Raw genomic sequence first — 55,816 nt, 5'->3', positions numbered from 1 at the left:
AAGCACGTTGGCACTCGCTGAGAAGCCAGAGCCCGCCGACATTCCTCAGGTATCGGATGGTTCCGTCCACGCCGCGTTCGTTGGTGAAGTTGGCCTTGCGGCTTGCCTCGCTCAACACTGGGCTATCCAACTCAATGCCAACCAAGGACCACGTTCCCGAGGAAATGTAGGCGAAGTCCGGCACTTCAGCGGGGACAGCGGCCACGGCTGAGGCGGTGTCGTGCGATCCAACCGCAACCACCTTTGCGCCCGCGGGCAATCCCGTTTCTTCGAGGATGGCTGGCAGCAGCGTGCCCACGGTTTCGCCCGGCTGAATGAGCGGAGGAAAGATGTCACCGGGCAGGCCCAGTGAGTCCAGGAACTGGGTAGCCCACTCTCCCGCCTCAGCATCAAAGAGCCCTGTGGTTGAGGCGTTTGTAGCCTCCGTCCGGCGCTCTCCCGTGAGCAGGAAGGCGATCAGGTCCGGGATGAGGAGAGCCTGCAAACCATTCAGCTTTGGTTCCGCCGCCAGCTGGTACAGCGTGTTGAACTGCAGGTATTGCAAACCCGTTGTGGCATACAACTTTTCCGGGGAGATCGCGGAGTGCACGCGTCCCACCGTCGCACGGCTGCGCTCGTCCCGGTAGCTGTACGGCTGCGCGGTGAGTTTCCCGGCGTCGTTCACCAGGCCATAGTCCACAGCCCAGGTGTCGATGCCGATGCTGAGGATGCGCTCACCATTCCCCCGTGCAACGGCAGCGGCGGCGGAAAGGCCCTTGAGCACCTCCGCGAACAGGGCGTCGAAGTTCCAGCGGAGGCCGCCGTCGAGCTCAACAACACCATTGGCAAAGCGGTGGATCGTCTCAAGCGAGACCCCTGCTGTGGGAGACACCCGGCCCAGCATGACGCGACCGGAAGAGGCGCCAATATCCACTGCCGCGAAGACTGCTTTGCTGTTCGCGGGCGTTCCGTTGCTCATCTGGCAGTCCTAGCGCAGGAAGGCAGCAGCCACGCCCGCGTCCACGGGGATGTGGAGGCCGGTGGTGTGGGACAGTTCGTTGCTGGTGAGCACGGAGACTGCGTTGGCAACGTGTTCCGGCAGCACCTCTCGCTTCAACAGCGTGCGCTGGGCGTAGTACTTGCCCAGTTCCTGCTCGTCCACGCCATAAACCGCAGCGCGCTTGGCACCCCAGCCTCCGGCGAAAATGCCGGAGCCGCGGACCACGCCGTCGGGGTTGATGCCGTTGACGCGGACTCCGTACTCGCCCAGTTCAGCAGCGAGCAGGCGGACCTGATGGGCTTGGTCGGCCTTGGTGGCGGAGTAGGCGATGTTGTTCGGGCCGGCGAACACGGAGTTCTTGGAGGAGATGTAGATGATGTCCCCGCCCATGCCCTGCTCGATCATGACCTTGGCCGCGTCCTTGGACACCAGGAACGAGCCCTTGGCCATGACGTTGTGCTGGAGGTCCCAGTCCTTCTCGGTGGTTTCCAGCAGTGGCTTGGAGATGGAGAGGCCAGCGTTGTTGACCACCAGGTCCAGGCCGCCGAACGCGAGCACGGCTTCCTGGATCGCTGCCGCGATCTGGGCTTCGTCGGTCACGTCAGCCTGGACGCCGATGGCGACGTCGGGTCCGCCCAGTTCCGCGGCCACGGCCTGGGCGTTCTCAAGGTTCAGGTCGGCAATCACGACGCACGCGCCGTCGGACGCCAATCGGGTGGCGATCGCCTTGCCGATGCCCGACGCCGCACCGGTCACCAGCGCGATGCGGGTGGCGTGGGACTTGGGCTTGGGCATGCGGGCGAGCTTGGCTTCTTCCAGCGCCCAGTACTCGATGCGGAACTTCTCGGATTCCTCGATCGGGGCGTAGGTGGAGATCGCCTCGGCACCACGCATCACATTGATGGCGTTGATGTAGAACTCGCCGGCAACACGGGCGGTTTGCTTGTCCTTGCCAAAGGAGAACATACCGACGCCCGGGACCAGCACGATGGCCGGGTCGGCGCCGCGGAGGGCCGGACTGTTCTCGTCAGCGTGGCGGTCGTAGTACGCCTGGTAGTCCTCGCGGTAGTCTGCATGCAGGTCCTTCAGCCGGTTGACGGAGTCCTCAATCGAAGCATCGGCGGGCAGGTCCAGGACCAGCGGCTTGACCTTGGTGCGCAGGAAATGGTCCGGGCAGGAGGTGCCCAGCGCGCCGAGCCTCGGGTGCTCTTCCGAGGCAAGGAATTCAAGCACGACGGCGTCATCACTGAAGTGCCCCAGTTGCGGCTTGTCCGTGGAGGCCAGGCCACGGATCACCGGGGCGAGGGCGGCTGCCTTGGCTTTGCGCTCAGCTTCGGGGAGGGCGCTGTAGCCGGGAAGCTTGGCGCCGAAGGGCTCGGCTTTGCCGTTTTCCTTGATGTAGTTCTCGGCAGCGTCGATGATCCAGAGCGAGTTGGCCTCAGCCTCTTCACTCGTGGCGCCCCAGGCGGTGATGCCGTGACCGCCGAGGATGGTGCCGATCGCCTGCGGGTTGGCTTCCTTGATCGCGGCGATGTCCAGGCCGAGCTGGAAGCCGGGGCGACGCCAGGGAACCCACACAACTTTCTCGCCGAAGACCTTTGACGTCAGGGCTTCGCCGTCCACCGCCGTGGCAATCGCGATGCCCGAATCGGGGTGCAGGTGGTCAACATGCGCAGCGTCCACCAGGCCGTGCATGGCAGTATCGATCGACGGCGCAGCGCCGCCCTTGCCATGGAGGCAGTAATCAAAGGCGGCCACCATTTCGTCTTCACGCTCGACGCCGGGGTAAACGGACTTCAGTGCCTGCAGCCGGTCCAGCCGGAGTACAGCGAGGTTCTCCGCCTTCAGCGTGCCAAGGTCGCCGCCGGAGCCCTTGACCCAGAGGAGCTCGACGTCCTGGCCGGTGACCGGGTCCTTCTCGATCCCCTTGGCGGAGGTGTTGCCGCCAGCGAAGTTGGTGTTCCGCTTGTCCGCGCCGAGGCGGTTGGAGCGGGAAATCAGGTCTTCAACGGTCTTGTTGGTCTCTTGCACGTTCATGCTTTATGCGCCCCATCCGGCTTGCTGGCCGCCTGCGCGGTCCTCGTTGATCTTCTTCTGGTAGCCGCTGGCCTTGTAGGCAGCGATCGGGTCGGCGGGCAGGCCGCGGGATTCACGCCACTCGGCCAGGACCGGTCGGACGTCGGTGTAGAAGGCATCGTTGAAGATGCCGTTGGCGGCCAGGACATCCCCGGCTCGCTGGGCCTCGGACAATGCTGCGGTATCCACGAGCAATGCGCGGGCCGTCATTTCCTGGACGTTCAGAACCGAGCGGATCTGGCCCGGGATCTTCTCTTCCAGGTTGTGGCATTGGTCCAGCATCAGGGCAACGCCTGACTCCTTGCCGAAGCCGCCGCCGCGGATCACCTCGTACATGATGCGGAACAGCTGGAATGGATCGGCCGCGCCCACAATGAGATCGTCGTCGGCGTAGAAGCGGGAGTTGAAGTCGAAGGATCCCAGCTTGCCCAGGCGCAGGAGCTGCATCACGATGAATTCGATGTTGGTACCTGGAGCGTGGTGGCCGGTGTCCAGGCAGACGAAGGCCTTATCGCCGAGGGCAAGGGTCTGGGCGTAGGAAGTACCCCAGTCCGGAACGTCGGTGTGATAGAAAGCCGGCTCGAAGAACTTGTACTCCAGGACCAGCCGTTGCGCGTCGCCGAGGGCTGCGTATATCTCCTGGAGGGATTCCGCGAGGCGATCCTGACGGCCGCGCATATCGTCCTGGCCGGGGTAGTTGGTGCCATCGGCCAACCAGATCTTCAGGTCCTTTGATCCGGTGGCATCCATGATGTGGATGCACTCAAGGTGGTGGTCGATCGCCCGGCGGCGCACAGACTCGTTGGAGGACGTCAGGGAACCGAATTTGTACTCGTCGTCCTGGAACGTGTTGGAGTTGATGGTGCCCAGTCCAACGCCCAAGCCTGCAGCGTATTCGCGCAGCGCAGAGTAGTCATCAACCTTGTCCCACGGAATGTGCAGTGCAACGGTGGGGGCCAGGCCCGTCAGCTCGTGGACCTTGGCGGCGTCGGCGATCTTTTCCTGGACGGTGCGCGGCGTACCCGGGGTGCCGAAGACCTTGAAGCGGGTGCCCGAATTCCCGTAGGCCCAGGATGGCACTTCAATGGCCAGTTCTCCCAAGCGGCCAAGCGCCGACTCTGTGGTGTTCATGCTTGTTCCTTCTGCTGGGTTGCGACGGTGCTGGCCTTGGCCAGTTGATCCTCAAGATTGAAAACTTCTTCGACGATTTCGAATCCCTGGTCCGGAGGCACGTCGCTGTTCGAGAACAGGGTTGCCATCTCGGCCTGCCAGCGGGCGTTGACGTCCGTTATGGCCATGCGGGCTTGGGCGGCTTGGTAGTCATCGCATTCCAGGTATCCGATCAACTGGCCATCGGGAGCCAGGAAGAGGGAGTAGTTGTTCCATCCCGCGTCCTTGAGGGCGTGCAGCATTTCCGGCCAGACGGCTGCATGCCGGCGCTTGTATTCGTCCATCAGCTCCGGCTGGACGGAAGAGCGGAAACAGACCCTCATGTGCGGTTCTCCAGGTCACTCGTCTTTGAATCGTTTCATTTGTTACGATTCAAATTACCCTCGCAAGAAGGAGGGTGTCAAGGCGTTTCCTGCAAATCGATGACAACCAGCGGAGATTGGAAAGCATGTCCCAGACAGCGAGCATCAAAGACGTTGCCACCCACGCACAAGTAGCCGTGGGAACTGTTTCCAACGTGCTGAATTATCCGGACCGCGTATCGCAAAGGACCAAGGAGCGCGTCCTCAAATCCATCGCCGAACTCGGTTTCGTCCGCAACGACGCCGCCCGCCAACTTAGGGCTGGGCAGAGCCGGACCATCGGACTGATTGTGCTGGATGTGGGCAACCCGTTCTTCTCCTCCGTTGCCCGTGCCGCGGAAGATGCAGCCACAGCCCTCGGTAGCGTGGTGCTGGTAGGGGACAGCGGCCAGGACGCTTCCCGGGAAGCGCATTACATGGACCTGTTCCAGGAACAGCGTGTCCAGGGCCTGCTGATCTCGCCTGTGGGGGACGTTGGGGATCGGATCGATACGCTGCGCGACCGTGGCGTGCCAACTGTCTTGGTGGACCAACTCGCCGACACCGACCGGTGCAGCTCAGTCTCCGTGGATGACGAAGAAGGCGGATATCTTGCCGCCCGGCACCTGCTGGACACGGGCCGGCGTCGTCTGGCTTTTGTTGGTACCCCATCAATTCGCCAGGTAGCCAACCGACTCAACGGGGCGCAGCGGGCCGTCTCGGAAATAGCAGGGGCGACCATCGAGGTCCTTGACTCCGCAGGGCAGACCGTCCTTGCCGGACGCCAAGTGGGCAACGCTCTGGTGGAGCGGGCGCCAGCCGAAAGGCCGGAAGCCGTGTTCTGTTCCAACGACCTTCTGGCGCTCGGGGTCATGCAGTCCCTGACCATGCTCCGGACCGTGAAGATCCCTGAGGACATTGCCCTGATTGGTTACGACGACATCGACTTCGCCGTCTCAGCCGTGGTGCCTCTGTCCTCCATCCGCCAGCCCACGGAGGCCTTGGGCCGTACAGCGATCGAGTTGCTGGCGGAGGAGCAGGAGAGTGGCGGAACCAAACACCGGGCCGTGGTGTTCACGCCGGAGCTCGTGGTGCGTCAAAGCACGGCCGGCGCCGACAGTTAACGGCCGGCGCACCCAAGTAGGTCGCATTAGTGCGCGTTTTGAACGCTCAAAACGCGCACTAATGCGACCTGGTTGGGCAACTAGAGGGCGTAGATGCTCCACGCTGCAGTGTGCTCCGCGCCGTGTTCCAACCGGATCAGGTCCGTACCGCTGTTGAACGAGTCGGGCGGGCAGGTCATCGGCTCTACGGCCAAGCCCAACCGGTTCGGAAGCGGTGCCGGCTTGTCTGCCGTATGGATTTGCAGCCACGGGCAGCTTTCGTCCCAGGACATCCCGACGCCGGTGCCCGCCGGGTCGCGCAGCGAAAGCCGCGCCACCCCGCCGTCGAACGCTATTCCTGTGAACGCATGGTCGATCTCAGTGGTGCCGATGGCGCGCGGGGTCCGGAAATCGAAAGCGTGGCCCTCAACTCCCACAACACCCACGGGCAGCAGCCTGTCAGGGGTTACCTCAAGGAAGCTATCCGCAGCAAAATCGAGGACCCACTGATCCAGAGGCGACGACCCGGCCACAAGATAAGGGTGCGGGCACACGCCGTACGGTGCTGGAGCGTCACCAGCGTTACGGGCAGTTACCCACGAGTGCAGCCCGGCGGCGTCCAACACGTACCGAGCCGAGAGCTCCAGCACGAACGGATATCCCGGCGTGGGCCCAACCGTGCAGGTCAACGTGAGTGAATCGGCGTCGGACTCTTTCGAGACCCAATCCAGCGGGAAGGCGAGGCCGTGCAAGGATGTGCCCCGGTCCGGTTCGTTGACGGGCAAGTGATGCATCTTGCCATTGAAACGATAGGCACCGTCGGCAATCCGGTTGGGCCACGGCGCAGCGATGATTCCCCGGTAATCCGGGATTGGTTCGCCGGCCGCAAAAGGAACCACGAGGTCGCGGCCCTGGAACTGCAAGACACGCAGCGCCGCGGCCCGGGCTGTGATGACAGCCCGGTAGCCGCCGGACTGCAGCGTGAATTCGGTGCTCACAGGCCGCCGGCCAGCTTGTAGTAGGCGGCGTTCCAGTTCAGTTCCTTCTTGAACTGTTTGATGGTGGTGTCCTCGTCGATGGTCAGGAGTTCAGTCTTGGCGATTTCGGCGAAGTCCTCGAACACCTCCAGGCCCACCTGCGTGGACAGTACCGTGTGGTGGGCGGCCCCGGCAGTGAGCCAGGCTGCGGCTGACGTAGCGAAGTTGGGCTTGGGCTCCCAGAGTGCGCGGGCCACCGGGAGGTTCGGCAGTGGCTGCTCGAGATCGACGACGTCCACCACATTCGCTACCAAGCGGAATCGATCGCGCATGTCGGACAGTGCGACCACAATGCCGGGGCCGGCGTCAGTATCGAACACCATGCGTACGGGGTCTTCCTTGCCGCCAATGCCCAGCGGGTGGATTTCCACACGCGGCTTCTTTGCGGTCAGGGACGGGCAAACTTCCAGCATGTGCGCGCCCAGGATCTTCTCCGAGCCGGGCTCAAGGTGGTACGTGTAGTCCTCCATGAGCGAGGCGCCACCGGGCAGCCCCGCGCCCATGACCTTGGCAGCGCGGACCAGGATGGCGGTCTTCCAGTCGCCCTCGGCGCCAAAGCCGTAGCCGTCAGCCATGAGCCGCTGGACTGCCATGCCGGGGAGCTGGCGGAGTTCGCCGAGGTCCTCGAACGACGTCGTGAACGCGGCCGAGCCGTTCGCTTCCAGGAAGCTGCGGAGACCGAGTTCGATCCTCGCGCTGTAGCGCAGCGACTCGTGGCGCGCGCCGTCTTTTTGCAGTTCCGGAACCACCTCGTAGAGGCGCTCATACTCGGCAACCAGGGCGTCGACGTCGGACTCCGCAGCGCCGTGTACGGCGTCGGCAAGCTCGTTCACGGACCAGGTGTTGACCGAGACGCCGAAGCGCAGCTCGGCTTCGGTCTTGTCGCCTTCGGTGACGGCGACGTTGCGCATGTTGTCACCGAAACGGGTCAGCTTCAGCATCCGTACAGCGGCCCAACCGGCCGAAGCGCGCTGCCAAGCGCCCACCTGGCGGGCAATGTCAGGGTTGCTGACATGCCCGACGACGGTCTTCCGCGGCACGCCGAGGCGCGACTGGATATACCCGAATTCGCGGTCGCCGTGGGCTGCCTGGTTCAGGTTCATGAAGTCGAAGTCGATATCGGCCCACGGCAGGTCACGGTTGGCCTGGGTGTGCAGGTGCAGGAGCGGCTTGCGCAGGGCGTCCAGGCCCTGGATCCACATCTTGGCGGGGCTGAACGTGTGCATCCAGGCGGTCACGCCGATCACGGAGTCGTTCGAGTTTGCTTCCAGCGCGGTGCGGCGGATGGCGTCGGAATCCGTGAGGACCGGCTTCCACACGAGTTTGACCGGCACGTCCGAGGAACCGTTGAGGGCGTTGGCAATCTCCTGCGATTGCGAGGCGACCTGCTTGAGGACATCTTCGCCGTAGAGGTGCTGGCTGCCGGTGAGGAACCAGACCTCGTACTGATCAAGGGACGTGTTGTTGGCGCTGGGCATTTTGATGGCTCCTGAAAGTGTGGTGGACGTCCGCTTTAGCGGCCGTAGACGTTTTGGTAGCGGTTGTAGAGCGAGTCGATCTTGGCCTGGTCAATGGGGAGGGGTTCGCCGAGTTGCCGGGAGACGTGCACCGTCTTTGCCACTTCCTCGCACATCACGGCTGCCTTGACCGCGGACCTTGCGTCCTTGCCGATGGTGAAAGGTCCGTGGTTCTGCATGAGCACGGCGGGGGAGTGGGAGTTCTTGAGGGTCTCCACGATTCCCTGTCCGATCGAATCGTCTCCGATCAGCGCGAACGGGCCTACCGGGATCGGGCCGCCGAATTCGTCGCCCATCATCGTCAGTACGCAGGGGATCTCCTCGCCGCGGGCTGCCCAGGCCGTGGCATAGGTGGAGTGCGTATGCACCACACCGCCAACCTCGGGCATGTGCCGGTAGACGTAGGCATGGGCTGCAGTGTCAGAGGACGGCGAGAGGTCCGGGTTGCCCCAGTCAACGGTTCCGCCGCTTCCGATGTTGATGCCCCTGACGGGAGTCCCGTAGAGGTCCGTGACCACCATTTGCTCGGGCGTCAGCTCATCATAGGAGACACCGGAGGGCTTGATGACCATGAGGTCGTAGCCAGGGATCCGGCCGGAGACGTTGCCCGCAGTCCAGACAACCAGCCTGTAGCGGGTCAGCTCGGCGTGCAGTTCGCAGACTTCGCGCCGGACTTTCGCGATGGTTTCCAAGAGCGTGCTCATGCGTTGACCCCTTCTGTGATGGCGGTGTGGGCAGCGCGCTGAATTGCCTTCAGGCGGTGCATGACGCTGTTGGTCCCGCGGCCGAAGTAGTCGTGCAGGGTGCGGTATTCCTGGAAGAGTGCCTCGTAGGCCCTGACATTTTCAGGGATCGGCGTGTAGACGGCACCCGGGGCAGCTGCCATGGATGCTGCCGCTTCGCGGATGTCCTTGTACTTCCCGGCGGCTACAGCGGCGTGGATTGCCGAGCCGAGGGCGGGTCCCTGCTCCGAGCCGATGGTGGACAGCTGGAGGCCCGTGATGTCTGCATAGACCTGCATCAGGAACTTGTTCTTCAGGAGCCCGCCAGCCACGATGAACTCCTTGACCGGTACTCCGGAATCACGGAATGCATCCACGATGGTCCGGGTGCCGAAGGCCGTGGCCTCCAGCAGCGCGCGGTAGGTGTCTTCTGGCTTTGTGGCCAGGGTTTGGCCCACTATGACGCCGGAGAGTTCGTGGTCCACCAGCACTGAGCGGTTGCCTGAGTGCCAGTCCAGGGCAATCAGGCCGTGCTCGCCGATCGCCTGCTTCTCTGCGAGTTCGGTGAGGTATTCGTGGATGCCCAGGCCTTTGGCGGCGGCGGCTTGGTGGTAGTGAGGGGGAACGCCGTTCTTGGTGAACCAGCCGAAGATGTCGCCGACTCCGGACTGTCCGGCTTCATAGCCCCACAATCCGTCCACGATGCCGCCGTCCACGACGCCGCACATGCCCGGGACTTCACGCAGGACGTCACCGTTCATGACGTGGCATGTGGACGTGCCCATGATTGCCACGAGTTGCCCCGGCTCAACGGCGTTGGCTGCAGGGGCACTGACGTGGGCGTCCACATTGCCCACGGCTACTGCAATTCCCGCAGGCAAGCCGGTCCAGGCGGCAGCCTCCTCCGTGAGGTAGCCTGCGGCGTCGCCCAAGCGGCCGATGGTGTGCTCCAGCTTTTCAGAAACGAAGCCCTTGAAGTCCGGGTTCAGGGCGGCGAGGAAATCCTCCGACGGGTACTTGCCGTCCTGATAGATGCCCTTGTAGCCAGCGGTGCAGGCATTCCGAACGTAGCTGCCGCACAACTGCCAGACAATCCAGTCGGCTGCCTCAACCCAATGATCCATGGCGACGTAAACTTCGGGATCTTCCTCAAGCAGCTGCAAGCCCTTGGCGAACTCCCACTCTGAAGAGATCAGGCCCCCATACCGGGGAAGCCATGCCTCTCCGCGTTCCTCAGCGAGCTTGTTAATGCGGTCGGCCTGCGGCTGCGCGGCGTGGTGACGCCACAACTTGACGTAAGCGTGAGGACGGTCCGCGAAGCGTTCCAGTTCGTTCAGCGGAGTGCCGTCCGCCGTCGTCGGGACCATGGTGCATGCGGTGAAGTCTGTAGCGATGCCCACCACATGTTCCGGGTTGATTCCGGCATCGGCGACGGCGGCCGGTACCGCGTTGCGCAGGACGTCGCGGTAGTCGTTGGGCACTTGGAGCGCCCAGTCGGCCGGCAGCCGCTGGCCGGTTGTGGGCAGTCGGTCGGACACAACGGCGTGCGGGTATTCGAACACGCCGCTGCCGAGTTCGGCACCGTCCGAGACGCGCACGACGACGGCGCGACCAGACAAAGTGCCGTAGTCCACGCCGATGACAAACTGCTCGTCGAGCGGGAGGTTTTCAGTGGTATTCATGGGGTCTCCATCCGGCTGGCCAAGGCCTCATTGCCGGGGGTCGGGGTGGAAGAAGTGAAGAAGGTCTGATGCAATTGTTAGCGCTCACAACTTTGATGTCAAGAGGATGGACGTCATGTGGGGCTGTTTCAGACACTCTGGCCCAACCGGGTGGCAGATCAGGCCGTTTTGAGCGTCCAGAACGCCCTGATCTGCGACCTGCTTGGGCTATTCAGCCAGCCGCGCCGTGGTGGCCCGGACAACGAGCCGGGGCTTAACAGTGACTGGCGTACCCGTGGTGCCGGTCTCCAAACGATCAAGCAGCAAGCCGATGCAGCGCTGGCCAAGCTCCTCAAAGTCCTGGGCCACGGTGGTCAGCGGCGGGATGAAGTAAGCGGCTTCGGGTTGGTCGTCGAAGCCCACAACACTGATATCGCCAGGGACCCGCACGCCCGCTTCATGGAACGCGCGGAGCACCCCGAGAGCCATTTGGTCGTTGGCAACGAACAGGGCCGTCATGGAACGGTCGGCGGCGATTTTCAGGCCCTCGAGGTAGCCGCACTCAGCGCTCCAATCGCCCTCGATCAGGGCCGCTGGTTCCAAGCCGGCCTCACGCAGGGCGTCCCGCCAACCCTCGGTGCGGGCAACTGCGTCAATCCAATCAGCAGGTCCGGAAAGATGCCCGATGTGCTTGTGACCCAGCTCAAGGAGGTGCTGGACAGCAAGCCGGGCTCCTTCGCGCTGGTCCACGGTGGCGCCGCTGAGGTGCTCGTCGCCGACAGAGCCCACTGCCACCAGCGGCACCTGAGCGGTGATGTCCTTCAGGACGTCAAAGGTCCCCGGGTGTGGCACTGTCACAACTATGCCGTCCACGCCTTGGTCCATGAAGTGCGCCATGGCGTCCTTGATGGTCTCCGGCGTGACTTCCCGCAGGCCGGCGACACTGACAAAGTAGCCCGCTTCCCTGGCCGCCTGCTGCACTCCGAGGAGGGTGTGGGACGGGCCGTACTGCGCCAACTCGCTGCCCAGGACGCCGATGGTCTGGGAGCGTCGGGTCACCAGGCTGCGAGCAGCGGTGTTGCGGCGGTACCCAAGTTCAGTGATGGCCAGCTCCACACGCTCCCGGGTCTTGGGGCTCACGTTGGGGTGGTTGTTCAGAACACGGGACACAGTTTGGTGGGAAACGCCTGCAACACGGGCGACGTCTTCCATGACAGGAGGCCTGCTTGGTGCGGATTGTTCAGTGCTCACCCTGTCACGATAGAGCACGGGCGCGGTGATCAGCCCATGGCTGCCCTGGCCGCGTAATGGCGGTACCTCGTCAGGAACCCCGGTGTTCCCGAGGACTTTGGCGCAGCAACCTCGATTCCTTCAAGGGGCCAATCGGGCAGCTTTCCCGTGAGGACGCCGGCTGCCTGCCGTGCGGCACCGTCTGCCACGTATTCGCCGGGAGCGGGTACGAACAGCGGCACCCCGAAGACCTCAGTGGCAACCTGCTGCACAGCCTCGGACTGGGCGCCACCGCCCACAAGGATGATGCGCCGGGCCGCCACGCCTTGCGATTGCAGGGCAGCAAGGCCATCGGCCAGGGAGCACAACACACCTTCGACGGCGGCCCTGGCCAGGTTTGCTGGCGTGTAGTTGGAAACTGTGAGCCCATGGAGGGAACCTGTGGCGTCCGGAAGATTGGGCGTCCGTTCGCCTTCAAAGTACGGCACCAGGGTCAAGCCGCCGGCTCCTTCCGCAGCGGACAGGGCAAGCTTGCCGAGCTCCGGCAAATCCACCCCGAGCAATGCAGCGGTGGCATCAAAGATCCGGGTGGCGTTGAGCGTACAGGCAAGTGGCAGGTAGTTCCCGGTGGCATCGGCGAACCCTGCCACCAGGCCACTTGGGTCCTGGGACGGGTCCGCCGATACAGCGAAAACGGTGCCTGACGTGCCGATCGAAATAACAACATCCCCGACGGCGGCGCTGACGCCCAGACCGGCTGCGGCGTTATCGCCTGCGCCGGGCCCGATCAAGGCACCGCCCGGCGTCTTGCCGGATGCTTCCAAAGGCCCGACGACGGCCGGCAGCACCGGGACATGGCCGAGGGTGCCTTTCAAGACTTCCGGAAAGTACTCGCCCGTTCTGGAGGAGAAGTATCCTGTGCCTGAAGCATCGGACCGATCTGTGCGGAGCAGCTCCAAAGAGGACGGCCCTGTACCTGGCCCATGGCCGGCCAAACGCCACGACAACCAATCATGGGGAAGGCAAACCGCAGAGGTGCGCCGGGCATTTTCGGGCTCGTTTCGAGCCAGCCACCGAAGTTTGGTGGCCGTGAGGGATGCCACGGGCACGGTCCCCGTGCTGGCTGCCCAATACGCAGCTCCAGCCGCGGCGTCGCCTTCGCCGGCTTCAAGGATCAACTCTTCGGCGTCCAGCGCGGAGCGCGTGTCATTCCACAGCAGCGCTGGGCGGACCACGTTTCCTGATTCGTCCAGGCACACCATTCCATGCTGCTGGCCCCCCACGGAGACAGCATCGACGTCGTCCAATCCGCCGGCCTGGCTGATGGCTTCCTGGAGGGCAGCCCACCAGTGATCCGGATGGACCTCGGTGCCCTCAGGGTGTGAAGCGCGCCCCTGCCGCACCAGGGCACCTGTGTCTAAGTCCCTGATGACCACTTTGCAGGACTGGGTGGAGCTGTCGATCCCGGCTACGAGAGGCATGCGTTTGTTCCTTTGTGGACTGTTCCTTGCGGACCGTCGCCGGGACTGGCAGTCCGGAAAAGCAAGGAACCCTGTGTGGCCCCGGCGACGGAATTGCGAATGGCTGATCTTTAGCGCGCACCCAGGAGGTGCTCGATGGCCAGCTGGTTGAGGCGTACGAACGCGAACGAGCGCTCGGCGGCCTTGTCGGCGTCGAACGTTTCGAAGGCGCTGGCGTCAGCCAGAAGGTCAGCAGTGGTTTCCCCGGCGTTCAAGGTGGGCTCGCCGAGTTCGAACACGCCCGAGGTGGTCAACGCTTCCTGGACCTCCGGATCGGCGCGGAAAGCGAGGGCGCGTTCCTTCAAGAGCAAGTACATGGACATGTTGGACTTTGCCGATTCCCAGACGCCGTCGTAGCCGTCGGTGCGGGACGGCTTGTAGTCGAAGTGGCGCGGGCCATCGTACTTGGGCCCGCCGTTGGGGAAGCCATTCTCCAGGAGGTCCACAGTAAAGAAGGCGCTGGTGAGATCGCCATGGCCGAAGACGAGGTCTTGGTCGTACTTGATCCCACGCTGGCCGTTGAGGTCGATGTGGAAAAGCTTGCCGGCCCAGAGGGCTTGGGCAATGCCGTGGGTGAAGTTCAGACCCGCCATTTGCTCGTGGCCGGTCTCGGGGTTGAGGCCCACAATGTCGCCGTGTTCCAGCTGGGCGATGAACGCAAGGCCGTGGCCAACTGTCGGCAGGAAGATATCGCCGCGAGGCTCGTTGGGCTTGGGTTCCAAGGCTATCCGAAGGCCGTAGCCCTTCTCCTTGATGTAGCCGGCGGCGGTGTCTACGCCTTCCTTCATACGGTCCAAAGCTGCGGAGAGATCCTTGGAGCCGTCGTACTCGCTGCCTTCGCGGCCGCCCCACATCACAAACGTCTCCGCGCCGAGTTCAGCGGCGAGGTCGATGTTGCGCAGGATCTTGCTCAGGGCAAAGCGTCGGACGGAGCGGTCGTTGGAGGTAAATCCGCCGTCCTTGAAGACGGGGTGGCTGAACAAGTTGGTGGTAACCATCGGAACCTTGAGGCCCGTTTCGGCCAAGGCGCCCTTGAAGTTCTTCAGGATGAGGTCGCGCTCGGAGGCGCTGGCGTCAAAGGGGACAAGGTCGTTGTCGTGGAAAGTGATGCCGTAAGCGCCGAGTTCACTGAGCTTATGGACGGCTTCGATCGGGTCCAGGGCTGCCCGGGTTGCAACGCCGAAGGGATCGGCGCCTGTCCATCCCACGGTCCAAAGGCCAAACGTGAAACGGTCCTGGGGGGTTGGCTGCGGGGTCATTGTTGCTCCTTTGCAAGGCGGCGGGGAGGCCATGGATAAAAAGCACTCCAATTAGTTTTCAATCTGAACTATATGGGGGATGATGGATCATGGTCAATGGAAACCAGCAAAAATCTTCCAAGCCCGTGAGGAGGCTGCGAGAGTGAATGAGCAAGCTGCCCCCGGGCGCGTAGGTGACGTCCGCCGTCGTAATCTTTCGCTTGTCCTGGATTCGATCGCCCGCAACGCCGATGCCAAGCCCAGCCGCGCGCAAGTGGCTGCTGGAACAGGGCTGACCAAGGCGGCAGTATCGAGTTTGGTGGCTGATCTCGTGGAGTCAGGCCTCGTCTCCGAGGTAGGCCTGTATCGCGATGGGGAGCGGGGGCGGCCAGGCCAGGGCCTTGAGCTCAGCTCCCGCCGAGGCGTTGTCGGAATGGAAATCAACGTCGACTACCTGGCCGTGGGCTTGGTGGACCTCGGTGGCAACCTGCGCTTCAGTTCCACGGTGGAGTCCCGCAACCGGGGGCTCAAGCCGGGTGCCGTTATGGAGCAACTGGCTGAACTGGCCGGCCAGGCGAAAGCCGCAGCCGCCTCTGCCGGCATCACGATCCTCGGTGGCGGACTTGCGGTTCCCGGCCTGGTTGATGAGCAGCGCAACATCGTCCTGTCCGCTCCAAACCTTCACTGGGAGCACGAGCAACTGAATCCGCAGGCGTTGCTGGAAGGCGCGCCGCTCGGCGTCAGGCTGTCCAACGAGGCAAACAGTGCTGCGCTCGGTGAGCTTTGGTACGGCGACGGCCCCGCGGACTTCCTCTACGTTTCCGGCGAAGTCGGCGTTGGTGGTGGGGTCATCATCAGTTCTGAGCTCTACACCGGACCTGGCGGTTCAGCCGGCGAGCTGGGCCACATCGTGGTGCATCCCGAAGGGCCTTCATGTTCCTGTGGAGGGGCTGGCTGCTTGGAAACATTCGCTGGTCAGGAAGCTGTTTTTGAAGCTGCCCGCATCCCGGAGGGGTCCCTTGGCGGGCGAACCGAACTTCTGCTCGCCGCCTTGGCCGCCGATGAGCCGCATGCCAAGCGTGCTGTTAGGGACGCCGGACGGTACCTGGGCATCGCGCTCGCCTCTTCTGCGCGTCTGATGGACATCGAAGCCGTGGTGCTCGGGGGCCACTTTGCCGTCCTCGCCGATTGGCTGAAACCGTCAGTGCTGTCGAGTTTGGAAAGGTACGCGCCGGGGCTGCTGGAGCCGGAAAGCCTCACCGTTTCCCGTTTGGAGCACTCCGGGACGCTGCTGGGCGCGGCCGGTCAAGTGATCCGCGCTGTCATTGAATCGCCTTTCGAATTCCTTCTGGGCAAACCCGCGTAGGGCATCTTTCCCCGGGAGGCGGTTTCCCGGATTTGCAGGATCTCTGTGCCTGGTTCTTCCATGCGAATCATCAGCATGCTTACTATTAAGTGGTCAGTTTGTTCGCGCATGCTCAACCCACGAACAGGTGTCCCATGACTACTGAAAATTCAGCACACACCAGCACGGCGAAGGCGGGCAGCGCTCCCGCCCCTGACGACGACCGCAAGCCGGATAGTCTCAACGACCTGGTGAAGCCCACATGGATGTACATCGCCAAGAGGACGCTGCGGGAGTTCAACAAGGATCAATGTCCCGACGCCGCAGCCGGCCTCACCTACTATGCAGTGCTCTCCCTTTTCCCGGCGCTTTTGGCGTTGGTTTCCCTCATCGGGATCTTTGGCGACGCCGGGAAAACCACCACGGCATTGCTGGACATGGTGCAGCAGTTCGCTCCAGGACCCGGTGTTGACGCCATGCGGCAGCCCATCGAGGAGCTGACACGCTCCAACGCGGCGGGCTTTGCACTGGCCTTCGGCATTGTGGTGGCATTGTGGTCGGCCTCCGGCTACACCACAGCCTTCAGCAGGGCGATGAACCGCGTGTACGAAGTGGATGAAGGCCGCGGTTTCGTGAAACTGCGCGGCACGATGCTCGCCGTTACCGTCGTCGCGCTTGTGGGCGCAGCGCTGGCCGCCGCGATGCTCGTCCTGAGCGGTCCAGTGGCGGAGACGATCGGTAGGGCAATCGGAATGTCCGACACGATCCTGACCGTGTGGAACATCGCAAAGTGGCCTGTCCTGATCGTGCTGGTGGTTGTTGTCATTGCGGTGCTCTACTACTTCACCCCCAACGTCAAGCAGCCCAAGTTCCGTTGGATGAGCCCGGGGTCTCTCATTGCCCTGTTGATTTTTGCCCTGGCATCGCTGGGCTTTGGCTTCTACGTTGCGAACTTCAGCAATTACAACAAGACCTACGGAACGCTGGCAGGCGTCATCATCATGCTGCTCTGGCTGTGGATCCTGAATATGTCGCTGCTTTTCGGCGCCGAATTTGACGCCGAAATGGAACGCGGGCGGCAATTGCAGGGAGGCATTGAAGCCGAGGAGAGCATTCAACTCCCGCCGAAAGATACCAAGCGCAGCGATAAGCAGCAGAAGCAGGAAGATGAGGTAATCCGGCGCGGGCAGGAGCTCCGTGAAAACTACGATGACGAGACACGCTCCAACGAAGCCCGGGAGCGAAGAGCAGATGCCGAAGACAAGAAGTGAAGCCCAGCGCGTCAACGGGTCCGGCACCACGCGAAGGAAACTTAAGACTGTTCGCGACGGAGACCGGGTGGAAATCCACGGTGAGGTTTTCCGTGTCAGCTCCGTCCAGCCAGAGCAGGGAACCCGGAATATCCGGGTGGAGTTACAGGCCAACGACGGCGGCACTCTCACCTTGATCGGTGTTCCGCGCGCCCAGGTCCACGTGCCCGCCAACCTGTAGTCGGGCTGAGGATCCCGTGCGGATCATGCCCCTGCGGGAAAGCCCTGGTCGGCGTCATCCCACCAGCCCTCCCAGGCGCTGGAGGACAGGCGCTCAGAGGCGAAGGTGGCAGCAGGCGTGTTTTCTTCAGGGGAAGCGCCTGAGGATCCGCTGTGGCTGCTGCTGGCGTCCAGGAAAAAGTTGAGTGTCTTCAAGAGCATCATGGTGGTGTCCTTTCAGTGGTTTCTTGGACCTCTTTGTCCAGGTGAAACCAGCGTAGGTGGCCATTGTTTCCTCCCATCGACGCAATGTTTCAGCTATGTACCACTTATCTAACATGGGCATTCCAGGTCTCGCGGCTGAAACAAACAGTGTGAAAAAAGCGAGCTCCTGCCGTGACCGGGCAGGAGCTCGCTTGCTTTGGGGGCGATCCTCCCGCGGAGCTTAGGGCACCTGCGGGAGGACCACGTTCTTAGGCGTACGGGAGGACGAGCTCCGCGTAGCGCTGCTTCATCGTTTCCAGGACGGTGTCGCCATCGGCGTCCCAGATTTCCTGGTTGAAGATCTCAACCTCGATGTCGCCCGTATAACCGGCGTCCCGCACCCAGATGCCGATGGTCGCGAAGTCAATGACGCCGTCGCCCATCATCCCGCGGGACAACAGCGCGTCTGAAGCGATCGGCAGGTTGAAATCACATACCTGGTAGGAGGCAATGCGGTTATGGCGGCCGGCACGTTCGATCTGGGCCTTCAGTTCCGGATCCCACCAGACGTGAAACGTGTCGACGGCGACGCCAACTGCCTTCGCGTCGTAGGGCGCTGCAAGGTCCAAGGCCTGGCCCAGGGTGGAGATGAGGGCGCGGTCTGCTGCGTACATCGGGTGCAGGGGTTCCAGCACCAGGCGCACACCGTTCTCGGAAGCGAACGGCACCAGTTCCTCGAGGCGATCGGCAACGCGCTGGCGGGCAGCAACCACGTCCTTCTCGCCGGGAGCGAGCCCTCCGACCACCAGGAAGAGCTCCTGGGTATCCAAGGCAACGGCTTCACGGACGGCTTCGAAGTTGTCGGCCAGGGCCGCAGCCTGACCTTCAGCATCAGCCGCCGTGAGGAAGCCTCCGCGGCACAGGGACGAAACACGGAGGCCGGCGTCCTTGATGAGCTTGGCCGCCTTGTCCAGTCCGGCTTCCGCTACGCGATCACGCCACGGGCCGATTGCCGGTATGCCCGCGCGGGCACAACCGTCAACGGCTTCGGCAAGGGTCCACTTTTTGGTCGTCGCGCTGTTCAGCGAGAGTCTGGAAAAGTCGCTCATGCTCCCACTCCGTTAATCCTCAGGTAATCGGACATCCGGAATGCTGCCAGCGACGGGTCCTTCAGCAAGCCGGCCTGATCGGCAAGTTCGAAGGTCTTGGCCAGGTGCAGGACGGATCGGCCCGAGTGCAGTCCTCCGACCATCTGGAATCCGGGCTGTTTGCCGTTGAGCCAGGACATGAATGCGATACCGGTCTTGTAGTAGAACGTCGATGCGCTGAAGATGTGCTTTCCGAGCTCACGGGTGGAGTCCAGGATGGCGCGCCCTTCTGCACCTTGGCCGGAGTCGTACTTCTGCAAGGCAACCGAAGCGGCAGGGTAAATGGCGGCAAAGATCCCCAGCAGTGCGTCCGAGTGGTGGGTGTCGTCGCCGTCGATAAGTTCCGGATAGTTGAAGTCGTCGCCTGTGTAGAGGCGGACGCCTTCCGGAAGGTTGGCACGGAGGGCGACTTCATGGGAAGCGTCCAGCAGCGAAACCTTCACGCCATCCACCTTGTCCGCGTGCTCGCGGATGAGGCTGAGGAACGTTTCCGTGGCCACGGAAACATCGTCCGAGCCCCAGTAGCCGGCCAGCGCGGGATCGAACATGGTGCCGAGCCAGTGCAGGATGACGGGTTGGTCCACTTCCTGCAGGAGCGTCGAGTAGACGTGCAGGTAGTCGTCGGCTCCGCTGGCCACCTTCGCCAAGGCGCGGGACGCCATGAGGATGACCTTGGGGCCGGCTTCGCTGACCACGGCGATCTGCTCGCGGTAGGCATCGATGACGGCCTGGATGCCGGCAGCGCCCTCAGGAAGGGCGGCGATGTCCAACTGGTCAGTGCCTGCGCCGCAGGAGACCAGGTCCCGGACGGACTTGCCTGCTGTCGCGGCGCTGCCTGCGGAAACTACGGAAGCGGCCTCGGCGCCGGTGCGCTTGATGAGCTGCTGGGTAGCTGCCCAGTCCAGGCCCATGCCGCGCTGCGCGGTATCCATGGCGTCAGCGACCCCAAGTCCGTAGGACCAGAGCTCATGCCTGTATGCCAGCGTGGCATCCCAGTCAAGCTGCGCAGGGGCGCCCGGGGTGTTGTCAGCCGCGACCTCCGGGATGACGTGCGCGGCGGCGTAAGCGCGCCGGGCGGTCAGGGGAGCGCTCGGCCTGACCCAGGCAGTGGCGGGCTGAAGGCGGTACTCGCGGGTGCCGCCGTCGTTGGTGGGAAGAATGAGTGACGTCATTAGAGGGTGATCTCCGGGATGTCGATGGTGCGTCGCTCAGCCGAGGACTGCAGGCCGAGCTCGGCAAGCTGTACGCCGCGTGCTGCGGAGAGCAGGCCGAAGCGGTGCTCGCGGCCAGCCACCACGTCGCGCAGGAATTCTTCCCACTGCAGCTTGAAGCCGTTGTCGAGTTCAGCGTTGGCCGGAACTTCCTGCCACTGGCTGCGGAAGGATTCGGTCACGGGGAGGTCAGGGTTCCAGACGGGCTTGGGGGTGTGGGCGCGCTGCTGCGCGACGCACTTGTTCAAACCGGCGACGGCGGAACCGTGCGTACCGTCGATCTGGAACTCGACCAGTTCGTCGCGGTAGACGCGGACGGCCCAGGAGGAGTTGATCTGTCCGATGACCTCGTCGCCGCCCGGGGTTTCGAGTTCGAAGATGCCGTAGGAAGCGTCGTCAGCGGTGGCCTTGTATTCCTTGCCGGCCTCGTCCCAGCGCGCGGGGATGTGGGTGGCGGTCTTGGCGTTGACGCTCTTGACCTTGCCGATAATGCCTTCGAGCACGTAGTTCCAGTGGCAGAACATGTCCGTGGTCATTCCGCCGCCGTCTTCCTTGCGGTAGTTCCAGGACGGACGCTGTGCAGCCTGGACGTCGCCTTCGAAGACCCAGTAGCCGAATTCGCCACGGATGGAGAGGATGCGGCCGAAGAAGCCTTCGTCCACCAGGCGGCGGAGCTTCACCAGGCCGGGGAGGTACAGCTTGTCGTGCACGACGCCGGCGGTGACGCCGGATTCCTTTCCGATCTGTGCGAGCTCGATTGCTTCTTCCAGGGTCTCGGCCGTGGGCTTCTCGGTGAAGATGTGCTTGCCGGCGCGCATGGCCTTCTTCAGGGTGGCGGCGCGGAGGCTGGTCATGGAAGCGTCAAACACGATGTCCACGGTGGGGTCGGCGATGACTGCGTCCAGGTCGGTGGACCATTCGGAAACCTTGTGGAGTTCGGCGAGCTCGCGGATCTTGGCTTCGTTGCGGCCAACCAGGATGGGTTCCACCTGAACCTTGGTGCCGTCTTCCAGGGTGAAGCCGCCGGCGTCGCGGATGGGGAGGATGGATCGCAGCAAGTGCTGGCGGTAACCCATACGGCCGGTGATGCCGTTCATGGCGATGCGGATCGTCTTTGTTTCGTAGCCCATGTTTTCTCCAGGTCCTTGTGTGCCGGCCGCTGTGCGTTGCCGGTGTTTGCAATTCGAGAGTGTGTGGGAAAGCGCATTCCCATTGCTTCGATCATGCACCATGTCGCGCCCTGTTGGCAAGCGCTTTCCCGAAAATGCGTGAAGACTGCCATAATTTCTTTAGCGCCAGTCTCGAAGGCTTGCAGAAAAGGAGGGCCTCGTGGCCGCCAGCACACTGAGTGAAGTTGCCCGTTTGGCCGGGGTCTCCCTGGCTACGGCGTCCCGCGTCCTCAACGGTTCCACCCGTAAACCCGCAGAGGATATTGCGGAGCGCGTCCGTGAGGCCGCGGAAAAGCTCGGCTACGTCCCCAATGCCCAGGCCCAGGCGCTCGCAAAGTCCAGCTCAGGACTGATCGGCCTGATCGTCCACGACATCGCCGACCCCTACTTCTCCGCCATTGCCCGCGGCGTCCAGGAAGCAGCGCGCCAACAGAACCGTATGGTGCTATTGGCCAGCACTTCCGGCGCTCCATCGGATGAGCGGGAAGCTGTGGCAGCCTTCGCCGCTCGTCGCGCGGATTCAATCGTCATTGCCGGTTCACGTTCAGCTGCACCCGAGCACGAGCAAAGCAACGTGGAGCTCGCTGCCGAGTTGGATCGCTACTGCCGTAATGGCGGTCATGTTGGCGTAGTAGGTCACCCGATCGTGGGCTCCACTACCGACGAGGGCTACCACGTAGTTGAGGTGCCCAACGAAGACCTCGCGGCGAAGCTTGCTGATGAACTGGCCGCCTCGCATGAGGGAGCCTTCGTCATTGTTGGCGGCCCCGAGGGACTCTTTACGTCCGACGACCGCATCCGGGGCTTCCAGCGCGGACTTGCCGACGCCGGCCGGCCCCGCGCCGAGGTTATCCGTACCGGCTTCAACCGTGCGGGAGGATACGACGCCGGGCTGGCGCTGGCCGAACGAATCAAGGCCTCCGACGAACGACTCTGCATCTTCGCGGTGAACGACGTCATGGCCATCGGCCTCACCGCCGCACTGAGGTCAGAGGGCGTGTGGATTCCCCGTGACGCAAACATCGCTGGTTTTGACGACATCGAAACCCTGCGGGACTTCAGGCCCGCCCTCTCCACGGTGTATCTGCCGCTGGAGGACATTGGAAGGCTTGCGGCCGGCGACCCGGAGGGCGGCTCTGTGGTTGGCTCCGTCAAGCTCCGCCGCAGCACGGAATTGCCGGTGGAGAGCCAAGCAGGCTAATTGCTCCAGTTGGCCCAAACTGGAGCCCTGCCCGCGGTGATGGTCCACTGAATACGTTAAGGCATTCGTAGGCCGGCGAAGAGAAAATGCTGACGGGCCGGTGCTTGTTCGCAGCGCTCTTTGGCCAGCGATTACACATTTGTAGCGAAACCGCTGGGAATATGTAATCGGCGCAAGTGGGTCCGGGCCTCAGACCTTTGAATCGAGGTGGTGCTAGTCTTCCCCGAGCGTGATGGTGTGCAGGAATGCTGCGTCGTTGAGCACGTTGTCCGGGAGGTCGTCCTCGACAAACTCCAGCATGATGTCCATGTCCTTGCCGTTTCCCCGCAGGGCGTCCGACACTGTCTGCCACAACAGCTTCCTGTTCCGGAGCGGGAACCGTTCGGCTTTGGGTCCCCAGGAAAAGCAGTGGACGCCGACGACGTGAGGCAATACCCGGTGGAGCGAGTCAAGCGCCTGTTGGTCGGAAAGCCCGACGGCGGGTTGCCAGTAAGTGCCGACGTTGGCGTGGTTTACGCGGTGCAGGAGCTCAAGTGTTGTTTCGGGGGAGTCGGTGAGGGTGTTGCCGTGATATTCGAAGGCGATGGCTATTCCTCGCTCGGCCGCCAGGTCTGCCACCCGTTGCGTGTCCTTTACGACAGCGTCCCAATGATTGTCTTGGGCGTCTGCCGAACCAAACTCCCCAGCCCAGATGCGTATTCGAGGTGCGCCCAAGGTCGCGGCCAGCTCCAAAGTTGGGCCGAAATCGCCGAAGTCGCCAGCGCGGTAGTAAGAGCCAAGCGAAAGAACCGTGAGGCCAGCCGCTTCCGTAGCTTCCTTGGCGTGGGAAGCAGATGCGGCGTCACTGACGTGGACATCAGTGCCCCACTCGATGCCTGCCAAGCCTGCGTCGGCGGAAATCCGGACGACGTCGTCAATCCCCGAGTCCCGTAGGGTGACGGAACAAATGCCGGGCGTGAGGTCCGCCAACGTCGTGAGGTCGATCATTGGTTCAGGATAGCCGGAATGCGCTTACCCAAATAAGCGTGACGCGAAGAGATCCAGGAAATTCATTGAATGTTGCGCGTTAGTTCGACTTACTCAGCGCCCTGCCCATGATCGCCTGGGTCAGCGCATCGATGACTTCAGCGTTGGCCAGCGGATTCCGGATCAGGGTGAAGTCGACGTCTCCCACGGGCGGGAGGTCGAACCGCTGGGTGATCACCTTGAGGTCTTCGGGAACCAGGGACGCGGGCATCACGGCAACGCCAATGCCCGCCCGGACTGCGGCCAGCACGCCGCTGATCTGCTTGGTGCTGCACGTGATGCGCCATGTGCGGCCGGCGGCTTCCAAAGCATCGATGGCCAACTTTCGGCTCAGGCTTGGCGCGGGGTAGGCAATCAGCGGCACGGGCGCGCCGGGTTCCAGGACGGTTTGCTCAACGCCGACCCACGCGAAGTTGTCATGCCGGACCACGGTGCCTTCCTTGGCGCCAGCCACCCACTTCACGAACACGAGATCCAGCTGGCCGGCGTTGAGGCGTTTATAGAGTTGGTCGCTTTGGCTAACGGTCAGTTCCAGGTTGATCTGCGGATACAGTTGGCGGAATTCGCGCAGGATCCGCGGGAGGCCTGTGATGGCGAGGTCGTCGGCAGTGCCAAACCGGAGGCGGCCCCGCATGGCTGAACCGGAAAAGTAGCGTGCTGCGGAGTCGTGGGCTGCAAGGATGCTGCGGGCAAAGCCAGCCATGGCGTCACCGTTGTCCGTCAGCCGGACCTCCCGCGTATCGCGGGCCACGAGGACCCGCTTGGCGGCGGCTTCGAGTTTGCGGACGTGCTGGCTCACTGTTGGCTGGGCAAGCCCCAATCGCTCGGCCGCCTTGGTGAAACTCAGCGTTTCAGCGACGGCAAGGAAGGAGCGGAGCTGGACAGGTTCAAACACGGAACTCCTCAAGCACTGGGTCGAATTGCTGCGGAAGTGCGGAAGCCTCATTGCGATCCGCAATGCTAGTTATAGGCGCAATACGCTTCCATAATTGCTGGTGGCAACCATAGCGTTAAAGGCATCCCACCGAAACTCTCGATCCGAGGACTACCTTTGGCACCCCCACCGCCTTCAGCGGCAAATGTCAGCCAGCCCGTCATCGATTCCCTGTCCGCGCCGCAGACGCCGGACACCGTCACCCAGCCACTCGCCGTCGTAAGCGAAAAGCTGCCTTGGCGGCACACCTTTATCTCCCTGAAGGTACCCAACTTCAGGATCTTCGCAATCGGCCACTTCATTGCCGTGATTGCGATCTGGATGCAACGCATCGCCCAGGACTGGATGGTGCTCCAGCTCTCAGGCTCCGTCACCGCCGTCGGAATTACCGTGGCGCTGCAGTTCATGCCTTCGTTGTTTCTTGGCCCGTGGGGCGGCATGATGGCCGACCGCTTCGCCAAGCGAAAGATCCTCGTCATCTGCCAGTCCGCGGCAGCAGTGCTGGCTGCGACATTGGCGGCGCTCTCGCTCAGCCATCGCGTGGAAGTCTGGCACGTCTACGCAATCGCCCTGGTCCTGGGCTTTGTGACCGTCCTGGACCAGCCGGCGCGGCAGGTATTCGTTAACGAACTCGTAGGTCCCAAGTACCTGCGCAACGCCATCAGCGTCAACTCAACAACCTTCCAGCTGGGTGGCCTGATCGGTCCGGCACTCGCGGGATGGCTGCTCACTGCTGTGGGCGCGGGTTGGGCATTCGCGGCCAATGCCGTGGCATGCTGCTCCACCGTGGCCATGCTCCTGATCCTCCGCAAAGACCAGCTGCACCTTAGCCGGCCGACGCCGCGCAAGAAGGGCATGCTGCGCGAAGGACTCCAGTACGCGCTCAGCAAACCCACCATCTACTGGCCATGGTTGATGGCCGGGTTCGTGGCCGTTTTCGCCATGAGCCTCCCTGTGCTGCTGGCCGCCTTTGCGGACCACGTGTACGACGCCGGGGCCGGAGGCTACGGCCTGCTGAACGCGATGGTTGCGCTCGGTGCACTGACGGGCGCTGTGACGTCCACCCGGCGTCGTCAGCTCCGGTTGCGGTCGGTTGTGCTCTCGGCCGGACTGTATGGCTTGATGCTCTGCCTATCGTCCGTGATGCCATCCATGGTCTGGTTCAGCGTCTCGATGGTCCTGGCTGGATTCTGGTGCCTCATGTTCCTCACAGCGGCAAACCAGATGGTGCAGACCAGTTCCAACATGAGCATTCGAGGCCGGGTGATGAGCCTGTACTTAGTGGTGCTCATCGGCGGCCAGGCAATTGGCGGCCCCGTCATGGGTTGGCTCGCCGAGCATCTGGGGCCGCATTTGGCCATCCTTGTGGCTGGCGGTGTGCCGGCAGCGGCGGCTGCTGTTGTCGCCGTCGTGCTGGCCCGGAAGGCATCCCTGCACATCAAGGTGGACCTGCGTGACCGGCGTCGGGTGCTCCGGATCGTTGACCGGACACGGACTGCATAACGGACGCAAGCGGCATAACTGCACCCAAGCAGAAAGGCAGTGCCTGCGGTGAAGCCGCAGGCACTGCCTTTTTCGTGGAGCCTTTAGGCTACGGGCGTTTGGACCGCAGCCGGCAGGTGTGGGTACTCCGCGGAGCGTCCCTGGAACTCGAGCACATCCGGGTTGCGGATGACGCCGTCGCGAATCTCGATGGCACGGGAGATCGTCTCGTTGGCGTCCCATGCGTCAGGACCGGCGGCCACAGTCTCCAGGAATGGCAACAAGGCCTCGCTGATCTCCCAGCTGGCCGAATTCCACAGGTAGGAGGGGCTGTGATCAACGGCGTAGTAGTTCACGTGGCCGCCTACCCGGAACATGGGCTCATCGAAAGTTGTGGACCTTGCCCAGCTGAATCCCATGCCGGGATCGCAGGACACGTCCACTATCAGGCTGTCCGGCCGGAACCCGGCCAGGTCCTCGGTCCGCAGGTAGGTCAGCGGGGAGTTCGGATCCTGCAAGGTGCAGTTGACCACAATGTCCGCGGCAGCGAGGAACGGGGCCAGTGGTTTGCGGCCACCGTCTGTGATGACTTCACTCAGGAATGGTGCATTGTTGTCGTGGTCGAACTGCACGATCCGCACTGAGTGGATCGGGGAACCAACCGCGGCAACACCCCTGTTCGTCAGCACCTGGACATCATGGACGCCGTGAGCATTCAACGCTGTCACGGCTCCGCGGGCAGTGGCGCCAAAACCGATGACCACTGCGGTAAGCCGGCGACCGTAATCACCCGTCGATCCGGTCAAGGCCAACGCATGCAGCACGGAGCAGTATCCGGCAAGCTCGTTGTTTTTGTGGAAGACGTGAAGTCCGAAGCCGCCGTCAGCAGCCCAGTGGTTCATGGCTTCGAAAGCGATGAGAGTCAGTCTTTTATCGATCGCGAGCTGGGTGATGACTTCGTCTTGAACGCAGTGCGGCCAACCCCAGAGGGTCTGCCCGTCCCGGAGTTCAGCAAGATCCTCGGCCTGCGGCTTGGGCAGCAGAATGACGTCGTTCCCGGCAATGAGCTCGCGCCGCGTGCCCAGCCCGCCCACAAGCCCGGCGAGTTTGCTGTCCGGAACACCAAAGCGTTCGCCATAGCCATATTCAAGATGGAGCCGTTGGCGCAGTTCCGGAGCAATGCGCTCAAGATGTTGCGGGTGGATCGGTAGCCGTTGCTCGTTGGGCTTCAGCGAAGAACCCAGAACGCCAATGCTTAGCGGACTTTGCGCCCCAATCACTTTTTATTGCCGGTTGCGGGTTTCGCGGCCGCAGTGTCCGGCGACTCGGCGGCCCGTTTGTCCGCGCGCTTTTCCTTGATGGATTTACTGGACTTCTTCGATGCAGCTTGGCGCGGTGATTTGTCGCCCATGATGGCTCCCTAGAGCGGAGCCGAAATGGCTCCTGACTCCTGACGATACACCCAGCACTTGAGTCGCTGTATATCGAGCCGGTTCACTGTGCCGGCTCGACGGCGGGACGGCCATGGGTTACCCGGTGGCTGACGCGGTCCGCGGTGTCGTCAACACGAACGAAGTGCTCCACAGGCTCCATGTAGAACCGGGCACTGTTGATGACGCCCTCTTCCACGCCGAAAATGATGACGCCCGTGAGCTCATGTGGCGTGCCATCCCGCCACGCGCCCTGCATGTGCAGTTCGGTCCAGGCCTGGTTGCCGGACACGCTGTGGGACACCATTCGAACCTTGATGTCCGGCACCCCTGTGAAGAGCTGCTCCCAGTTGCTGCGGATAGCGTCCCTGCCCGTGAAGCCCCTGGTGGGATGGGCAGGCGTCTCGTTGACATAGCCAGGCGCGAAACATTCGGCCAAGGCTTCCAGATCATGCTTGTTCGTGGCTTCCAGCAGGCGGTGAATGACGGCGAGTGGAGCCGCCTCAGCATCGTCGGTGAGAGTCATTGCAGGACCTCCCGGATAGGTGGATGTATCTACGAGTTTAGGCTTGAGGGCCGCCCGGGTCGACGGGTGCGGGGCCTTATCTGGTGAGTGCCGCCGTCGTAATTCCCAGCTGCGTGGCTTCCTGACCCACTTTGAATTCGGCGGCAACCGCAATGCGTTGATTTTCCGGGATATCGCCGAGCTTCGCCGGCAAAGGGGGTCAGGACCATAAGGGTTTCCAACAAGATGACCCCCTGCCCGGAGGCAAGGGGTCACGATGGAGCGGGCGACGGGAATCGAACCCGCGTATCGAGCTTGGGAAGCTAGCGCTCTACCATTGAGCTACGCCCGCGTCGCTGTCGGCTATTCGCCGGAGCGAGTCCTAGCTTAGCGCAGTTGCGGGGGTCCTCATGACAGGCGCGCAACCATGTCTACTTGAAGAGCTTCAGGCCGTTCCACCCGGATCCAACCTGCGCGTAGGTACTCCAGGAACCCCTGCCGAGGCCGTAGTTGTAGAGGTTGCCCTCAGCAGTTTGCGCAGTGATGCCGCGAGTGCCCGCGCCGGTCAGCCCGAAGCTCGGCTGCAGCGTGCGCATGAACTGCCAACCCGTGCCCACGGTGGTGGCCGGGCCAAAGAAACCAGCCCAGCCGTCTCCCCGATAATTGAACAACGAACCGGAAGCTGTCCTCGCCAGGATGTCATTGGCTCCATCGCCCTCCCAGTCGGCCATGGTCAGTTCCATGCCGTTCCAGCCCTTGCCGATGATCTGCGGAGCGCTCAGCGCACCGCCGAAGGTATTGGGGTAGTAGCGCAGCACACCATCCGGAAAATACCCGACGACGCCGGGCCGGGGGTGCGCGTGCGTCCACTTGCCCACGGTGATGGTCATGCGATCCCAACCGCCGCTGCCTACAACAACCTGGCCGGCGAAACCGCCGCCGGGAAGGCCGCGGTAAACGCCCAGGACGCCGTTGTTCCACTGCGCAAGGATGTCGTAGATGCCATCAATGTCCCAGTCCACCACGAAGCCCTGCTTCAAGCCGGTCCAGCCCGAACCGATCTGGACGGGCGCCCCATACCCGCCTGCCGCCGTCGCGGGGTAACGCAGCATCCGGCCTGAAGAGTCGGTGGCCACGAGGTCGGCGCCGGACTTGATGCTCGCAGCGGCCGCCGGGTTTCCAGCGAAGTAGTGCTCCAGCGTGGGGAATCCGCGCCGGTTCATATCAGTGGCCAGCGCGACGCCAACGTAGCGCAAATGCCAAGGCTCGTAGCTGTACCCGGTGGTGCCCGTGTAGCCGTTGGGGTACCGGACGATGAATCCGTATTTGTGCGCGTTCGCCGCCACCCATTTGCCGGCCGCTGTATCTCCGAAGCAGGTGCTTAGGCCGCAGGAACCAGCAGCATTGCCGATGTCCATGGCAAGGCCCGTCTGGTGTTCGCTGTACCCCGGACGTGCCGAGATGGTGTCGGCATAGGCCTGGCCGTAGATGCTGACGTAGTAGGCGTACACTTCCTGCTGCTGGGCATAGGAACGGTAGCCACTCACGATCGACAGGCCGCCGGTACCAGCATCGGCTGCTCCCTGGAAGAGGCCGTTGAGCCAGGCGGTGGCTTCGGCCCGCATGTACTGGCCCGAGCCGCGGGCATTGATGAGGTCGCTGGGGGCGTAGCTGACGGGATTCAGTGGCCTGGATTTATTGACCAGGACGGAGAAGCTTGCAGGGTTACCGATGGGATCCACGCTTGGCAGGGGATTCACCGTGGTGGGCGCTGCCACTTTGTTCGCGATTGCGGATGCCGCCGTAGATGCCGCTGCCGTGGGTGCCGTTGTTGGAAGCGGCCTTGCCGACGCAGGCGCAGCGGTCATGACTCCGCCAGCCACAGCCATCGCGAGGAATGCCGCGCAAGCAGCCAACCGTCGTCGTGCATTGCCGTGGACAAACGGATGGTTCAGTACTCGCATTACGCCCCCAATTTGGTTTTTGCCAGCGGCACGAACTCTACCCGGCCCGGGACTATGTGTCAGCTGTGTCTCAGATACGCCGCCAGGTAACCATTCGGTCAAGGCTCGTTTGTCGTGTGTCGCAGGGAAGCGCGGCTGACTATTCTGAAGGTGTTAGCTGCAGTGTATGGGGAAGCGGGCTACGACATTCGAACCGTACGCCGAAAGAGGTTTCCGTGGCATTTGCAGCTTACGAAGTGGTGATCAGCAGGGATGCCATGACCGTCTATGGATTCCTGATGGATGGTATGAACAACTCCCTCTGGCGTTCCGGCATCCGCAGTATCTCGCTTCGATCCGGGGTGCGCGGCCAGAAGGGCGCGGTCTATCAGCAGACCCTTACTGGCCCGGGAGGACGGCCGATCGCCGCTGACTTCGAGATCACAGAGGCTCGCCCTGGCGCAGAAGTGCGTTTTGCAGTGGTAGCCGGACCCGCCCGGCCCACTGGGGGCTATTACCTCAGCACCGAGGGCAAGACGACGCGGCTCAGGTTCGCCCTGGAGTACCACCCCAAAGGCTTGCAAAAACTTATGAACAGCATGATCCAAAAAACGATGGAAAGTGAGGTTGCCCAGTTGGAGCAGCTCAAGACCGTCATTGAGTCCGGCCAGGCGGCTTGACCACTGCGCGGTTCCCTACTGGGCGAGCTTGAAGCCGCTCCAACCGCCGCCGACAATGACCGGGGTCGTCAGTCCTCCCGAGGTGAGGTCCCAATACTCCAATACTCCATTGGTGCCCAGGCCCGCGACGCCCGCGGTGTTCGCGCCGGTCACTCCTTGAAGTGAACGCAAGCCGGTGTAGTCGGTCCACGCCGCACCCACCACCGGCCTGGCCTCCTGCTTCGGGATGGCCAGCCCGCTGCCGCGGTACAGCCTCAGGTAACCATTGGGCTCCACCGTGAGGAGATCCTGGAAACCGTCGGCGTTGTAGTCCACCATGCTGAGCCGGACGGCCTTGTTGCCTGTTCCGATTGCCGCTTGGGTTCGTATGTACGTCATTCCGGAATTCTTGTAGAACCAGAGCCCACCGGATGCATCCATGGCCACAATTTGCGGCAGGCGGTTGTTTGCGCACCAATTACCCACGGCTATGTTCAGGGACTCCCACCCTTGGCCCAGGACTCCCGGCGATCCGAAGCCGCCTGACTGCCTGCCCGGGTACACCAGGAGCGCTCCATCCAGGCGTTGGGCGATGAGGTCAAAGACGCCGTCGCGGTCCCAATCGGATACGAACAACTCCTTGAGTCCGGTGAAACCGACTCCTATCTTGCGGGCCGCGCCGTACTTGGCGTTACCCAAGGATGGGTAGGAATAAACCGTTCCGTCCGGGCTGATGGATACAAGGTCCGCCGCGCTGCGGATGGCCGCCGCGCTGAGATCCACGGTAGGCGGCTGGTACTTGCCGCCGGGTTCGCACACACTCACAGGATCCGTGGGCGGCGTGACCGTCCCGCCGGGCCGCGTAGTGGTTCCGGCGGGCAGCGTGGTGTAGCCGAAGAAGTTCACCACGCCCCACAGCGTGTAGCGGTTGGGCGTCGTTTGCCAATTTCCGTCGGTGTACGTGATTCCAATGCCCATCACATTGAAGCGTGGATCGCGCAGCAGGGCGTCATGACCGGGGGAGCCCTTCCACCACTCCACCAGTTGGGCAGCGTCACGATCCCATCGGACGGCAATGACCTCACCAGCGCCGTTGTTCGGGTTCAGCGCGCGCGGATCCGTCCAAAAGTTCGCCCTGTGTTGGATCACTTCACGGCTGGCGATGCTGTTCGACCATTCCTGCGCCATGCTCGCCACGGTTGCGTGATACTTCACCGGGGCCAGGCCCAAAGAAGCGCGGTAGCTGTTGATGGCGTTGAACACGGTCAAGATGGCGGCGGTGTTGTCGTCCGGGAGAAGCGCCAGAGAACCGTTGTCCGGATCCGCATCGCTGCTCGGGGTCTTCCCGGGGAAGGGGGTGGGTGCGGGTGAGGGCGTGGACGTCGTTGAAGATGGAGTGGGCGTGGGTGGGGCTGGCGTTGGTGACGGAGTGGATGCCGTTTGTGACGGGGACGGCGTTTGAGTCTGCGAGGGGGCTGGCGATGGCGTTTGAGTCGGTGGCGGCGTTGGCGTCGATGACTCCGACGGGCCAGGTCCTGCGGCAGGTGCAGTTGGCGTCGGAACCGACGTGGGGGAAGCCGACGACGGTGCAGACGCGGCGGGCGGACTGGGGGCGGCGGGCTCGTTGACTTCTGGATTCCCGGAGGGAGTGCCGTCCGAGGAAGGACCGTCCGGGCCCCATGAAGGCCCGATGTTCGGCACCGGAGGGGGCGTCTCAAAAGTCGGATCTACTGCGATCGGTCCAGTCGGCGCACCGTTTTCGGAACCGGGACTCGTCCCCGAACCCGGGCCCGGCGTAGTGCCACCGCCGGCTTCTTCGCTGGCGGCGGGGGTCGCCTCCAAGGGTGCGGGGTCCGGCGTCGTACTCGTTTCAGGGGCCGTGAGGCCGGAAGGGACGCTGCCCGAAGAAGTAGTGCCGCCGCCCGGTAGGGACTCTGTCGCTGGCAGGATTTGGCTGGACGCGGCTACCAATATGGCAAGCGCGCCAGCCAGCACGATAGCCGCAGGCGCTGACAATTTCCCCACAATTACCCCGCGAATGCTCGTTGCCCCCAAGTACGGGCGCGGCTTTACATGTCCGGGAACTATAGTCCCATGGGGCGGCCCGGACAATGCATGGCCCGGACAATGCATGGGGTATTTTTGATGCTGTGCTGATCTCTGACCGCGATATTCGTGCCGAAATAGACTCCCAACGGATTGTCCTTGAACCGTACGATCCCGCGATGGTTCAGCCGTCTTCCGTGGACGTGCGGATTGACCGGTTTTTCCGGCTCTTCGACAACCACAAATATGCCCACATCGACCCCGCCGAGGAGCAGCCCGAGCTGACCCGGCTGGTGGAGGTGGAAGGCAATGAGCCTTTCATCCTGCACCCGGGTGAATTCGTACTGGGCTCAACGTACGAGACCGTCAGCCTGCCCGATGACATCGCTGCCCGCCTTGAGGGTAAGTCTTCCCTCGGCCGGCTTGGTTTGTTGACGCACTCCACCGCCGGCTTCATCGATCCGGGCTTCTCCGGACACGTCACGCTGGAACTTTCCAACGTGGCGACGCTGCCCATCAAGCTGTGGCCGGGCATGAAGATCGGGCAGTTGTGCTTCTTCCGCCTGACGTCCTCAGCGGAACACCCCTACGGTTCCGGTGAGTACGGCAACCGCTACCAGGGCCAGCGCGGACCGACCGCCAGCCGAAGCCACCAGAATTTCCACCGGACGGCGATCTAGCCGGAAACGGGCTGGGCGTCAGGCGCTGACGTCAAGCGCCAACCGTCAGGCGCTGACCAGTCAGGCCGTGGCGCGCTCGGCCTGACGCGGCGGTGTGCGGGGGCTCCTGCGCAGTGCCTTGACCACAGGCTCCACGAAGCGAGCGGCCAGTGGACCCGTGATGGCCATGATGAGGACGTAAGCCGTAGCCAAGGCTGCGACCTCGTCCGGTACGGCTCCCGAGGCCACCGCCAGGCCAGCAATGACGATGGAGAATTCACCACGCGCAATCAGGGCCGCTCCCGCACGGAAGCGGCCCGGCATTGCGATGCCTGCACGTTTGGCTGCCCAGAATCCCGTGAACATTTTGGTGGCAGTTGTCAGCAGGGCGAGCAGCAGTGCCCAGCCCAGGACCGGCGGGATGGACGTGGGGTCCGTGTTGAGGCCGAAGGCGACGAAGAAGATTGCGGCAAACAAGTCCCTCAGGGGTTCAAGAATGCGGGTAGCGTTGTGGGCCGTGGCACCGGAGATGGCGATGCCCAACATGAATGCACCCACTGCGGCTGAGACCTGGAGGGCGGAGGCGATACCGGCTACCAGGAGCGCCAGGCCGAGCACGTTCAGCAGGAACACTTCCGAGTTCTCGCTGTGAACGGCTTGGGAGACGCGGTGCCCATGTTTGAGCGCGATCATCAGGACCACCGTGACCACCGCCAGCGCGATGCCCACCGTCTGCAGTCCACCCAGGAAACCGACACCGGCCAGGATGGCAGTGAGAATGGGCAGGTAAATGGCCATGGCGAGGTCCTCGAAAACGAGGATGGAAAGCACTACGGGAGTTTCGCGGTTACCGATCCGGCCGAGGTCAGTGATGACCTTCGCCGCGATTCCTGAGGACGAGATATAGGTAACGCCACCCATCACGATGGCGCCCACAAGTCCCCAGCCCAGAAGTACGGCAATCCCGGCGCCGGGCAGGAAATTCAGGACGAAGTCCAGGACCCCGGCCTGCCATGAACGTCTGAGTCCGGTGACCAGCTCAGATGCGGTGTATTCCAACCCGAGCATCAACAGCAGCAGGATGACGCCGATTTCGCCGGAAAGATGGGCAAATTCATGCATGCCATCCAATTTGACGAAGCCGCCTGCACCGAAGGCCAAGCCACCCACCAGGTAAAGCGGAATGGGAGACATGCCGATCCGGCCCGCTAGTCGAGCAAGGAGACCGAGGCAGAAGACGACGGCCCCCAGTTCAACGAGGGCTAGTGCGAGTGGATCCATGGCGGGTCAGCCGTTGCGGAGGATATCGGCCGCCGAGTCGAGGCCTTCCTGGGTGCCAACCGCAACGAGCAAATCACCTGTGTGAAGTACGACATCGGGTGCGGGCGAGGGGACGACCTCCCCTTCACGCATGATCGCGACGATCGACACGCCACTGCGGGTGCGGACCTGGGCTTTGCCCATGGGCTGGTTCACGAACGGGGAGTCAGGTGTGATGGAGAACTGGCGGGTCACGATGCCAGGTATCTCGCGGTGGGCTTCTGCCAGGCGCATGGCGATGTGTTGCCCGCCCAGGAGGTTGCCCAGGGTTGCTGCTTCATCGGCCGTGAGGGGAATGGAAGCCTGGCAGGTGTCCGGGTCATCCCATGTGGACACGAAGAGCTCGGTCTCGCCCTCGCGAAGCTCCACGACACCGATGCGACGGCCCGAGGCCGTGACGAAATCCTTACGGACCCCAAGGCCCGGGAGTTCAGTCTCATCCACGTTCATATCTCCACCCTAACTCTGTTGGAACTGCACTGGTACGGCGTTCGCGCTCAGCTGTTGCAGTGAAGTCAGTGATCCGGTACCACGGCGATTTTGGTCCTGCTGGGCGGCTTCACTGGCAGGATCACCAGGAGGCCGGCCAGCAGGACAACCATTATGCCGAGGATGCCCCATCGCTGGGCTCCACCTTCTTCAACAATCGGAGCTGCAATTGTGATGCACAGGGTGAAGAGGGTGGGAGCAAGGAAGCTGACAGCCCGGCCCGTGGTGGCGTAGAGCCCGAAGAGTTCTCCCGACTCGCCGTCCGGGGCGAGCCTGGCCAGGAACGCCCTTGACGAAGACTGGGCTGGGCCAACAAAAAGGCACAGCAGCAGGCCGAAGATCCAGAACGTATTGGCGGCCGGCCAGCTGTTTCCAAAGAAAACGTAGTTTCCGTTGCCAAGCACCAGGATGAACGTGCCCGCGATCAGCAGACCCACCAAGGAAAGCACGATGACTGCCTTGGGACCGATCTTGTCGTCAAGGAAGCCCCCGATGATGGCGCCAACCGCTGCCACGACGTTGCCGAAAATGGCGAAGAAGATCACTTCCTTAAGTTCGAAACCAAAGGTCCCGGCCGCGATCACCCCGCCGAATGTGAAGACTGCAGCAAGGCCATCGCGGAAGATCGCGCTGGACAGCAGGAAGTAAATGGTGTGGGGACTGGTGCGATAGATCGCCACGATGCGCCGGAGCAGCAGCCTGTACGACGCTATGAAGCCCAAGGACGCGGTGTCCTTCTTCACGGAAACTTCCGGAACGGCGAACAGCACGGGCAGGGCGAAGATGAAGAACCACAGGGCCGAGAAAATGGCCACAAGCCGGATGTTCAGCGATTCTTCAGTGGATGCACCGAACCATTCGAAAGACGGCTGGACGAAGAGTTGCAGGACCAGCAACAACGCCACGATCCCACCGAGGTATCCCATGCCCCAGCCAAAGCCGCTGACCTTGCCGATGTTTTTGGGTGTGGAGATTTGGGCCAGCATGGCGTTGTAGTTCACGCCGGCGAACTCAAAGAAGATATTGGCAAGCGCGATCAGGCAGACACCAAGGAGAAGGAATCCCGGCTGCGGGAACACAAAGAAGCACAGGGCCGTGAGGACGGCTGTGGCCGCAGTGTTGACTCCGAGCCAGAGCTTGCGCCGACCGCCGGCATCCGAACGTTGGCCCGTTACGGGCGCCAGCAACGCGATGGCCAGGCCCGCCACGGCCAAAGCAGCACCAAGTGCGGCAGATGCAGCGTCCTCGCCGCCGAAGGCAGACGAGGTCAGGTAAACGGTGAAGACGAACGTGGTCATGATGGCGTTAAAGGCAGCCGAGCCCCAATCCCAGGACGCCCACGCGAGGATTTGGCCCTTCTTGGAGGAAGCAGGTCCGGAGGCAAGCTCGGATGCTGGGTGGGAGGCTTCGGGAACTGCGGCCGCGTTCATAGCCTGAATGCTATCGGGACTCTGACAGTGGCGGGCAGATGACAGACCGCCATGTGAATAACGCAGGGGGAATTCAATCCCCAAGCCCCATCGGCTCCGGCCAAAAACTGTCCGGGCCCCTTGATAAACTGGTCAAACTGAACCCAACGTATGACCGCCTGCTCCAACTTTTGACAATTCGTTTCTGACTTTGCGGAGAAAACAGTGATCACAGTTCTCGCCATCACCTTTGTAGCGGCAACTGTGGCGCCCTTCATCTTCAGCAAACTTGGTCGGAACGCCTTCTATGTCCTGGCAGCGGTTCCTGCCGTGGCCTTCGTTTGGCTGGTTCTCCAGCACGGTCCCGTATATTCCGGTGGCGGCATAGAAGAAGTATTCCCCTGGATTCCGAACCTGAAGCTCGAGTTTGCCTTCAGGATGGACGCGCTCGCCTGGGTCATGTCACTGCTCATCCTCGGCGTTGGCGCCTTGGTGCTGGTCTATTGCGCCCGGTACTTCAAGAACAAGGACCCTGGGCTCGGTGGGTTTGGCGCCCAACTCCTGGCTTTTGCTGGTGCCATGTTCGGCCTGGTGACGTCCGACGACCTCCTGATGATGTTCATCTTCTGGGAGCTCACCACTGTCTTGTCCTACCTGCTCATCGGCTATGCCCGCACCCGCCTGGCCGCACGGCGTTCTGCCCTGCAGGCGCTGATGGTTACCACGGCGGGCGGGCTGGCGATGTTGGTGGGTCTCATCATCCTGGGCCAAGCCGCAGGAACCTACCGGATCTCCACCATCCTGGACCATGCCGGGACGCTCGTTAACGGCAGCACAAGTGGGATGGTGGGGGCTGCCGTCCTTCTCATCCTGGTGGGTGCCGTGACCAAATCGGCGCTGGTCCCCTTCCATTTCTGGCTTCCGGGTGCCATGGCAGCTCCAACTCCAGTGAGCGCCTACCTGCATGCCGCAGCCATGGTGAAGGCCGGTATTTACATCGTCGCGCGCCTGGCCCCGGGTTTCGTGGAATCGCAATTCTGGCTGCCAATGGTCCTTGGCCTCGGCTTGGCCACTATGTTGGTGGGCGGATACAGGGCCCTCCGCCAGACCGATATCAAGCTCATCCTGGCGTACGGAACGGTGAGCCAACTCGGCTTCCTCACCATGGTGGTGGGCCTGGGCAGACCTGACGCCGCCCTTGCCGGGCTTGGTCTTCTGCTGGCCCACGGCTTGTTCAAGGCTGCGCTGTTCCTGGTGGTCGGCATCATCGACCACCAGTCCGGGACACGCGATATCCGGAAACTCTCCGGCGTCTTCCGCTCCTCACGAGCCTTGGGGGTTGTGGCCGCGATTGCGGCCGCATCCATGGCGGGGGTGCCGCCGCTGGCGGGTTTCGTGGCCAAGGAGTCCGTCTTTGAAGCCTTCGTGCACTATGGAAATGGTTATGACGCACCTGCCTGGGGCATCTGGATCCTCGTCGGTCTCGTGATCGGTTCCATCCTCACCTTCGCATACAGCGCCCGCTTCATGTGGGGTGCCTTTGCCACGAAGCCGGGTATTGAGCGTACGCCGTTCAAGGCCATCAAGCCCGCCTTCCTTGCCGCGCCCGCGCTCCTGAGTTTCCTCACCATTGTTTACGGGCTGTGGCCCGCGCCCGTGGATAGCTGGATCCAGCCTTACGCAGCGCTGTTTGTAGGCGGAGAGGAAGCCGCCGACGCCGGACATCTGGCTTTGTGGCATGGGCTCACTCCCGCCTTGGGCCTCACCGCGATCACCTTCGTAGCCGGTGCCGCAATGTTCTACGGCCGCAACGTTGTTTCACGCGTGCAAAGCCTGGTTCCCGATTGGGTGGATGGCGACCGCGCCTACCAACACACGATTGGCGGTTTGGACGACGTCGCAGTGTGGGTCACGGGCCGCACCCAGCGTGGTTCGCTGTATTTCTATCTGACGGTCATCCTCACGGTTGCCTTCGCAGTGCCGCTCGCCGCTCTGCTCCTGAACAACAAACCCTTGCCGGGCGGCGTCTATTTCATCGATCCGAACTCTCCGTTGCAGTTGATCGCGGGAGTGGGCATCGTGGTGGGAGCGCTGGCTGCTGTCCGCGCCAACAAGCGCTTCCTGGCGGTGCTCATGGTGTCTGTTACTGGTTACGGCATCGCGCTCATGTTTGCCCTGCAAGGTGCGCCTGATCTCGCACTGACCCAGATGCTGGTGGAGACCATCGTGCTGGTGGCCTTCGTCTTGGCAATGCGCAGCCTACCCGCCGAACTACGGGACCGAACGGGTGGCCGCCTCCGGGTGATCCGCGTGATCGTAGGTGCCGCCTTCGGCATCACCATGATCTTTGTTGCCATCTACGCCATGGGTGCCCGTGTGGCCACGCCTGTCTCCCTTGAATTCCCACGCCTGGCCTACGAAGGCGGCGGTGGCCTGAACGTGGTCAACGTGACCCTCGTGGACATCCGCGCATGGGACACCTTCGGCGAGATTTCGGTCCTGGCCGTGGCCGCTACCGGCGTTGCAAGCCTGATCTTCGTGCGCAGCCGCGGCGATCGCATCAAAACCTCAGAGGCAGTGCCGGAAGGCAGCGTGGGGCGGCGCACCGGCGTCGACCGTGACTCCCGCGACGGTGCCCGGCTGGCCGTGGCGAGGAAGTTCACGGACGTGACCCGGGATGCCTGGCTCGTTGCAGGCAGGACGCTGGCCCCTGAGCGGAGGTCCATCATCTTCGAAGTGGTCACCAGGCTGATTTTCCACTCGATGATCGTCTTTTCCATCTATCTTCTTCTTGCGGGCCACAACCTGCCCGGGGGCGGCTTCGCAGGCGGCTTGACCGCAGGCCTCGCCCTCACCATCCGATACCTCGCCGGTGGACGCTTCGAGTTAAGCGAGGCGGCGACGGTGAGTGCCGGAACGCTGTTGGGGACGGGACTTGCGACGGCGGCAGTGTCCGGTTTCGTGCCTCTCCTCCTGGGCGGACAGGTGTTCCAGAGCGCGATCATCGAGTTTTGGCTGCCTGTGTTCGGTGACGTCAAGTTCGTCACGTCCACGATCTTCGACATCGGCGTCTACATCGTGGTGGTGGGCTTGGCGCTCGACGTTCTACGAAGCCTGGGCGCCGAGATCGACGAACATTTTGAAGAGAAGGGGGCGAAGGCCGGAAAGACCAGAGTCGTCGAGTCTGCGCCCGCTGAGACTGCCGCTTCCGGGAAGGGCAACCCATGAGCATCAACCTGACCCTCCTGATCGTCATGGGTGTGCTGTATGCCTGCGGCATCTACCTGATTTTGGAGCGGAGCCTGACGCGCGTCCTGCTTGGCTTGATGCTGCTTGCCAACGCGACCAACCTGCTGATCCTCAGTACGGGAGGGTACGCCGGCCTGGCTCCTCTGTTCGACAAGGAAACAGCCTCCAGTGAGTACAACGACCCCCTGCCACAGGCGTTGATCCTCACATCCATCGTCATTTCATTCGCCGTCACCGCCTTCATGCTCGGCATCATCTACCGGACCTGGGCCCTGGCACGGCAGGACGAGATCCAGGATGACATCGAAGACCGCCGCGTAGCCCGGACTCCGAGCTTCGACGCGGAAGACGACGCCATTGTCCCGCTGGAAACATCGGAGTTTGCGATCACTCCGGCCAGCCCCGAAGACCGTGCCCAGCCGGACGCGACCGAAAAGCCCAACACGGTAAGAACCAAGGAAGGAGGCAGCGCGTGAATCTCGCAAACCTGTCGCCACTGGCTGTCCTCCTACCGATCCTCGGCGCAGCCCTGGCGTTCGTGCTGATCCGGCATACGGCTGCGCAGCGGGTAGTCAGCATCGTGATCCTCAGCGCGACACTCCTGCTCGAATGCCTGCTCCTGGCGTCCGTGTGGGAGGGAGGCACCACATCCGTCACGCTGGGTGGTTGGCTGCCGCCGTGGGGCGTGGTGTTGGTGGTTGATCAGTTCTCCTCGCTCATGCTGGTGGTTTCCACCGTGGTAAGCCTCGCCGTCCTGATCTACGCCACCGGCCAAGGCATGGCTGACGGCGACCAGGAAGCGCCCGTCTCGATCTTCCACCCCACCTATCTGATCCTGGTGGCGGGCGTATCCAATGCCTTCCTGACTGGTGACCTTTTCAACCTCTACGTGGGTTTCGAAATCCTGCTGACGGCAAGCTACGTGCTGATGACCCTTGGCGGGACGGGGCCCCGCATCCGTGCCGGCGTCACGTATGTGGTGGTGTCCGTGGTGTCGTCGGTCCTGTTCCTTATCGCCATCGCCATGATTTACGGAGCTACGGGGACCATCACCATGGCGGACCTCGCCATCAAGCTGGCCGAGCTGGATCAAGGAACCCAGAATCTGCTTCACGTGATGCTGCTGGTGGCGTTCGGAATCAAGGCGGCCGTATTCCCGCTGTCGTTCTGGCTTCCCGACTCCTATCCAACCGCTCCGGCTCCGGTCACAGCAGTGTTTGCCGGTTTGCTGACCAAGGTGGGTGTTTACGCCATGGTCCGCACCGAGACACTCCTCTTCCCCGGCGACACCCTCAACGTGCCCTTGATGGTGGTGGCTCTGCTGACCATGGTGGTGGGCATCCTGGGTGCCTTGGCGCAGAGCGACATCAAACGTCTCTTGTCCTTCACCCTGGTCAGCCACATCGGCTACATGGTGTTCGGCTTGGCAATGTCGTCTGTCACGGGCCTTGGCGCGGCGGTGTTCTATGTGGCGCACCACATCACCGTGCAGACCAGCCTGTTCCTGGTCACCGGCCTGATTGAGCGGCGGGGCGGTTCGTCGTCCATTGACCGCTTGGGTGGCCTGGCCAAGCTCTCACCACTCCTTGCCCTGTTGTTCTTCGTCCCGGCGATGAACCTTGCGGGCATCCCGCCATTCTCGGGTTTCCTGGGCAAGCTCGGGCTCCTCCAAGCGGGCGTGCAACTGGGTACGCCGCTGGCCATCGTTTTGGTAGTGGGCGGCGTCGTCACCAGCCTCCTGACCTTGTTGGCAATTGCCCGTGTTTGGAACAGGGCATTTTGGCGCAAGCCCGAGGACGCCGAGTACCCGGATCCGGTGCTTCAGGCCCCAGGCAACGTGGGGGTACTTCCCCGGACAATGGTGGGCTCCACCGCGGGCCTTGTGGCCTTCGGTGTTGCGCTCACAGTCTTTGCGGGCCCACTCTTCCACCTCGCCGACGGCTCGGCGGAAATCATGTTGGACCGTACTGCCTACATCCATTCAGTCCTGGGGGACTCTGCACAGGTGCCAGCAGTGGGTCAGTCAGGGGCTGCCAAATGAGCCGAAAACCAATCTCCTTCCGCACTGAACTGCCGCTGTTGGTATGGCTGGTCATCGTCTGGGGCGCCCTGTGGCGGGACTTCAGCCCGGGCAACCTGCTGTTCGGTGCACTCATCGCTGTGCTCGTGGCCAAGTTCTTCTACCTTCCGCCGGTGGAGCTTAGCGGCAGGTTCAATGTTCTCCGCGCCATTTCCTTCGCCCTGGTATTCCTGGGCAAAGTGGCGGCAGCGAGCTTCCTGGTCCTCTACCTGGCCGTAGTGAAGGGGCCAAAGGTGCGTAGCGCCGTCGTCGCTGTTCCGTTGCGCAGCCATTCGGACCTCATAGTGACGGCAACCGGGCACGTAATCTCCCTGATCCCGGGCTCGCTGGTGGTGGAAGTGGACCGCTCGACGTCCACGCTTTATCTGCACGCGCTCAATATTTATGAGGAAGCCGGAATTGCCAAGATCCGTCAGGAAGTTCAGAACATCGAGGCCACGCTGATCCGGATCATGGGAACGCGCGAGGAACTCGACGCACTCCAGGATGAACCAAGCCCGGGTCTGGAAGGGGCAGCACTGTGAAAGAACTCGTTCTGCTGGTGACAGCTGTCATTCTGAGCTTGGCTGCGGTGGGAGCGATCATCCGCATCGCGATCGGCCCCTCTTTGTTGGACCGCGTTTTGGCATCGGATGTCCTGCTGGCCATTCTCGGCGCCGCGCTTGCGATCGATATGGCGATGAACCGGCACCTGAACAACCTGGTGTTACTCGTGGCTCTCGCGGTGATCGGCTTCGTAGGCTCCGTAACATTTGCCCGATTTGTAGCCGATCGGAGGGATCACAGCAATGAGTCCTGAAGCTACCGGCGTGGATGCCGTGATTGATGCAGTGACGGCCGTGTTCCTTGTGGTGGGTGCCCTGATGTCGCTCGGCGCCGCGATTGGCCTTTTGCGGTTCCCCGATCTCATGAGCCGCATGCACGCGGCAACCAAGCCGCAGGTCCTGGGTCTTTTCCTCATGCTTGCGGCCATGGGTCTGCAAATGCGCACATGGTGGGTTTGGCCGGTTCTTGTGGTGGCCTGGATTTTCCAGCTACTCACCGCACCGGTCTCCGCCCACATGGTGGGCCGCTCCGCTTACCGAACCAAGCATGGGCACCGCGAACTGCTCACCAAGGATGAGCTTGAAGCGGTTGTCCAAAGGGCGGCCGGCGACGGTTCCACCCCGGACGCTTAGAACAACGCGGGGTCACTTAGGCGCCCTCCCGACGGCGGTGAGGGAGCCTAAGTGACCCCACGTTGGAATGCCTATGCGCGGCCTAGACGATGTCCTGCGTTTTGGCGAAGCGGGCGATGGCACGTTGGGTGCCACGGCTCGCGAAAACCTGGATGAGCGTGCTGACGAAGGCCGAAATCAGCGCGAACGACAAGGCTGAGCGGAGGCTCGTTTCCATATCGTCGTGGCCTGTGGGCGGCTTGTTGCCCGTGGCCTTTTCCCAGCCCTTGTTGACCAACTTGGTGCCGACGAATCCGGCTGCAAGGCTTACTCCGGCACCCAGCAGCTTGAAAAAGAGGTTCATGCCCCCAGCCTAGCCTCACATCCAGGTGGCTTGGGACTAGCGGCGGTTTTCCCGTTCTTTGAGGAAAACTGCCATGGAGCCGCGTGGTGCAAGGACAGGGACAACATTGTGATCGGCTTCCCAGACGGCATCTACTGTTCCGAGACCGGCAATTTCCTTGAGCAGGTAATACGTGGGTGGCATCAGCTGTAATTTACCGGCCGCCTCGGCCGCCAGGATCCCGTCCACCGGCATCCAGAGTGATTGCCACGCTTCTGTGGTTTGGTGCTGGGGTGCTGCTTCCGGATCCGGCTTGGCAACATAGAAGTACGTGTCGAAGCGCTTGGGCATGTCCGTCGGCGTGACCCAGTTGGCCCAGGGGCGAAGGTCTGAGGCATCAAGGCGAAGTCCGGCCTCCTCCCAAACCTCCCGCAGGGCAGCGGTGAGCACCATGCCTGACTTTGCCGGGGCCTGTTGAGGATCGACGGCGATGGAACTCAGATGCCAGTCTGCAGCGTGCTGTTCCAGCAGCTCAGCCGGGTAATCCCATCCGTCCTGGTCTGCGGCATCAACCCGGCCTCCCGGAAAGACCACCATGCCGGCGGCGAAGTCCATGGTGGCAACCCTGTGCTGCACGAAGGCTTCGAGCCCGCCCGGGGTGTCGCGGAGCAGGATGACGCTCGCGGCAAGGCGGGGTTGGGGAACGGGGATGTCCGTAGTGGGAAGGTCCGTCATGAAATACCCCTTTGCCGCGTCGATTCTGCTGGATCATTGTCTCAGGTCTGGTTGTGGGGCCTGGTGTGCGTGCTAAGACGAGAGAATGGGGCGCCAAGCGCCCCCGCAACGCAGGAAAAGGGGAGCCAACCGCTTTGTGACCAACCCCAGCGCGCACGAACACCCACAGGTGTAAACTGAACCACGCCCATAAGGGCAGATTAATAACGACAGGGGAGCGCCGCCGTCGGACCTTGCAGAGATGCAGGAGACGCGAGGGCGCTGAGAGTGCGGACAGCCGCAGACCCTCGAACCTGATCCGGTTAGTACCGGCGCAAGGGAGTCGAGCTTCTCAGAGTGTCCGGATCCGGGCGGCGCAGGCCGACCGGGGGTTTCCGGGGAGCACTTTCCCCTCCTGTACCTCAGGAGGCAGAAAAATGACCACGGCAAGCGTGAAGAAGACCAGTTATAACTGGCGTGTTGTAGACATCGTGGTGGCAGCTTTGATTGCCATCGCCGGCGGCGTGATCTTCTGGGCCTGGTCCCAGGGCGCCGCAATCGTATCCATCCCCATGAACGCCACGTATCCGCCGCTCACCGGTTTGATTGCCGGTGGCTGGATGATCCCCGCCGTCCTGGGCATGCTCATCATCCGCAAGCCGGGCGCAGCCCTGTTCTGCGAAGCCGTCGCCGCCACCGGTGAACTCATCATGGGTTCCCAGTACGGCACAACCGTCCTCATCTCCGGCATCCTCCAAGGACTGGGCGCGGAACTCGTCTTCGCTGCGTTCCGGTACAAGAAATTCAACCTTTCCACTGCACTCCTCGCAGGCGCGGGCTCCGGCCTCTTCTGCGGTCTCAACGATTCCTTCCTGCCTTGGGGCTGGAACATCGCCTACGAAGCAATCGACAAGCTGGCCTACATCGCCTTCACCACGCTCTCCGGTGCGATCATCGCCGGCGCGCTGTCCTGGGTTGCCACCCGCGGGCTGGCCAAGACCGGCGTCCTCAGCTCCTTCGCGTCGCGCAAGGCTGCTTCGGAGCCCGTCTTCAACTAATGCCTGCCACGCAAAGCAGCGGCCAGGTGCGGCCTGCCGCCATCACCGCCCAAGGGTGGGGATGGCGGCATGCCGGGCGTTCCACACCCGCCATACAGGACCTCGACCTCCGGATCGGGCCCGGCGAGCGTGTGCTCTTGCTGGGTCCATCGGGCGCAGGGAAGTCGACACTGCTCCATGCCCTCGCCGGTGTGCTGGGTGACGAGGAAGACGATTCGGACGAGACCGGCTCGCTGTTGATCGACGGCCTCGCTCCCCGCGAACAGCGCGGCCGTGCAGGTCTGATGCAGCAGGATCCGGAAACCCAGGTGGTGCTCTCACGGGTGGGTGACGACGTCGCGTTTGGCGCCGAAAACCTTGCCGTTCCCCGGGATGAAATTTGGGCCCGCGTCCATGAAGCGCTCGACGACGTTGGGTTGCGCACCGCTGCAGGCGGCGGTTTGGCACTGGATCACCCAACGGCGGCACTCTCCGGCGGGCAGAAGCAGCGCCTCGTGTTGGCTGGCATCCTGGCGATGCGGCCCGGGCTGATCCTTCTTGACGAACCTACGGCCAACCTCGATCCGGTGGGCGTGCTTGAGGTTCGAGACGCCGTTCAGCGCTGCCTGGACAAGACCGGTGCCACTTTGGTTGTCGTGGAACACCGTGTGTCCGTGTGGAAGGACCTGGTGGACAGGATCGTGGTCCTCCAGCCACCCTCGGCTGGGGGCGGTGTGCTCCTGGACGGCCCCCCGGATCAGGTGCTCACAGAGGCCCGCACCATGCTGATGGCAGCGGGAGTGTGGGTGCCGGGGTACGTTCCGGTTACTCGCGCCCGCAGGAGCACAAGTCAGGAAATGGGCGGCCATGAATCCACCGCCCAACTCCTCCTGGTGGCACAGGATCTGGCTGTCTCCCGTGAGAAGTCGCGCCGTCGCCGCTTCAAAACCATCCCACCCGTCCCCGTGCAATCGGGTATCAGTGCACAAGTACGGGCTGGCCAGGCACTCACCATCACGGGTCCGAACGGTGCCGGCAAATCTACTTTTGCGCTCACGTTGGCCGGCCTTCTGGCGCCCGTGGACGGCAAGGTGAGTGCCGCCGTCGAGCTTTCCGAGGGAGCTGGAATCGACCCGTTCAAGTGGAAGGCGGATCAGCTGATTTCGCGCATTGGCACCGTGTTCCAGGAACCGGAGCACCAGTTCGTGACGGGCAAGGTCCTGGACGAGCTGATGTTCGGGCCGAAGCATCTGGGACACGGTGAAGAACGCGTGGATGAATTGGTGGAGCGTTTGCGGCTCACGCATTTGGTGGACGCGAACCCTTACACATTGTCCGGTGGCGAGAAGCGCAGGTTGTCCGTGGCCACGGTCCTGGCGGCCCACCCTAAGGTGCTGGTGCTTGACGAGCCCACGTTCGGCCAGGACGCCAACACCTGGGCAGAGTTGGCATCGTTCCTCTCGGAACTGCTGGACGCCGGAACGGCCGTTGTGTCCGTGACGCACGACGAAGAATTCAGTGCGGTCCTTGGCGGCACGGAGCTCCGGCTGGATCCGGCGACGCCGCAAGTTCCGGACCCGCACAGCGAAGCAGCCCGCCAGGAAGCCGGTGCCGCATGAGGGACGCCCTGAACCTGCGCGGCAACCACGCCCTCCTCACGCGGGCCAACCCCTTGGTTAAGTTCGTATCCGTGTTCCTCATTTCACTGGTGCTTGCGTTGTCTATCGACTGGGTATCCGCTTCAACGGCGCTCGTCGCCGAGCTGGCCCTGTTCCCGCTGGCTGGCCTCACGCTGGGGCTTCTATGGCAGCGGGCCTGGCCGCTCATCATCGCTGCAGCGATTGGTGGCTGGAGCACCGCAATCGTGGCGGCTGACAGCGGGGCCGTACTGCTCGACGTCGGACTCTGGTCCATCAGCGAAGGTTCCCTTCAGCTGGGGCTGGGATTCATGCTGCGCGGCCTGGCGATAGCCCTGCCGGCAATCCTCTTGATGACCTGCACAGATCCAACCGACCTGGCTGATGCGCTGGCACAGAAGGCAAGGCTGCCACACCGCTTTGTCCTTGGATCGCTGGCCGCGATGCGCCTGGTGGGATTGATGGCTGAGGAATGGCAGACCATCGGCATGGCCAGGCGCGCCCGCGGGGTGGGTTCGCAGGGCAGCCCGCTGCAACGGCTGAAGGCAACGCTTGGACAGAGCTTCGGACTGCTGGTCCAGGCAGTCCGGCGGGCTTCCCGGTTGGCCATCACCATGGAGGCACGTGGTTTCGGCGGCGGGCAGAGAACGTGGGCCCGTGAATCCACCTACTCCCTCCTGGACGTCTGGGTGCTCCTGGGCGGCCTCGTCATCGCTGCCGCTGCGGTACTGACGGCCGGCGGCGCTGGAACGTGGAGTTTCGTCTGGCGTTAACTCTTCTGTTGGATCTTCTCGAACCTTGCCCGGGTGATGAACCCCAACTGGGCTTCCTTTTCAGCCAGCTGGATGATGGGGCCAAGCTCGAAGCACGTGGTCTCGAGGCGGCGAAGTGCCTTGGCGTTGCGGGCGTCCGGCTCAACAATGATCCGGTCCTTGCCGGGCAGGGAAAACATGTATCGGATGAGGGACGTGACGAGCCGTGGTGTGAAGTTCGGAATCGGACGCGTGGCAGGGGCCAGCAGCAAATGCATCCCGATGTCCTCCTCCCGCGCCGGGTAAGCCTCGCCGACGGGATCGTGCAGCGGTTCGTAGGTCTGGAAGAGCGCGAGCGGCTCGGCGTCGACCACCACCAAGAAGGCGTGGTGCGTGTCCAAGGAGTCAAGGAACTCGTAGATCTCCAGAACGTCCTCGCGCGAATGGTCCAGCATGCCCCAGAACCTGGCACGAGGTTGGCTGACCCAACCATGAATGAGATCAAGATCTTCGGCGGGAACCAAAGGGACGGTCCGCAGTACGCCCCATCCGTCGAGCTCTTCGGTGTAGTTCGTGGTCCGGACAGCGAAGTCCTGGGTGCTGGTGGTCATGATTTCCTTTGGGCTGGGCTGGGCTGGTGGGCTTGGTTCGTGAGTCTTAGGGGGCGTCGTGACTGAGCTGGCTCCAGTCCGTTACCACAGGGATCATCTCCCCTGAGGCCCAGAGCGGCAGTTGGTCGGTAAAGTGTGGGTGCTCCGGCCCTCCAGCAGCGCCGAACGGCACAATCCAACGGCTGTTGCTCCGATCGGACAGGTCCCAGACATAGCGGGCCACGGGTCCGCGGAAGCTGTGGTCGTCCACGCCCGGAAGACTCTCTGTGCAGAGCACGCAGCCTGTATCGCCGCTTAGCTCTACGGTTGGGGTCGAAGCGGAAAGGTCGCCTGGGAGGACATGAATTGCCAGGAGCTTATGCCGATCGCCCCATACGGCACCGTCCAGCAGGGAATCTTCGAGCGCTGCATCCTCGAGTGCGGCCGCGGCCTCCACAGCCATATCGATACCAAGCTGCGAGGCTCGAACCACCAGCGTTTCAAGGGCGAAACCTATGCGTGAAGCGACGGACAGCCAAGGTCCGAAGAGAGGGGAGTACCCGGTAGGTCCAGCCAATGCCGCCAGCGCGAAATGACGTGCGATCCGCTGAACCAGCGCGCCCCGCCATGACGCGAAAACGGCTGCACTGTGGCTGTCCGCTGCCATCCTGCCGTTCCATTCCAAGAGGAGCGATTGCAGTCCCTTGGCCTCGGTAGATAGATCGGCAGGGTCGAGGTTGCCCAGCACGTCACGGAACAGGGGCCAAGGCCCGAGCAGGCTATCCATATGGATGGATTGCATGTGGTTTACGCTCAACCCGCCAGGCGCCTCCTCCAACAGCTCGCGAATCCGAAGGGCCCTATGGGCGGGGGCGAACTCCATCGCTACGGCATCGCCGCCGCCTGCAGCACGATCGTTCGCGCTGACTGCAAACCGTTGGACCTCTGAGCGCGGCAGGACAACGTAATCGCCCTCCCAGGCATGACGTGCCGACAACGCCGGAGCAGGCAACCGGCGGTTGGCCGGATTTCGTCGGGGAACCAATCCAGCGACGAAGTGCCGTACCGCACCTGCAGCATCAGCAGTCACGACGCTGTTGACCGGCTCCACCCACGAATCGAAAGCTGCTTCGACGTCGCCCACACTCCCGCTTCGCAGTAGCGGCAGAAGGGCTTCGAAACCGAGCCGCCCGTCAACCTGCGCGGGGAAACGCAAACTCAAGGCCCCGCCGTCGGGCGTTTCTGAGATCACTGGACCGCGGGCGGTCTCGATGATCTCCACTGTTTCGGTGCCTACAGAGTCGCCATGACGGATATGGATGGTTTCGGTACCCACGACGGCGGGTTCCCAGCCTTGCGGGCCGCGCGCCTCGATGCGCTCGCCGCCCGACTCCGGGATGGGGACCCGGCGCAACTGCTCTTCGAAGAGATCCTGATAGTCGGCCATGGCGTTGGTAACGGCCCAGGCGGTCTTTCCGGTGTGGCCAAAATGGGGCAGCCCGGGAACGCCAGGGAACGCGAAGCCGAGCGCGTCGAACTCCGGGCATGCGAGCCGCACCTGCTGGTACACCCCGGGGAGTTCCATGAGGCGGTGTGGGTCCCCTGCGATCAGAGGGAGCCCGCTCGCGGTCATTGAGCCGTGAACCGCCCACGCGTTGCTGCCGGACCAGACCGGGGCCTCGATGCTGAACAAGCTGATGGCATCGTGGCCCAGCGTCCTGGCCACGTGGGCGCGGAAAAGCTTGTTGGGGAAGGTGGAGAACAGAATGTGATGCACCAGGAACACCCCCAGCGGCGTCCAAGGGTTCCACGGTTCGGGTGTGCTGCCGGAACCGTCAAATTCGGGCCCGCCGCGCAAATTGGTGACCAGCGCCTGGTTAACGCCTGCGACATACTGGCCAACCCATTGTTGGGTTGCGGGATCCAGCCCCTCGAAACAACGGCGGGCAGTCTCGTTCAGCCGGCTCTGCCGGGCGAAACGGTCCCACACCACCACATCGGGACCCAACACTTCAGCCATACGGCCCTCCGAGCGCCAGCGCTCCAGCTCAATCTGCCATGATCGATCCGTTGCGGCGTTCATGCCTTGCAGGAAGGCAAGTTCGTCCGCGGACTCGGCCCACAGATGAGGGATTCCCCACTGATCGCGGTAAACGCCGGAGCCGTTCGCCGGGGCGGGGTTTTGCGTCGGGGGCGTCATACTCTCAGACCGCTTTCCAGCTTAGGTTAGGCTTACTTAAGTTCAAGATAGGTTGCTTTGGCCCGGTTCTCAAATCGTGGCTGTTCATGAAGGAGCACGGCCGAAAATCAGTCCCGGCAGGACCTGGAGGTCTCGCTTGACGTGCGGACGCGGGAGGCTGACATTTCTGATCGGCTCGATTTTTGAAGGTCAGATATCGCACTATGCGGGTACCCTGTGATGTTTACCGCCGAATCGGCAATTTGTTCAGCAGTTCTAACTCACTTGTGATATTTCTTGAGTATGACGCAACCTACCGCCGAACATGTAGGCCTCCTGCTCCGCAACGCGCGAAGCGAAAAGGGCTGGACGCAGGGGCAGTTGGCTTCTGAGCTGGGAACCAGCCAGAGCGCTATCGCCCGAATGGAGCAGGGCAAACAGAATCTCAGCCTCAGAATGATCGAACGTCTGGAGGCCATCTTCGGCCGTTCCATCGTCAAGGTGGGCAAGCCACAGATGACGCACCTTCGGGTGGAAGGCGGTCACACGCTGTCCGGCGAAGTGGATGTCAACAGCAGCAAGAATGCAGGCGTGGCCCTGCTGTGTGCAAGCCTGATCAACCGGGGCACCACCACGCTGCGTCGCTTGGCCCGCATTGAGGAAGTCAACCGGATCGTTGAGGTGCTGACGTCCATCGGCGTCGAATGCACCTGGCTCAACGGCAGCGACCTCCGGATCCGCAGGCCCGAAGTCCTTGACCTTGAATCGATGGACGTGGAGGCGGCTCGCCGCACACGCAGCGTCATCATGCTGCTCGGCCCGCTCCTGGACGAGACTGCCGAATACCTGCTTCCCTACGCTGGTGGCTGCGACTTGGGCACGCGCACCGTTGAGCCCCACATGCAGGCATTGCGCCAGTTCGGGCTCACGGTGGGGGCAAAGTCCGGCTTCTACTCCGTGGTGGCACCCCCTGCCGATGGGCACGATCGTTCCTTCGTCCTCTCCGAACGTGGCGACACCGTCACCGAGAATGCCATTATGGCTGCCGCACACCGCGAGGGCACCACGGTGATCCGCAACGCGAGCCCCAACTACATGGTCCAGGATCTTTGCTTCTACCTGCAGGGCTTGGGTGTGACCATCGAGGGCGTCGGTACCACGACCTTGAAAATCACGGGCCGGTCAGCCATAGACGTGGAGATCGAATACTTCCCGTCCGAGGATCCAATCGAAGCCATGAGCCTGATCACCGCAGGTATCGTGACGAACTCCGAGGTCACCATCCGCCGGGTTCCCATCGAATTCATGGAAATCGAGCTGGCCACCCTGGAACAGATGGGCCAGAAGCTGGAAATCTCAGGCGAATACATGGCCCGCAACGGCAGGACGCGCTTGGTGGATGTCACCACCAAGCCCTCCGAGCTCCACGCGCCACAGGACAAGATCCACCCCATGCCGTTCCCGGGGCTCAACATCGACAACCTGCCCTTCTTCGCCGTGATCGCGGGCAACGCCGAGGGCCAGACCATGATCCACGACTGGGTCTACGAGAACCGCGCCATCTACCTGACGGAGCTCAACAAGCTGGGCGCCCAAGTGCAACTCCTGGACCCGCACCGGATCTACGTCAACGGACCCACCAAGTGGCGCGCTGCGGAGATCGGCTGCCCGCCTGCCCTGCGTCCGGCAGCGTGCCTGCTCCTGGCGATGTTGGCTGCCCGTGGAACCTCGGAGCTTCGCAACATCTACGTGATCGAACGCGGCTACGAAGACCTGGCCGAGCGTCTGAACACCATTGGCGCCAAGGTGGAGTACTTCCAGGACTAGGCACGCTTTTCTGCTGGATCATCCCGACTGCCACATGGCGTGGAGCCCGGGTTTAGGGGCCGCCACGTCGGCAATGCAGGGATGATCCAGCAGAATTTCTCCGGCCGCATGAAGCAGAATGGTGCCATGCGGACTTTCGGGGTGGAGGAAGAGCTACTCATCGTCGATCCTGTGACGGGAGAGCCCTTGGCCCTCGCGGATGCGCTGCTCGCAGGACCGGAAGCGGCGGCTGAAACAGGGATGGGGCTCAGCCACGAACTGAAGCTGGAACAGATCGAAACCCAGACCCGTCCGTGCCATACCTACACCGAGCTCCTCCAGCAGATCCGGCGTGGACGGGCGATGGCCAATGACGCCGCCAGGAAGCACAACGCCCGGGTGGCCGCGATTGCCACCTCGCCCCTGGCCAAGAACACCCACACCACCCCGGATCCCCGCTTCGCCGTGATGCTTGAGCGCTTCGGGTTGACGGCCCACGAGCAACTGACCTGCGGTTTCCACGTGCACACCGCCGTGGAGTCACCTGAAGAGGGCGTGGTGGTCCTCGATCACATCCGCGACAAACTTGCTGTTTTGACGGCCATCAGCGCCAATTCCCCATACTGGCGTGGGCTGCCCACGGGTTTCGAAAGCTACCGGATCCAGGCATGGAACCGGTGGCCCACGTCCGGGCCCTCTGCCGTGTTTGGCTCGCTGACTGCCTACCGGCGCATGGTCCAGCGCCTCCTGGACACGGGGGTTCTCCTTGACGAGGGCATGATCTACTTCGACGCCCGCATCTCCCGCAACCATCCCACCGTGGAAGTCAGGGTGGCTGACGTCTGCCTCCGTTCGGAGGACGCAGCCTTGATTGCAGTGCTTGTGAGGGCACTGGTTGAGACCGCTTCCCTGGAAATGCTCGACGGCGTTGAGCCCGCCTTGGTGCCGACGGCCCTGCTCCGGATGGCGAGTTGGCAAGCGAGCAATTCGGGACTTCGCGGAGAACTCCTGGACTTTGGCGACTTCCGTCCCCAACCGGCAGCGGACGTGGTCTGGGCTTTGGTGGATTACCTGAGTCCTGTCCTGGACGACCAAGGTGAATTGGAGCTCGTGAAGGCCGGAATCTCGGACATTCTTGAGCGCGGGAACGGAGCACGGGAGCAACGCGAAGCGGCAGAACGTTTCAACAACCGGCAACGTGACGCACAAAATCCGCCGGGAAGCCCGCCCAGCAATGAGGCCTTGGGGGCGGTGGTTGGGCATGCGGTGAAGGCGACGATTCGTGGCGCTGCCGCAGACTCGCACAAGGATCCGGCGCCCGTCCTGACCAGGGTCCGCAGGCCCTAGGGTTCTGCGGAGTCGGTCTCTTCCCACGTCATCAGGTACGCCCCCGCTAAGCCTTCGACAATGTAGAACGCGAAAGGCGGGATGTCCTTCTTGGCCACAAGTATGGCGCCGTAGATGGGGGCGCTGGCTGCGGCCGTGACCCCGATCCATCGTTTGGCGGGCGATGCCAGGAGGCTTCCGCCCAGCGCCGCCAAGGCAAGGACGTGGAGCCCGGAGTAGGCGAGGAATGGTGCATTGGATCCCCGGCCGTAGGCAAAGCGTTCCAGGTCCGAGGCCCGGCGGGACAAACTGGACACAAAGAGCGGGGCCCCTGCTAGCAAAGCGGCCGCGGCTGCAACAGCCCACCGCTTCGCCTGTCCGCGCGGAAGACGACGGGCAAAGGCTGCGAATCCGACCGGCACCGCGACGGTTCCAGCAGCAGCGAGGTGCTGCCCAATCACCCAGCCACGCTGGCCGGCCTCGAGCATACGAAGACGTTCGGCGGCATCGGGGGTGATGTAAACGCGCGATACCGGCGAGATCCCTGCAAACCACACCGCCGTGCCCGCAACGATGACCGTTCCGGCACGGCGATAAGGATGATTCCCGCTCATGGCAGCAAGGCTAGACCTGTTTGAGGGCCTTCTCCAGATCCAGGATGAGATCGTCCACATCTTCCAGGCCCACGGACAAACGGACCACGCCGTCGCTCAGCCCGATGGCCGCGCGACCTTCGGGCCCCATGGCCCGGTGGGTGGTGGTGGCCGGATGGGTGATGAGGGACTTGGAGTCGCCCAGGTTGTTGGAGATATCGATGACGCGCAGGCCGTCCAGCAACGCGAACGCGGCGTCCTTGGCCGAACGCCCCGAAGAGGGCAGCAACTCGAACGTCAGCACGGTGCCGCCGGCCTTCATTTGCTTGGCTGCGAGCTCGTACTGCGGGTGCGATTTCAGCAAGGGGTACTTGACCCAGCTGATGGCGGGTTGCTGCTCAAGCCATTCTGCGATTTTCAAAGCGGAGGCTGAACTGTGGTTCACGCGCAAGCCAATGGTCTCCAGGCCTTTGGTCAACACCCAGGCGTTGAACGCGGAGAGCGACGGTCCGGTGTGCCGCATCAGCTGCTTGACCGGGCCATCGATGAATTCCTTGGTGCCCATGATCGCCCCGCCAAGGACACGTCCCTGGCCATCGATGTGCTTGGTGCCGGAGTACACGATGACGTCCGCGCCCAAGTCACCGCAACGCTGCAGCAGGGGAGTGGCAAAGACGTTGTCGACGACGACGGTCGCTCCCGCAGCATGCGCCAGCTCGCTGACGGCGGCGATGTCCACGATTTCCTGCATGGGGTTGGACGGCGACTCGAAGAACACGGCGGTGGTCGGTTCGGAGAGGGCAGCACGCCACTGGTCGAGGTCGGGACCGTCGACAAACACGGTCTCGACGCCCCAACGTGGCAGGATCTCGTTGAGGATCACGAAGCACGAGCCGAACAGGGAACGGGCGGCCACCACGCGATCACCGGCAGCCAGGAGGGCACCCAAAGCGGTGAACACCGCGGACATGCCGGACGCCGTCGCAAAGCACGCTTCGGTTCCTTCGAGCAACCGCAACCGCTCCTGGAACGTGGCTACGGACGGGTTGCCGTAGCGGGAGTAAACGAAGCGTTCGTCCTCGCCGGTGAAGGCACGTTCGGCGGCGGCAGCGGATTCGTAGACGAAGCCGGAGTTCAGGAAGACGGGTTCGGACGTCTCCTGGAAGTTGGTACGGTCAAGGCCACCGCGTACTGCCTGGGTGTCAGGGCTCCAGCTGGCGGCATCGGGATTGAAAGTCACTTAGTCGTTCCCCAGGTTGGTTGGCAGGCCGCGGTTCTTCCAGCCGTTGATGGTGCGCTCGCCGTAGCGGTCCGGGTCACCTTCGAAGCCCTCGAGCACGTTGTAGGCGGTGAACCCGGCCTGCGTCGCGGCGATGGCGGCAGAGATGGAGCGCTGGCCTGAGCGGCAGATGAAAACGAGTTCCACGCCCTCGCCCTCGGGTGCCTGCTGCTGCAGGTCCTCAAGGAAGCGGGAGTTGGGAATGCCACCGGCGAGGTTCCACTGAATGAACAGGGGATCATTCTCTGTGGCTTTGGTGTCCGGAATGCCGATGTGTGCCCACTCGGCCTCGGTGCGGACGTCTACCAGGATGGCGCCTTCTTCAAGCTTGGCCCACGCGTCCTGCGGGGTCAGGTCACCTGCGTAACTCATGCGTGTCCCTCGAATGCTTCTTCGTCGTCGTCGTTCTCCAACTGGTCAACAGCATTCGCGACGGCGGCGTCTGCGTTGGCGATGGCAGCGGGCAGGACGACCGCCTGCGCCACGATGACATCCGTGCCATTGAACGTGGCTGCCGGGCTGCCGTGGAGCACGTAGCCGTCGGCGAGGGCCGTGGTGATCCGCTCGCAGAATTCACGGGTATCCGGCCCTGTAATCAGGCGGTAGGAGAGTTTTTCTTCAGTGGGTTCAGGCATTGGCTGGTGCTCCTCAGTCACGCTTGCAGTTCGAAGTGTCGATACGCCGAGTAGTCACCTGAGGCACCCCGCCGGAGAGAGGGTTGCCGACCAGCAAGTCAGGGCTTGGCGCTGGTGCTCATTACTCAAGAAAAACGTAACATCCCGCGGCGGCGGCCCGCACTTGCAAGCGGTTACGCGGTCGTCATGTTGCGTA

General features: G+C 62.9%; 53 protein-coding genes, 1 tRNA gene and 2 riboswitches (1 of these 56 only partly in view). Of the genes, 19 read left to right on the top strand and 35 right to left on the bottom strand.

Going from position 1 to position 55,816, the window contains the following annotated elements; genetic code table 11:
* The 4 genes in view from ABIE18_RS19115 to ABIE18_RS19100 are tightly spaced (at most 9 nt apart) and all read right to left on the bottom strand, a layout consistent with a single transcriptional unit that may run on beyond the window.
* Positions 1-958, bottom strand: partial view of a rhamnulokinase gene (locus ABIE18_RS19115; RefSeq protein ID WP_499724158.1) — the 5' portion only. It extends 512 nt beyond the left edge of the window; only the first 958 of its 1,470 coding nucleotides appear in the window; it begins with the start codon at positions 956-958; its stop codon lies off the left edge, out of view.
* A gap of 9 nt (positions 959-967) precedes the next feature.
* Positions 968-3,016 (bottom strand): bifunctional aldolase/short-chain dehydrogenase, encoded by a 2,049-nt coding sequence (locus tag ABIE18_RS19110; RefSeq protein ID WP_499724157.1) that lies wholly within the window; start codon positions 3,014-3,016, stop codon positions 968-970.
* A 3-nt stretch (positions 3,017-3,019) separates the two neighbouring features.
* Positions 3,020-4,186 carry an L-rhamnose isomerase gene (rhaI, locus tag ABIE18_RS19105; RefSeq protein ID WP_499724156.1) on the bottom strand — a complete coding sequence of 389 codons (1,167 nt, stop codon included), beginning with the start codon at positions 4,184-4,186 and terminating at the stop codon, positions 3,020-3,022.
* A complete protein-coding gene (locus tag ABIE18_RS19100; protein ID WP_499724155.1) occupies positions 4,183-4,548 on the bottom strand; it encodes an L-rhamnose mutarotase in 366 nt (121 codons plus the stop codon). The genes rhaI and ABIE18_RS19100 overlap by 4 nt, the downstream gene beginning before the upstream one ends.
* Positions 4,549-4,673: 125 nt before the next feature.
* Here ABIE18_RS19100 and ABIE18_RS19095 point away from each other — a divergent pair, with 125 nt between their 5' ends.
* On the top strand, positions 4,674-5,690 hold the full coding sequence (locus tag ABIE18_RS19095; protein ID WP_499724154.1) for a LacI family DNA-binding transcriptional regulator: 1,017 nt from the start codon (positions 4,674-4,676) through the stop codon (positions 5,688-5,690).
* Positions 5,691-5,770: 80 nt separating this feature from the next.
* Here the strand turns inward: ABIE18_RS19095 and ABIE18_RS19090 are convergent, their stop codons facing one another.
* The 7 genes from ABIE18_RS19090 to xylA all read right to left on the bottom strand — a co-directional run bounded on the left by ABIE18_RS19090 (position 5,771) and on the right by xylA (position 14,615).
* Positions 5,771-6,667: an aldose 1-epimerase family protein gene (locus ABIE18_RS19090; RefSeq protein WP_499724153.1), complete on the bottom strand. Its 897-nt coding sequence runs from the start codon at positions 6,665-6,667 to the stop codon at positions 5,771-5,773.
* Positions 6,664-8,184 carry an L-arabinose isomerase gene (gene araA, locus ABIE18_RS19085; RefSeq protein WP_499724152.1) on the bottom strand — a complete coding sequence of 507 codons (1,521 nt, stop codon included), beginning with the start codon at positions 8,182-8,184 and terminating at the stop codon, positions 6,664-6,666. Before araA ends, ABIE18_RS19090 begins: the two co-directional genes overlap by 4 nt.
* 35 nt (positions 8,185-8,219) lie before the next feature.
* The gene (locus ABIE18_RS19080; protein ID WP_499724151.1) at positions 8,220-8,927 is read right to left on the bottom strand and encodes an L-ribulose-5-phosphate 4-epimerase; all 708 of its coding nucleotides are present in this window, start codon (positions 8,925-8,927) and stop codon (positions 8,220-8,222) included.
* Entirely contained in the window at positions 8,924-10,627 is a 1,704-nt protein-coding gene (araB, locus tag ABIE18_RS19075; protein ID WP_499724150.1) for a ribulokinase, read from the bottom strand. The genes ABIE18_RS19080 and araB overlap by 4 nt, the downstream gene beginning before the upstream one ends.
* A gap of 207 nt (positions 10,628-10,834) precedes the next feature.
* Complete coding sequence (locus ABIE18_RS19070) at positions 10,835-11,818, bottom strand: LacI family DNA-binding transcriptional regulator (protein ID WP_499724181.1); 984 nt, start codon at positions 11,816-11,818, stop codon at positions 10,835-10,837.
* A gap of 68 nt (positions 11,819-11,886) precedes the next feature.
* On the bottom strand, positions 11,887-13,317 hold the full coding sequence (gene xylB, locus ABIE18_RS19065; RefSeq protein ID WP_499724149.1) for a xylulokinase: 1,431 nt from the start codon (positions 13,315-13,317) through the stop codon (positions 11,887-11,889).
* Positions 13,318-13,427: 110 nt separating this feature from the next.
* Positions 13,428-14,615 carry a xylose isomerase gene (xylA, locus tag ABIE18_RS19060; RefSeq protein ID WP_477514042.1) on the bottom strand — a complete coding sequence of 396 codons (1,188 nt, stop codon included), beginning with the start codon at positions 14,613-14,615 and terminating at the stop codon, positions 13,428-13,430.
* Between the two features lie 82 nt (positions 14,616-14,697).
* Here xylA and ABIE18_RS19055 point away from each other — a divergent pair, with 82 nt between their 5' ends.
* The 3 genes from ABIE18_RS19055 (at position 14,698) to ABIE18_RS19045 (ending at position 17,430) form a co-directional block, all read left to right on the top strand.
* The gene (locus ABIE18_RS19055) at positions 14,698-15,960 is read left to right on the top strand and encodes an ROK family transcriptional regulator (RefSeq protein WP_499724180.1); all 1,263 of its coding nucleotides are present in this window, start codon (positions 14,698-14,700) and stop codon (positions 15,958-15,960) included.
* 134 nt (positions 15,961-16,094) lie between these two features.
* Positions 16,095-17,210 (top strand): YihY/virulence factor BrkB family protein, encoded by a 1,116-nt coding sequence (locus ABIE18_RS19050; protein ID WP_499724148.1) that lies wholly within the window; start codon positions 16,095-16,097, stop codon positions 17,208-17,210.
* Positions 17,191-17,430, top strand: coding sequence for an Hsp15 family protein (locus tag ABIE18_RS19045; protein WP_499724147.1), 240 nt, complete (start codon positions 17,191-17,193; stop codon positions 17,428-17,430). Before ABIE18_RS19050 ends, ABIE18_RS19045 begins: the two co-directional genes overlap by 20 nt.
* Positions 17,431-17,453: 23 nt before the next feature.
* Here the strand turns inward: ABIE18_RS19045 and ABIE18_RS19040 are convergent, their stop codons facing one another.
* The 4 genes from ABIE18_RS19040 to ABIE18_RS19025 form a co-directional block, all read right to left on the bottom strand.
* A complete protein-coding gene (locus ABIE18_RS19040) occupies positions 17,454-17,633 on the bottom strand; it encodes a hypothetical protein (RefSeq protein WP_498698580.1) in 180 nt (59 codons plus the stop codon).
* 248 nt (positions 17,634-17,881) lie between these two features.
* Entirely contained in the window at positions 17,882-18,721 is an 840-nt protein-coding gene (locus ABIE18_RS19035; protein WP_499724146.1) for a sugar phosphate isomerase/epimerase family protein, read from the bottom strand.
* Complete coding sequence (locus ABIE18_RS19030) at positions 18,718-19,932, bottom strand: dihydrodipicolinate synthase family protein (protein ID WP_499724145.1); 1,215 nt, start codon at positions 19,930-19,932, stop codon at positions 18,718-18,720. Before ABIE18_RS19030 ends, ABIE18_RS19035 begins: the two co-directional genes overlap by 4 nt.
* Entirely contained in the window at positions 19,932-21,101 is a 1,170-nt protein-coding gene (locus ABIE18_RS19025) for a Gfo/Idh/MocA family protein (RefSeq protein WP_216927111.1), read from the bottom strand. Before ABIE18_RS19025 ends, ABIE18_RS19030 begins: the two co-directional genes overlap by 1 nt.
* Positions 21,102-21,300: 199 nt before the next feature.
* Between ABIE18_RS19025 and ABIE18_RS19020 the strand changes: the two genes are divergently transcribed.
* Complete coding sequence (locus tag ABIE18_RS19020) at positions 21,301-22,341, top strand: LacI family DNA-binding transcriptional regulator (RefSeq protein WP_499724144.1); 1,041 nt, start codon at positions 21,301-21,303, stop codon at positions 22,339-22,341.
* Positions 22,342-22,554: 213 nt separating this feature from the next.
* Here the strand turns inward: ABIE18_RS19020 and ABIE18_RS19015 are convergent, their stop codons facing one another.
* Positions 22,555-23,328, bottom strand: a complete 774-nt coding sequence (locus tag ABIE18_RS19015) for a sugar phosphate isomerase/epimerase family protein (protein ID WP_499724143.1) — start codon at positions 23,326-23,328, stop codon at positions 22,555-22,557.
* A 79-nt stretch (positions 23,329-23,407) separates the two neighbouring features.
* Complete coding sequence (locus tag ABIE18_RS19010; protein WP_223934726.1) at positions 23,408-24,262, bottom strand: LysR substrate-binding domain-containing protein; 855 nt, start codon at positions 24,260-24,262, stop codon at positions 23,408-23,410.
* 156 nt (positions 24,263-24,418) lie between these two features.
* Here ABIE18_RS19010 and ABIE18_RS19005 point away from each other — a divergent pair, with 156 nt between their 5' ends.
* On the top strand, positions 24,419-25,804 hold the full coding sequence (locus ABIE18_RS19005) for an MFS transporter (RefSeq protein ID WP_499724142.1): 1,386 nt from the start codon (positions 24,419-24,421) through the stop codon (positions 25,802-25,804).
* 83 nt (positions 25,805-25,887) lie between these two features.
* On the opposite strand, the gene ABIE18_RS19000 is transcribed toward ABIE18_RS19005, so the two are convergent.
* From ABIE18_RS19000 to ABIE18_RS18980, 5 genes are all read right to left on the bottom strand, one after another.
* Positions 25,888-27,063: a N(5)-(carboxyethyl)ornithine synthase gene (locus ABIE18_RS19000; protein ID WP_499724141.1), complete on the bottom strand. Its 1,176-nt coding sequence runs from the start codon at positions 27,061-27,063 to the stop codon at positions 25,888-25,890.
* A complete protein-coding gene (locus ABIE18_RS18995) occupies positions 27,060-27,194 on the bottom strand; it encodes a hypothetical protein (RefSeq protein WP_263422337.1) in 135 nt (44 codons plus the stop codon). Before ABIE18_RS18995 ends, ABIE18_RS19000 begins: the two co-directional genes overlap by 4 nt.
* 83 nt (positions 27,195-27,277) lie before the next feature.
* A complete protein-coding gene (locus tag ABIE18_RS18990) occupies positions 27,278-27,739 on the bottom strand; it encodes a nuclear transport factor 2 family protein (protein ID WP_499724140.1) in 462 nt (153 codons plus the stop codon).
* Between the two features lie 257 nt (positions 27,740-27,996).
* Positions 27,997-28,070: transfer RNA gene (locus tag ABIE18_RS18985), tRNA-Gly, on the bottom strand.
* Between the two features lie 79 nt (positions 28,071-28,149).
* Complete coding sequence (locus tag ABIE18_RS18980; protein ID WP_499724139.1) at positions 28,150-29,682, bottom strand: M15 family metallopeptidase; 1,533 nt, start codon at positions 29,680-29,682, stop codon at positions 28,150-28,152.
* Between the two features lie 215 nt (positions 29,683-29,897).
* On the opposite strand from ABIE18_RS18980, the gene ABIE18_RS18975 reads away from it, so the two are divergent.
* Positions 29,898-30,341 (top strand): SRPBCC family protein, encoded by a 444-nt coding sequence (locus ABIE18_RS18975; protein WP_499724138.1) that lies wholly within the window; start codon positions 29,898-29,900, stop codon positions 30,339-30,341.
* A 15-nt stretch (positions 30,342-30,356) separates the two neighbouring features.
* Here the strand turns inward: ABIE18_RS18975 and ABIE18_RS18970 are convergent, their stop codons facing one another.
* Together ABIE18_RS18970 and ABIE18_RS18965 are read right to left on the bottom strand one after the other, a co-directional pair.
* Positions 30,357-31,535: a CAP domain-containing protein gene (locus tag ABIE18_RS18970; protein ID WP_499724137.1), complete on the bottom strand. Its 1,179-nt coding sequence runs from the start codon at positions 31,533-31,535 to the stop codon at positions 30,357-30,359.
* Positions 31,471-32,001 carry a hypothetical protein gene (locus tag ABIE18_RS18965; RefSeq protein WP_499724136.1) on the bottom strand — a complete coding sequence of 177 codons (531 nt, stop codon included), beginning with the start codon at positions 31,999-32,001 and terminating at the stop codon, positions 31,471-31,473. Before ABIE18_RS18965 ends, ABIE18_RS18970 begins: the two co-directional genes overlap by 65 nt.
* A gap of 469 nt (positions 32,002-32,470) precedes the next feature.
* Between ABIE18_RS18965 and dcd the strand changes: the two genes are divergently transcribed.
* On the top strand, positions 32,471-33,046 hold the full coding sequence (dcd, locus tag ABIE18_RS18960) for a dCTP deaminase (protein ID WP_216927188.1): 576 nt from the start codon (positions 32,471-32,473) through the stop codon (positions 33,044-33,046).
* Between the two features lie 60 nt (positions 33,047-33,106).
* Here dcd and ABIE18_RS18955 read toward each other — a convergent pair whose 3' ends face one another.
* The 3 genes from ABIE18_RS18955 to ABIE18_RS18945 all read right to left on the bottom strand — a co-directional run bounded on the left by ABIE18_RS18955 (position 33,107) and on the right by ABIE18_RS18945 (position 36,264).
* Positions 33,107-34,306 carry a cation:proton antiporter gene (locus ABIE18_RS18955; protein ID WP_477514028.1) on the bottom strand — a complete coding sequence of 400 codons (1,200 nt, stop codon included), beginning with the start codon at positions 34,304-34,306 and terminating at the stop codon, positions 33,107-33,109.
* Positions 34,307-34,312: 6 nt separating this feature from the next.
* Positions 34,313-34,795, bottom strand: a complete 483-nt coding sequence (locus tag ABIE18_RS18950; RefSeq protein ID WP_216927152.1) for a cation:proton antiporter regulatory subunit — start codon at positions 34,793-34,795, stop codon at positions 34,313-34,315.
* A 65-nt stretch (positions 34,796-34,860) separates the two neighbouring features.
* Positions 34,861-36,264, bottom strand: coding sequence for an MFS transporter (locus ABIE18_RS18945; RefSeq protein ID WP_499724135.1), 1,404 nt, complete (start codon positions 36,262-36,264; stop codon positions 34,861-34,863).
* Between the two features lie 204 nt (positions 36,265-36,468).
* Between ABIE18_RS18945 and ABIE18_RS18940 the strand changes: the two genes are divergently transcribed.
* The 6 genes from ABIE18_RS18940 to mnhG are packed head-to-tail and all read left to right on the top strand — an operon-like array spanning position 36,469 to position 42,750.
* Positions 36,469-39,471, top strand: a complete 3,003-nt coding sequence (locus ABIE18_RS18940) for a Na+/H+ antiporter subunit A (protein ID WP_499724134.1) — start codon at positions 36,469-36,471, stop codon at positions 39,469-39,471.
* On the top strand, positions 39,468-39,968 hold the full coding sequence (locus ABIE18_RS18935; protein WP_477514025.1) for a Na(+)/H(+) antiporter subunit C: 501 nt from the start codon (positions 39,468-39,470) through the stop codon (positions 39,966-39,968). The genes ABIE18_RS18940 and ABIE18_RS18935 overlap by 4 nt, the downstream gene beginning before the upstream one ends.
* Entirely contained in the window at positions 39,965-41,533 is a 1,569-nt protein-coding gene (locus tag ABIE18_RS18930; RefSeq protein WP_499724133.1) for a Na+/H+ antiporter subunit D, read from the top strand. Before ABIE18_RS18935 ends, ABIE18_RS18930 begins: the two co-directional genes overlap by 4 nt.
* On the top strand, positions 41,530-42,096 hold the full coding sequence (locus ABIE18_RS18925) for a Na+/H+ antiporter subunit E (protein WP_499724132.1): 567 nt from the start codon (positions 41,530-41,532) through the stop codon (positions 42,094-42,096). Before ABIE18_RS18930 ends, ABIE18_RS18925 begins: the two co-directional genes overlap by 4 nt.
* Complete coding sequence (locus ABIE18_RS18920) at positions 42,093-42,371, top strand: MrpF/PhaF family protein (RefSeq protein WP_442006066.1); 279 nt, start codon at positions 42,093-42,095, stop codon at positions 42,369-42,371. The genes ABIE18_RS18925 and ABIE18_RS18920 overlap by 4 nt, the downstream gene beginning before the upstream one ends.
* Positions 42,361-42,750, top strand: coding sequence for a monovalent cation/H(+) antiporter subunit G (mnhG, locus tag ABIE18_RS18915; RefSeq protein ID WP_499724131.1), 390 nt, complete (start codon positions 42,361-42,363; stop codon positions 42,748-42,750). Before ABIE18_RS18920 ends, mnhG begins: the two co-directional genes overlap by 11 nt.
* A gap of 82 nt (positions 42,751-42,832) precedes the next feature.
* Here the strand turns inward: mnhG and ABIE18_RS18910 are convergent, their stop codons facing one another.
* The gene (locus tag ABIE18_RS18910) at positions 42,833-43,093 is read right to left on the bottom strand and encodes a DUF4235 domain-containing protein (RefSeq protein ID WP_216926797.1); all 261 of its coding nucleotides are present in this window, start codon (positions 43,091-43,093) and stop codon (positions 42,833-42,835) included.
* A 36-nt stretch (positions 43,094-43,129) separates the two neighbouring features.
* Positions 43,130-43,807, bottom strand: a complete 678-nt coding sequence (locus ABIE18_RS18905) for an NUDIX hydrolase (protein WP_499724130.1) — start codon at positions 43,805-43,807, stop codon at positions 43,130-43,132.
* 201 nt (positions 43,808-44,008) lie between these two features.
* A riboswitch (TPP riboswitch) is annotated at positions 44,009-44,145 on the top strand.
* A gap of 78 nt (positions 44,146-44,223) precedes the next feature.
* Between ABIE18_RS18905 and ABIE18_RS18900 the strand changes: the two genes are divergently transcribed.
* From ABIE18_RS18900 to ABIE18_RS18890, 3 genes are read left to right on the top strand one after another with little or no spacing between them, the layout of a single operon-like run.
* Positions 44,224-44,844 carry an ECF transporter S component gene (locus tag ABIE18_RS18900; protein ID WP_477514022.1) on the top strand — a complete coding sequence of 207 codons (621 nt, stop codon included), beginning with the start codon at positions 44,224-44,226 and terminating at the stop codon, positions 44,842-44,844.
* Positions 44,844-46,442: an ABC transporter ATP-binding protein gene (locus tag ABIE18_RS18895; protein WP_499724129.1), complete on the top strand. Its 1,599-nt coding sequence runs from the start codon at positions 44,844-44,846 to the stop codon at positions 46,440-46,442. Before ABIE18_RS18900 ends, ABIE18_RS18895 begins: the two co-directional genes overlap by 1 nt.
* Positions 46,439-47,233 carry an energy-coupling factor transporter transmembrane component T family protein gene (locus ABIE18_RS18890; RefSeq protein ID WP_499724128.1) on the top strand — a complete coding sequence of 265 codons (795 nt, stop codon included), beginning with the start codon at positions 46,439-46,441 and terminating at the stop codon, positions 47,231-47,233. The genes ABIE18_RS18895 and ABIE18_RS18890 overlap by 4 nt, the downstream gene beginning before the upstream one ends.
* On the opposite strand, the gene ABIE18_RS18885 is transcribed toward ABIE18_RS18890, so the two are convergent.
* Positions 47,230-47,823 (bottom strand): GNAT family N-acetyltransferase, encoded by a 594-nt coding sequence (locus ABIE18_RS18885; RefSeq protein WP_499724127.1) that lies wholly within the window; start codon positions 47,821-47,823, stop codon positions 47,230-47,232. The genes ABIE18_RS18890 and ABIE18_RS18885 overlap by 4 nt on opposite strands.
* Positions 47,824-47,869: 46 nt before the next feature.
* Entirely contained in the window at positions 47,870-50,002 is a 2,133-nt protein-coding gene (locus tag ABIE18_RS18880; protein ID WP_499724126.1) for a penicillin acylase family protein, read from the bottom strand.
* 282 nt (positions 50,003-50,284) lie between these two features.
* Here ABIE18_RS18880 and ABIE18_RS18875 point away from each other — a divergent pair, with 282 nt between their 5' ends.
* Together ABIE18_RS18875 and ABIE18_RS18870 are read left to right on the top strand one after the other, a co-directional pair.
* Positions 50,285-51,808 carry a UDP-N-acetylglucosamine 1-carboxyvinyltransferase gene (locus tag ABIE18_RS18875; RefSeq protein WP_477514019.1) on the top strand — a complete coding sequence of 508 codons (1,524 nt, stop codon included), beginning with the start codon at positions 50,285-50,287 and terminating at the stop codon, positions 51,806-51,808.
* A gap of 126 nt (positions 51,809-51,934) precedes the next feature.
* Complete coding sequence (locus ABIE18_RS18870) at positions 51,935-53,134, top strand: glutamate--cysteine ligase 2 (RefSeq protein WP_499724179.1); 1,200 nt, start codon at positions 51,935-51,937, stop codon at positions 53,132-53,134.
* On the opposite strand, the gene ABIE18_RS18865 is transcribed toward ABIE18_RS18870, so the two are convergent.
* The 4 genes from ABIE18_RS18865 to ABIE18_RS18850 are packed head-to-tail and all read right to left on the bottom strand — an operon-like array spanning position 53,131 to position 55,620.
* Entirely contained in the window at positions 53,131-53,727 is a 597-nt protein-coding gene (locus ABIE18_RS18865; protein ID WP_499724125.1) for a hypothetical protein, read from the bottom strand. The genes ABIE18_RS18870 and ABIE18_RS18865 overlap by 4 nt on opposite strands.
* Before the next feature lie 10 nt (positions 53,728-53,737).
* The gene (locus ABIE18_RS18860) at positions 53,738-54,946 is read right to left on the bottom strand and encodes an O-succinylhomoserine sulfhydrylase (RefSeq protein WP_431116873.1); all 1,209 of its coding nucleotides are present in this window, start codon (positions 54,944-54,946) and stop codon (positions 53,738-53,740) included.
* Complete coding sequence (locus ABIE18_RS18855; RefSeq protein WP_442003393.1) at positions 54,947-55,357, bottom strand: rhodanese-like domain-containing protein; 411 nt, start codon at positions 55,355-55,357, stop codon at positions 54,947-54,949.
* On the bottom strand, positions 55,354-55,620 hold the full coding sequence (locus tag ABIE18_RS18850) for a DUF1737 domain-containing protein (RefSeq protein WP_216926788.1): 267 nt from the start codon (positions 55,618-55,620) through the stop codon (positions 55,354-55,356). The genes ABIE18_RS18855 and ABIE18_RS18850 overlap by 4 nt, the downstream gene beginning before the upstream one ends.
* A gap of 14 nt (positions 55,621-55,634) precedes the next feature.
* Positions 55,635-55,746: riboswitch (SAM riboswitch) on the bottom strand.
* Positions 55,747-55,816 lie beyond the last annotated feature (70 nt).

The organism is Arthrobacter sp. 2762 (genome assembly GCF_040548745.1).
In the GTDB taxonomy this organism is placed as follows: domain Bacteria; phylum Actinomycetota; class Actinomycetes; order Actinomycetales; family Micrococcaceae; genus Arthrobacter.
Note: the sequence above shows the minus strand (reverse complement) of the source record. Positions and strands in the feature narration are given on the sequence as shown.

Bases quoted from the DNA above. Each gene is read 5' to 3' on its own strand.
- ABIE18_RS18875 (WP_477514019.1), top strand. From the start codon at position 50,285: ATGACGCAACCTACCGCCGAACATGTAGGCCTCCTGCTCCGCAACGCG.
- ABIE18_RS19025 (WP_216927111.1), bottom strand. From the start codon at position 21,101: ATGGGCTACGAAACAAAGACGATCCGCATCGCCATGAACGGCATCACC.
- araB (WP_499724150.1), bottom strand. From the start codon at position 10,627: ATGAATACCACTGAAAACCTCCCGCTCGACGAGCAGTTTGTCATCGGC.
- ABIE18_RS18950 (WP_216927152.1), bottom strand. From the start codon at position 34,795: ATGAACGTGGATGAGACTGAACTCCCGGGCCTTGGGGTCCGTAAGGAT.
- ABIE18_RS18925 (WP_499724132.1), top strand. From the start codon at position 41,530: ATGAGCCGAAAACCAATCTCCTTCCGCACTGAACTGCCGCTGTTGGTA.
- ABIE18_RS18885 (WP_499724127.1), bottom strand. From the start codon at position 47,823: ATGACCACCAGCACCCAGGACTTCGCTGTCCGGACCACGAACTACACC.
- ABIE18_RS18980 (WP_499724139.1), bottom strand. From the start codon at position 29,682: ATGCGAGTACTGAACCATCCGTTTGTCCACGGCAATGCACGACGACGG.
- ABIE18_RS18945 (WP_499724135.1), bottom strand. From the start codon at position 36,264: ATGAACGCGGCCGCAGTTCCCGAAGCCTCCCACCCAGCATCCGAGCTT.
- ABIE18_RS18895 (WP_499724129.1), top strand. From the start codon at position 44,844: ATGCCTGCCACGCAAAGCAGCGGCCAGGTGCGGCCTGCCGCCATCACC.
- ABIE18_RS19015 (WP_499724143.1), bottom strand. From the start codon at position 23,328: ATGATCGACCTCACGACGTTGGCGGACCTCACGCCCGGCATTTGTTCC.
- ABIE18_RS19055 (WP_499724180.1), top strand. From the start codon at position 14,698: ATGGATCATGGTCAATGGAAACCAGCAAAAATCTTCCAAGCCCGTGAG.
- xylA (WP_477514042.1), bottom strand. From the start codon at position 14,615: ATGACCCCGCAGCCAACCCCCCAGGACCGTTTCACGTTTGGCCTTTGG.
- rhaI (WP_499724156.1), bottom strand. From the start codon at position 4,186: ATGAACACCACAGAGTCGGCGCTTGGCCGCTTGGGAGAACTGGCCATT.
- ABIE18_RS18935 (WP_477514025.1), top strand. From the start codon at position 39,468: ATGAGCATCAACCTGACCCTCCTGATCGTCATGGGTGTGCTGTATGCC.
- ABIE18_RS18905 (WP_499724130.1), bottom strand. From the start codon at position 43,807: ATGACGGACCTTCCCACTACGGACATCCCCGTTCCCCAACCCCGCCTT.
- ABIE18_RS19030 (WP_499724145.1), bottom strand. From the start codon at position 19,932: ATGACGTCACTCATTCTTCCCACCAACGACGGCGGCACCCGCGAGTAC.
- ABIE18_RS18855 (WP_442003393.1), bottom strand. From the start codon at position 55,357: ATGAGTTACGCAGGTGACCTGACCCCGCAGGACGCGTGGGCCAAGCTT.
- ABIE18_RS19095 (WP_499724154.1), top strand. From the start codon at position 4,674: ATGTCCCAGACAGCGAGCATCAAAGACGTTGCCACCCACGCACAAGTA.
- ABIE18_RS18955 (WP_477514028.1), bottom strand. From the start codon at position 34,306: ATGGATCCACTCGCACTAGCCCTCGTTGAACTGGGGGCCGTCGTCTTC.
- ABIE18_RS18910 (WP_216926797.1), bottom strand. From the start codon at position 43,093: ATGAACCTCTTTTTCAAGCTGCTGGGTGCCGGAGTAAGCCTTGCAGCC.
- ABIE18_RS19035 (WP_499724146.1), bottom strand. From the start codon at position 18,721: ATGAGCGACTTTTCCAGACTCTCGCTGAACAGCGCGACGACCAAAAAG.
- ABIE18_RS18900 (WP_477514022.1), top strand. From the start codon at position 44,224: ATGACCACGGCAAGCGTGAAGAAGACCAGTTATAACTGGCGTGTTGTA.
- ABIE18_RS19100 (WP_499724155.1), bottom strand. From the start codon at position 4,548: ATGAGGGTCTGTTTCCGCTCTTCCGTCCAGCCGGAGCTGATGGACGAA.
- ABIE18_RS18870 (WP_499724179.1), top strand. From the start codon at position 51,935: ATGCGGACTTTCGGGGTGGAGGAAGAGCTACTCATCGTCGATCCTGTG.
- ABIE18_RS18990 (WP_499724140.1), bottom strand. From the start codon at position 27,739: ATGACTCTCACCGACGATGCTGAGGCGGCTCCACTCGCCGTCATTCAC.
- ABIE18_RS18865 (WP_499724125.1), bottom strand. From the start codon at position 53,727: ATGAGCGGGAATCATCCTTATCGCCGTGCCGGAACGGTCATCGTTGCG.
- ABIE18_RS19045 (WP_499724147.1), top strand. From the start codon at position 17,191: ATGCCGAAGACAAGAAGTGAAGCCCAGCGCGTCAACGGGTCCGGCACC.
- ABIE18_RS18890 (WP_499724128.1), top strand. From the start codon at position 46,439: ATGAGGGACGCCCTGAACCTGCGCGGCAACCACGCCCTCCTCACGCGG.
- ABIE18_RS18850 (WP_216926788.1), bottom strand. From the start codon at position 55,620: ATGCCTGAACCCACTGAAGAAAAACTCTCCTACCGCCTGATTACAGGG.
- ABIE18_RS19070 (WP_499724181.1), bottom strand. From the start codon at position 11,818: ATGGAAGACGTCGCCCGTGTTGCAGGCGTTTCCCACCAAACTGTGTCC.
- ABIE18_RS19040 (WP_498698580.1), bottom strand. From the start codon at position 17,633: ATGATGCTCTTGAAGACACTCAACTTTTTCCTGGACGCCAGCAGCAGC.
- xylB (WP_499724149.1), bottom strand. From the start codon at position 13,317: ATGCCTCTCGTAGCCGGGATCGACAGCTCCACCCAGTCCTGCAAAGTG.
- ABIE18_RS18880 (WP_499724126.1), bottom strand. From the start codon at position 50,002: ATGACGCCCCCGACGCAAAACCCCGCCCCGGCGAACGGCTCCGGCGTT.
- araA (WP_499724152.1), bottom strand. From the start codon at position 8,184: ATGCCCAGCGCCAACAACACGTCCCTTGATCAGTACGAGGTCTGGTTC.
- ABIE18_RS19110 (WP_499724157.1), bottom strand. From the start codon at position 3,016: ATGAACGTGCAAGAGACCAACAAGACCGTTGAAGACCTGATTTCCCGC.
- ABIE18_RS19050 (WP_499724148.1), top strand. From the start codon at position 16,095: ATGACTACTGAAAATTCAGCACACACCAGCACGGCGAAGGCGGGCAGC.
- ABIE18_RS18965 (WP_499724136.1), bottom strand. From the start codon at position 32,001: ATGGGGCCCGGACGGTCCTTCCTCGGACGGCACTCCCTCCGGGAATCC.
- mnhG (WP_499724131.1), top strand. From the start codon at position 42,361: ATGAGTCCTGAAGCTACCGGCGTGGATGCCGTGATTGATGCAGTGACG.
- ABIE18_RS18995 (WP_263422337.1), bottom strand. From the start codon at position 27,194: ATGGGCGACAAATCACCGCGCCAAGCTGCATCGAAGAAGTCCAGTAAA.
- ABIE18_RS19080 (WP_499724151.1), bottom strand. From the start codon at position 8,927: ATGAGCACGCTCTTGGAAACCATCGCGAAAGTCCGGCGCGAAGTCTGC.